At 71.3% G+C, this 54531-nt stretch carries 54 protein-coding genes and 4 pseudogenes (1 of these 58 only partly in view); 26 read left to right on the top strand and 32 right to left on the bottom strand.

Going from position 1 to position 54531, the window contains the following annotated elements; translation table 11 throughout:
- A protein-coding gene (locus ACFZDL_RS41175) for a hypothetical protein (RefSeq protein ID WP_353596263.1) crosses the window boundary here: on the top strand, positions 1-773 show its 3' portion. Its footprint begins 1750 nt before the window's first position; 773 of the gene's 2523 nt are visible here — the last part of the coding sequence; the start codon falls outside the window, past its left edge; the stop codon is at positions 771-773.
- A 37-nt stretch (positions 774-810) separates the two neighbouring features.
- Here the strand turns inward: ACFZDL_RS41175 and ACFZDL_RS41170 are convergent, their stop codons facing one another.
- Complete coding sequence (locus ACFZDL_RS41170) at positions 811-1320, bottom strand: cupin domain-containing protein (protein WP_353596264.1); 510 nt, start codon at positions 1318-1320, stop codon at positions 811-813.
- An 82-nt stretch (positions 1321-1402) separates the two neighbouring features.
- Between ACFZDL_RS41170 and ACFZDL_RS41165 the strand changes: the two genes are divergently transcribed.
- On the top strand, positions 1403-2305 hold the full coding sequence (locus ACFZDL_RS41165; RefSeq protein WP_353596265.1) for a LysR substrate-binding domain-containing protein: 903 nt from the start codon (positions 1403-1405) through the stop codon (positions 2303-2305).
- Between the two features lie 46 nt (positions 2306-2351).
- Here the strand turns inward: ACFZDL_RS41165 and ACFZDL_RS41160 are convergent, their stop codons facing one another.
- Positions 2352-3683, bottom strand: a complete 1332-nt coding sequence (locus ACFZDL_RS41160) for a phosphatase PAP2 family protein (RefSeq protein WP_353596266.1) — start codon at positions 3681-3683, stop codon at positions 2352-2354.
- Positions 3684-4062: 379 nt separating this feature from the next.
- The gene (locus tag ACFZDL_RS41155; RefSeq protein ID WP_391193915.1) at positions 4063-5364 is read right to left on the bottom strand and encodes a cytochrome P450; all 1302 of its coding nucleotides are present in this window, start codon (positions 5362-5364) and stop codon (positions 4063-4065) included.
- A 161-nt stretch (positions 5365-5525) separates the two neighbouring features.
- Between ACFZDL_RS41155 and ACFZDL_RS41150 the strand changes: the two genes are divergently transcribed.
- The gene (locus ACFZDL_RS41150) at positions 5526-5681 is read left to right on the top strand and encodes a hypothetical protein (RefSeq protein ID WP_353596268.1); all 156 of its coding nucleotides are present in this window, start codon (positions 5526-5528) and stop codon (positions 5679-5681) included.
- Positions 5682-5747: 66 nt separating this feature from the next.
- Here ACFZDL_RS41150 and ACFZDL_RS41145 read toward each other — a convergent pair whose 3' ends face one another.
- Entirely contained in the window at positions 5748-6230 is a 483-nt protein-coding gene (locus ACFZDL_RS41145; protein WP_353596269.1) for a carboxymuconolactone decarboxylase family protein, read from the bottom strand.
- 450 nt (positions 6231-6680) lie between these two features.
- On the opposite strand from ACFZDL_RS41145, the gene ACFZDL_RS41140 reads away from it, so the two are divergent.
- A complete protein-coding gene (locus ACFZDL_RS41140) occupies positions 6681-7211 on the top strand; it encodes a GNAT family protein (RefSeq protein ID WP_353596270.1) in 531 nt (176 codons plus the stop codon).
- A gap of 545 nt (positions 7212-7756) precedes the next feature.
- On the opposite strand, the gene ACFZDL_RS41135 is transcribed toward ACFZDL_RS41140, so the two are convergent.
- A complete protein-coding gene (locus tag ACFZDL_RS41135; RefSeq protein ID WP_353596271.1) occupies positions 7757-8092 on the bottom strand; it encodes a cupin domain-containing protein in 336 nt (111 codons plus the stop codon).
- 72 nt (positions 8093-8164) lie between these two features.
- On the opposite strand from ACFZDL_RS41135, the gene ACFZDL_RS41130 reads away from it, so the two are divergent.
- Complete coding sequence (locus tag ACFZDL_RS41130; RefSeq protein WP_353596272.1) at positions 8165-9100, top strand: helix-turn-helix domain-containing protein; 936 nt, start codon at positions 8165-8167, stop codon at positions 9098-9100.
- Positions 9101-9211: 111 nt separating this feature from the next.
- Here the strand turns inward: ACFZDL_RS41130 and ACFZDL_RS41125 are convergent, their stop codons facing one another.
- The gene (locus tag ACFZDL_RS41125; protein WP_353596273.1) at positions 9212-10225 is read right to left on the bottom strand and encodes an AraC family transcriptional regulator; all 1014 of its coding nucleotides are present in this window, start codon (positions 10223-10225) and stop codon (positions 9212-9214) included.
- A 96-nt stretch (positions 10226-10321) separates the two neighbouring features.
- Between ACFZDL_RS41125 and ACFZDL_RS41120 the strand changes: the two genes are divergently transcribed.
- Positions 10322-11170, top strand: a complete 849-nt coding sequence (locus ACFZDL_RS41120) for an NAD(P)H-binding protein (protein ID WP_353596274.1) — start codon at positions 10322-10324, stop codon at positions 11168-11170.
- A 215-nt stretch (positions 11171-11385) separates the two neighbouring features.
- Here the strand turns inward: ACFZDL_RS41120 and ACFZDL_RS41115 are convergent, their stop codons facing one another.
- A complete protein-coding gene (locus tag ACFZDL_RS41115; RefSeq protein ID WP_353596275.1) occupies positions 11386-12303 on the bottom strand; it encodes a DMT family transporter in 918 nt (305 codons plus the stop codon).
- 139 nt (positions 12304-12442) lie between these two features.
- Here ACFZDL_RS41115 and ACFZDL_RS41110 point away from each other — a divergent pair, with 139 nt between their 5' ends.
- Complete coding sequence (locus tag ACFZDL_RS41110) at positions 12443-13003, top strand: ABATE domain-containing protein (RefSeq protein ID WP_353596276.1); 561 nt, start codon at positions 12443-12445, stop codon at positions 13001-13003.
- A 70-nt stretch (positions 13004-13073) separates the two neighbouring features.
- Here ACFZDL_RS41110 and ACFZDL_RS41105 read toward each other — a convergent pair whose 3' ends face one another.
- The 9 genes from ACFZDL_RS41105 to ACFZDL_RS41065 all read right to left on the bottom strand — a co-directional run bounded on the left by ACFZDL_RS41105 (position 13074) and on the right by ACFZDL_RS41065 (position 22866).
- Complete coding sequence (locus ACFZDL_RS41105) at positions 13074-13598, bottom strand: flavin reductase family protein (protein ID WP_353596277.1); 525 nt, start codon at positions 13596-13598, stop codon at positions 13074-13076.
- Entirely contained in the window at positions 13595-15118 is a 1524-nt protein-coding gene (locus ACFZDL_RS41100; RefSeq protein WP_353596278.1) for an AMP-binding protein, read from the bottom strand. Before ACFZDL_RS41100 ends, ACFZDL_RS41105 begins: the two co-directional genes overlap by 4 nt.
- 82 nt (positions 15119-15200) lie before the next feature.
- On the bottom strand, positions 15201-16394 hold the full coding sequence (locus ACFZDL_RS41095; protein ID WP_353596279.1) for an acyl-CoA dehydrogenase: 1194 nt from the start codon (positions 16392-16394) through the stop codon (positions 15201-15203).
- Positions 16387-17592 (bottom strand): acyl-CoA dehydrogenase family protein, encoded by a 1206-nt coding sequence (locus tag ACFZDL_RS41090; RefSeq protein ID WP_353596280.1) that lies wholly within the window; start codon positions 17590-17592, stop codon positions 16387-16389. Before ACFZDL_RS41090 ends, ACFZDL_RS41095 begins: the two co-directional genes overlap by 8 nt.
- A complete protein-coding gene (locus ACFZDL_RS41085; protein ID WP_353596281.1) occupies positions 17589-17861 on the bottom strand; it encodes a phosphopantetheine-binding protein in 273 nt (90 codons plus the stop codon). Before ACFZDL_RS41085 ends, ACFZDL_RS41090 begins: the two co-directional genes overlap by 4 nt.
- Positions 17862-17983: 122 nt before the next feature.
- The gene (locus ACFZDL_RS41080; RefSeq protein ID WP_353596282.1) at positions 17984-19264 is read right to left on the bottom strand and encodes a type III PLP-dependent enzyme; all 1281 of its coding nucleotides are present in this window, start codon (positions 19262-19264) and stop codon (positions 17984-17986) included.
- Positions 19248-20786, bottom strand: coding sequence for a class I adenylate-forming enzyme family protein (locus ACFZDL_RS41075; RefSeq protein WP_353596283.1), 1539 nt, complete (start codon positions 20784-20786; stop codon positions 19248-19250). The genes ACFZDL_RS41080 and ACFZDL_RS41075 overlap by 17 nt, the downstream gene beginning before the upstream one ends.
- Complete coding sequence (locus ACFZDL_RS41070) at positions 20783-21988, bottom strand: acyl carrier protein (RefSeq protein ID WP_353596284.1); 1206 nt, start codon at positions 21986-21988, stop codon at positions 20783-20785. The genes ACFZDL_RS41075 and ACFZDL_RS41070 overlap by 4 nt, the downstream gene beginning before the upstream one ends.
- 53 nt (positions 21989-22041) lie before the next feature.
- Entirely contained in the window at positions 22042-22866 is an 825-nt protein-coding gene (locus ACFZDL_RS41065; protein ID WP_353596285.1) for an alpha/beta fold hydrolase, read from the bottom strand.
- Positions 22867-23574: 708 nt separating this feature from the next.
- On the opposite strand from ACFZDL_RS41065, the gene ACFZDL_RS41060 reads away from it, so the two are divergent.
- Entirely contained in the window at positions 23575-24072 is a 498-nt protein-coding gene (locus ACFZDL_RS41060) for a carboxymuconolactone decarboxylase family protein (RefSeq protein WP_391193914.1), read from the top strand.
- A 34-nt stretch (positions 24073-24106) separates the two neighbouring features.
- On the opposite strand, the pseudogene ACFZDL_RS41055 reads toward ACFZDL_RS41060, so the two are convergent.
- The 3 genes and pseudogenes from ACFZDL_RS41055 to ACFZDL_RS41045 all read right to left on the bottom strand — a co-directional run.
- Positions 24107-24331: pseudogene (locus ACFZDL_RS41055) on the bottom strand (DUF6882 domain-containing protein); the annotation flags it as partial.
- A 214-nt stretch (positions 24332-24545) separates the two neighbouring features.
- The gene (locus ACFZDL_RS41050) at positions 24546-24974 is read right to left on the bottom strand and encodes an HIT domain-containing protein (protein ID WP_391193912.1); all 429 of its coding nucleotides are present in this window, start codon (positions 24972-24974) and stop codon (positions 24546-24548) included.
- A 287-nt stretch (positions 24975-25261) separates the two neighbouring features.
- A complete protein-coding gene (locus tag ACFZDL_RS41045) occupies positions 25262-26347 on the bottom strand; it encodes a DUF5937 family protein (RefSeq protein WP_353596288.1) in 1086 nt (361 codons plus the stop codon).
- Between the two features lie 99 nt (positions 26348-26446).
- Between ACFZDL_RS41045 and ACFZDL_RS41040 the strand changes: the two genes are divergently transcribed.
- Together ACFZDL_RS41040 and ACFZDL_RS41035 are read left to right on the top strand one after the other, a co-directional pair.
- Positions 26447-27688 carry an MFS transporter gene (locus ACFZDL_RS41040; protein WP_353596289.1) on the top strand — a complete coding sequence of 414 codons (1242 nt, stop codon included), beginning with the start codon at positions 26447-26449 and terminating at the stop codon, positions 27686-27688.
- 250 nt (positions 27689-27938) lie between these two features.
- The gene (locus tag ACFZDL_RS41035; RefSeq protein ID WP_353596290.1) at positions 27939-29051 is read left to right on the top strand and encodes an ABC transporter substrate-binding protein; all 1113 of its coding nucleotides are present in this window, start codon (positions 27939-27941) and stop codon (positions 29049-29051) included.
- A gap of 244 nt (positions 29052-29295) precedes the next feature.
- Here ACFZDL_RS41035 and ACFZDL_RS41030 read toward each other — a convergent pair whose 3' ends face one another.
- Entirely contained in the window at positions 29296-30780 is a 1485-nt protein-coding gene (locus ACFZDL_RS41030; RefSeq protein WP_353596291.1) for an FAD-dependent monooxygenase, read from the bottom strand.
- A gap of 57 nt (positions 30781-30837) precedes the next feature.
- Between ACFZDL_RS41030 and ACFZDL_RS41025 the strand changes: the two genes are divergently transcribed.
- Entirely contained in the window at positions 30838-31449 is a 612-nt protein-coding gene (locus tag ACFZDL_RS41025; RefSeq protein WP_353596292.1) for a TetR/AcrR family transcriptional regulator C-terminal domain-containing protein, read from the top strand.
- Between the two features lie 486 nt (positions 31450-31935).
- Here ACFZDL_RS41025 and ACFZDL_RS41020 read toward each other — a convergent pair whose 3' ends face one another.
- Positions 31936-32460, bottom strand: a complete 525-nt coding sequence (locus ACFZDL_RS41020) for a hypothetical protein (protein ID WP_353596293.1) — start codon at positions 32458-32460, stop codon at positions 31936-31938.
- Between the two features lie 249 nt (positions 32461-32709).
- Here ACFZDL_RS41020 and ACFZDL_RS41015 point away from each other — a divergent pair.
- Positions 32710-33003 (top strand): annotated as a pseudogene (locus tag ACFZDL_RS41015) (IS5/IS1182 family transposase); the annotation flags it as partial.
- A gap of 101 nt (positions 33004-33104) precedes the next feature.
- On the opposite strand, the pseudogene ACFZDL_RS41010 reads toward ACFZDL_RS41015, so the two are convergent.
- Positions 33105-33254 (bottom strand): annotated as a pseudogene (locus ACFZDL_RS41010) (MerR family transcriptional regulator); the annotation flags it as partial.
- 173 nt (positions 33255-33427) lie between these two features.
- Here ACFZDL_RS41010 and ACFZDL_RS41005 point away from each other — a divergent pair.
- Both ACFZDL_RS41005 and ACFZDL_RS41000 read left to right on the top strand, forming a co-directional pair.
- Complete coding sequence (locus ACFZDL_RS41005; protein ID WP_353596294.1) at positions 33428-34264, top strand: patatin-like phospholipase family protein; 837 nt, start codon at positions 33428-33430, stop codon at positions 34262-34264.
- A gap of 54 nt (positions 34265-34318) precedes the next feature.
- Positions 34319-34918, top strand: a pseudogene (locus ACFZDL_RS41000) (transposase); the annotation flags it as partial.
- A gap of 7 nt (positions 34919-34925) precedes the next feature.
- On the opposite strand, the gene ACFZDL_RS40995 reads toward ACFZDL_RS41000, so the two are convergent.
- Positions 34926-35273: a hypothetical protein gene (locus ACFZDL_RS40995; protein WP_353596295.1), complete on the bottom strand. Its 348-nt coding sequence runs from the start codon at positions 35271-35273 to the stop codon at positions 34926-34928.
- A 58-nt stretch (positions 35274-35331) separates the two neighbouring features.
- Entirely contained in the window at positions 35332-35559 is a 228-nt protein-coding gene (locus tag ACFZDL_RS40990; RefSeq protein WP_353596296.1) for a hypothetical protein, read from the bottom strand.
- Positions 35560-35666: 107 nt separating this feature from the next.
- Here ACFZDL_RS40990 and ACFZDL_RS40985 point away from each other — a divergent pair, with 107 nt between their 5' ends.
- On the top strand, positions 35667-36011 hold the full coding sequence (locus ACFZDL_RS40985; protein ID WP_353596297.1) for a hypothetical protein: 345 nt from the start codon (positions 35667-35669) through the stop codon (positions 36009-36011).
- A 217-nt stretch (positions 36012-36228) separates the two neighbouring features.
- On the opposite strand, the gene ACFZDL_RS40980 is transcribed toward ACFZDL_RS40985, so the two are convergent.
- Complete coding sequence (locus ACFZDL_RS40980; RefSeq protein ID WP_353596298.1) at positions 36229-36891, bottom strand: TetR/AcrR family transcriptional regulator; 663 nt, start codon at positions 36889-36891, stop codon at positions 36229-36231.
- Between the two features lie 92 nt (positions 36892-36983).
- Here ACFZDL_RS40980 and ACFZDL_RS40975 point away from each other — a divergent pair, with 92 nt between their 5' ends.
- Complete coding sequence (locus tag ACFZDL_RS40975) at positions 36984-37397, top strand: DUF4345 domain-containing protein (RefSeq protein ID WP_353596299.1); 414 nt, start codon at positions 36984-36986, stop codon at positions 37395-37397.
- Between the two features lie 755 nt (positions 37398-38152).
- On the opposite strand, the gene ACFZDL_RS40970 is transcribed toward ACFZDL_RS40975, so the two are convergent.
- Positions 38153-39016: a LysR family transcriptional regulator gene (locus ACFZDL_RS40970; RefSeq protein ID WP_353596300.1), complete on the bottom strand. Its 864-nt coding sequence runs from the start codon at positions 39014-39016 to the stop codon at positions 38153-38155.
- Positions 39017-39164: 148 nt separating this feature from the next.
- On the opposite strand from ACFZDL_RS40970, the gene ACFZDL_RS40965 reads away from it, so the two are divergent.
- Positions 39165-40013 carry an alpha/beta hydrolase gene (locus tag ACFZDL_RS40965; RefSeq protein ID WP_353596301.1) on the top strand — a complete coding sequence of 283 codons (849 nt, stop codon included), beginning with the start codon at positions 39165-39167 and terminating at the stop codon, positions 40011-40013.
- Positions 40014-40134: 121 nt separating this feature from the next.
- Here the strand turns inward: ACFZDL_RS40965 and ACFZDL_RS40960 are convergent, their stop codons facing one another.
- Positions 40135-40776, bottom strand: a complete 642-nt coding sequence (locus tag ACFZDL_RS40960; protein WP_353596302.1) for a TetR/AcrR family transcriptional regulator — start codon at positions 40774-40776, stop codon at positions 40135-40137.
- 73 nt (positions 40777-40849) lie between these two features.
- Here ACFZDL_RS40960 and ACFZDL_RS40955 point away from each other — a divergent pair, with 73 nt between their 5' ends.
- Together ACFZDL_RS40955 and ACFZDL_RS40950 are read left to right on the top strand one after the other, a co-directional pair.
- Positions 40850-42136 carry an FAD-dependent monooxygenase gene (locus tag ACFZDL_RS40955; protein WP_353596303.1) on the top strand — a complete coding sequence of 429 codons (1287 nt, stop codon included), beginning with the start codon at positions 40850-40852 and terminating at the stop codon, positions 42134-42136.
- A gap of 182 nt (positions 42137-42318) precedes the next feature.
- Positions 42319-42723, top strand: a complete 405-nt coding sequence (locus ACFZDL_RS40950) for a cation:dicarboxylate symporter family transporter (RefSeq protein ID WP_391193909.1) — start codon at positions 42319-42321, stop codon at positions 42721-42723.
- Positions 42724-42886: 163 nt separating this feature from the next.
- Here ACFZDL_RS40950 and ACFZDL_RS40945 read toward each other — a convergent pair whose 3' ends face one another.
- On the bottom strand, positions 42887-43471 hold the full coding sequence (locus tag ACFZDL_RS40945; protein ID WP_353596304.1) for a TetR/AcrR family transcriptional regulator: 585 nt from the start codon (positions 43469-43471) through the stop codon (positions 42887-42889).
- A 139-nt stretch (positions 43472-43610) separates the two neighbouring features.
- On the opposite strand from ACFZDL_RS40945, the gene ACFZDL_RS40940 reads away from it, so the two are divergent.
- From ACFZDL_RS40940 to ACFZDL_RS40930, 3 genes are all read left to right on the top strand, one after another.
- Positions 43611-44480 carry a class I SAM-dependent methyltransferase gene (locus ACFZDL_RS40940; RefSeq protein WP_353596305.1) on the top strand — a complete coding sequence of 290 codons (870 nt, stop codon included), beginning with the start codon at positions 43611-43613 and terminating at the stop codon, positions 44478-44480.
- A 140-nt stretch (positions 44481-44620) separates the two neighbouring features.
- A complete protein-coding gene (locus ACFZDL_RS40935) occupies positions 44621-45160 on the top strand; it encodes a GNAT family N-acetyltransferase (protein ID WP_353596306.1) in 540 nt (179 codons plus the stop codon).
- Positions 45161-45473: 313 nt separating this feature from the next.
- A complete protein-coding gene (locus tag ACFZDL_RS40930; protein WP_353596307.1) occupies positions 45474-46736 on the top strand; it encodes an MFS transporter in 1263 nt (420 codons plus the stop codon).
- 61 nt (positions 46737-46797) lie between these two features.
- On the opposite strand, the gene ACFZDL_RS40925 is transcribed toward ACFZDL_RS40930, so the two are convergent.
- Positions 46798-47490 (bottom strand): TetR/AcrR family transcriptional regulator C-terminal domain-containing protein, encoded by a 693-nt coding sequence (locus ACFZDL_RS40925; protein ID WP_353596308.1) that lies wholly within the window; start codon positions 47488-47490, stop codon positions 46798-46800.
- Positions 47491-47543: 53 nt separating this feature from the next.
- Here ACFZDL_RS40925 and ACFZDL_RS40920 point away from each other — a divergent pair, with 53 nt between their 5' ends.
- Positions 47544-48662, top strand: coding sequence for an NAD(P)/FAD-dependent oxidoreductase (locus ACFZDL_RS40920; protein WP_353596309.1), 1119 nt, complete (start codon positions 47544-47546; stop codon positions 48660-48662).
- A 91-nt stretch (positions 48663-48753) separates the two neighbouring features.
- On the opposite strand, the gene ACFZDL_RS40915 is transcribed toward ACFZDL_RS40920, so the two are convergent.
- Both ACFZDL_RS40915 and ACFZDL_RS40910 read right to left on the bottom strand, forming a co-directional pair.
- Entirely contained in the window at positions 48754-49626 is an 873-nt protein-coding gene (locus tag ACFZDL_RS40915; protein WP_353596310.1) for a class I SAM-dependent methyltransferase, read from the bottom strand.
- A gap of 115 nt (positions 49627-49741) precedes the next feature.
- Entirely contained in the window at positions 49742-50335 is a 594-nt protein-coding gene (locus ACFZDL_RS40910) for an XRE family transcriptional regulator (RefSeq protein WP_353596311.1), read from the bottom strand.
- A gap of 102 nt (positions 50336-50437) precedes the next feature.
- Between ACFZDL_RS40910 and ACFZDL_RS40905 the strand changes: the two genes are divergently transcribed.
- Genes ACFZDL_RS40905 through ACFZDL_RS40895 form a run of 3 tightly spaced genes read left to right on the top strand, consistent with a single transcriptional unit; the run spans position 50438 to position 52650 of the window.
- Positions 50438-50716: a hypothetical protein gene (locus tag ACFZDL_RS40905; protein ID WP_391193868.1), complete on the top strand. Its 279-nt coding sequence runs from the start codon at positions 50438-50440 to the stop codon at positions 50714-50716.
- A gap of 59 nt (positions 50717-50775) precedes the next feature.
- On the top strand, positions 50776-51030 hold the full coding sequence (locus ACFZDL_RS40900; protein WP_353596312.1) for a hypothetical protein: 255 nt from the start codon (positions 50776-50778) through the stop codon (positions 51028-51030).
- A gap of 27 nt (positions 51031-51057) precedes the next feature.
- On the top strand, positions 51058-52650 hold the full coding sequence (locus tag ACFZDL_RS40895; RefSeq protein WP_353596313.1) for an MFS transporter: 1593 nt from the start codon (positions 51058-51060) through the stop codon (positions 52648-52650).
- 254 nt (positions 52651-52904) lie between these two features.
- On the opposite strand, the gene ACFZDL_RS40890 is transcribed toward ACFZDL_RS40895, so the two are convergent.
- Positions 52905-54002, bottom strand: coding sequence for a hypothetical protein (locus ACFZDL_RS40890; protein ID WP_353596314.1), 1098 nt, complete (start codon positions 54000-54002; stop codon positions 52905-52907).
- Positions 54003-54531 lie beyond the last annotated feature (529 nt).

Raw genomic sequence — 54531 nt, 5'->3', positions numbered from 1 at the left:
CGGGGCTGGCCATCTGCCGGCGCGGTGGCGATCCGGCCGCGGTCGCCGCCGTCCTCGACACCCTGGGCAACCTCCACCAGCGCACGGGTGCACACCATCGGGCGGCCCGCTGCCACGCCGAAGCCCTGACGCTCCACGAGCAGACGCACGACCTCGGCGGTGCCGCCCAGTCGCTGGCGAACCTCGCCGACGCGCGGCGCGCCGGCGGCGACGTACAGTACGCCGCGGCCGGTTACGAGCGGGCCGCCGGGCTGTTCCGCGACCTGGGGGACAGCCGCGGGGAGGCCCGGGCGCGGGAGAACCTCGGCCTGGCGCACCTGCAGGAGCGCCGCATACGGCTCGCGCGGCAGGCGTTCGAACAGGCTGCTGAGGCCTTCGACCGCGGAGGCCTGGCGCAGGACGCCGAGCGGGTACGCGGCCGCCTGCAGCAGCTCCGCGGGTGGGGCTCTCGCCGCCGCGCCATCGGCGCGGCCCGGTCGCGGACCGCCCCTGTGCCCGGCAGCGAGGGGGAGGGGCACGAGAGTGGTGAGGGCCGCCACGAGGGGGCCACGGGGCCGGGCGGCCTGCGCCCGGGCCGCGCCGGCGAGCCCGATGAGCCCGACGTGCGTGACGTGCCCGACGTGCGTGACGTGCCCGATACGGACGGTGTCCTCGACTTCCACGGGCTGTGGACCGTGGCGGACTTCGGGCTGGACTACGGCGACGACACATTCGACGACGGGTTCGGCGAGGACTCCGACGGCTCCGACGACTTCGGCTTCGACGACGACTAGACCGTTCCCCGGATCAGCCCTGCGGGCCGGCGAGGAGTCATCCTTCCGGCTTCCGGGCGAAGTCGGTGGCGGGCTCGGTGGCGTAACGGCTCATCGTTCGGACGGTCGCCTGTGGGGTCAGTGCCTGGCCACCTCCCATCATGTCCCGCAGGTCTCGGAAGTACTGCACGTACAGGTCCGGTGTGAAAGTGCTGAGCATGACGGCGGGTTGGTCGGTCATGTTGGCGAACGTGTGAGGGGCGCCGGGCGGGACCATCACGAGCGTGCCCGGTGTCGCGTCGTAGTCGTTCTCCCCGACGGTGAACCGCACCGTGCCGGAGATGACGTAGAAACCCTCATCGTGCTGGGAGTGGCGGTGCTGCGGCGGTCCGGGCGTGCGCGGCGCGAGGACGGACTCGGCGACCCCGAGGCGGTGCCCGGTGTTGCTGCCGTCTTCGAGGACGCGCATGCGCGTGGTGCCCAGAAGGATGGTTTCACCGTCGTCCGGACCGACCACCGATACGGCGGGGTCTGCCATCAGCTCACTGGTCTTCGGTTTGTCAGCCATGCCTCGATTCCACTGCCGGGGCACGGCGACTGTCCAAGACCCTTTCTGCCAACCGGATACCGTACGGGTATCGTGGCAGACCATGGAGCTACGCACGCTGCGCTATTTCGTGGCGGTCGCCGAGGAACTCCATTTCGGGCGGGCCGCCGCCCGGCTGCACATGAGTCAGCCACCGCTGAGCCGGGCGATCAAGCGGCTGGAGACCGAGGTGGGGGCCATGCTGTTCGACCGGTCCTCCGCCGGTGTCACGCTCACCGCGGTGGGGGCGGTACTGCTCGATGAGGCGCGCGCCCTGCTCGACCAGGCCGACCGCGTACGCGTACGTGTGGCCGCGGCGGCCGGCGCCGCGACCATCACCGTCGGCGTCCTGGGGGACAGCACCGACCCGGGCGCAGCCCGGCTGGCCGGTGCGTACCACCGGCGGCACCCGCGCGTCGAGGTCCGCGTCCGCGAGACCGATCTGACCGATCCCACCTGCGGGCTGCACGCGGGACTGGTCGACGTCGCCCTGACCCGAGGGCCGTTCGACGAGACCGGCCTGACCGTGCGCGAGCTGCGCGCCGACCCGGTGGGAGCGCTGCTGCGCGCCGACGATCCGCTGGCCCGCCGCGACAGCCTGGAACTGGCCGACCTGGCCGACCGCCGCTGGTTCCTGTTCCCTGAGGGCACCGACCCCCTCTGGCAGTCGTACTGGAACGGCGGGGAGCCCCGCGAGGGTCCGGTGGTGCGCGCCGTCGTGGAATGCCGGCAAGCCGTTCTCTGGAACGGCACGGTCGGCATGACTCTCCTGGACCACGAGCCACCGGAAGGGCTCACCGTGGTGCCGCTGATCGACATGCCGCCGAGCCGTGTGGTGGCGGCATGGAACGAGGGCGACACGAACCCACTGATCCGCTCGTTCGTCCGGATCGCGACCGCCGCCTACGGCCACGGCGGGTCATCGGCGCGCACCTTTGGCGGCTCCTCGCCCGGGCGGGCGAGGTAGCGGGAGGCCCTGCCCGTCGTCCTCCCCGCCGCTCCGCTGCCTTTCCTCACACCAGCTCGGGTTGCGGCTCCGGCTGCAGTACTGGTGTGGTCTTTGGCTCCCACTGTTTCGTGGTCCTTATGTAGCCGTAGATCACCGAGGCCATCGCCAGAATGAGAAGGGGGCCGAACACCCACGGATATCTGGCCATCTCCATCGGCAGATAGCGATATGAGGCCAAGAGCGCGGCGAAGACCGCTGTGCCGTAGACGACCAGCTGGATTGCCGACTGGTCCCAGCCGCGCTCATGCGCGCGCAGTGCTGCCTCGATCGTGAGCGTGAACACCACGCCGGCGATGAGATCCACGCCGTAGTGGTAGCCGAAGCCCAGCGTCGCGCCGAGCGTGGCGATCAGCCAAAAGGTACCTGCGAATCGCAGAATTCGTGGGCCCTTGCGGGAATGAATGAAGATCGCGGTAGCCCACGCCGTGTGCAGGCTGGGCATGCAGTTCCGGGGGGTGATGTCGTCGTACGGGATCGGGTGCGGGGCGGCGATCGGCGGCGGTGTGTGCGGCCACAGGTCGGCCACCGCCCAGTGCAGGCCACCGGTGCCGTAGGCGCCCGGGCCATAGGCGAAGATCGGTCCGACCACCGGGAAGATCATGTAGATGGCCGGCCCGACGAGGCCGATCACCAGAAAGGTGCGCACCAGATAATGGCCCGGGAAGCGGCGCTCGACCGCCACGTTGCGCAGCTGGTACAGCGAGACGACGACCGCGGCCACCGCGAGCTGGATGTAGACCCAGTCGAGAACATGGGTGCCGATCGGGCCGGTGGCCCTGACAAGCCGTCCTACCAGCCACGACGGGTTGCCCAGCGCGTGATCGGCGGTTGCCACATACTGGTCGAGGACGGTCGGGCGGGTCTTCGAGGTGATGAGCAGCCAGGTATCGCCGGTCTTGCGGCCGGCCACCAGCAGCAGGCCGAGACCGACGCCCTTCAGCAGCAGGACACGTTCCCGGCCGCTGCGGCGGGTGACGGCGATGACCCCATAGCCCAACATCACCCACAACGCGCCGTTACCGAAGGGATGGCCTTCGGTGATCTTGGCGTCGACCGCCCACCGCACCACCACGAAGACGATGTCGATGCCGATCGCGACACCGGCCGCGATGAACCGTTGCCGCCAGGTGAGCACCACCATCATCAACGCCATGCTGGCGTACAGCAACGGCCCTGATTTGGGGGCGAGAATTACCTCTTTCGCCTGGTTTGTCATCGGCCCCGGAAGGCCGTAGTGACGCGCGACGATCTCCAGCGCGATGAAAAACCCGAGGGTCACCACACCCGCCGCAGCCCACAGTATCGTCCGTGGTCGGCGCCACGCGGCGAACGTCATTCTGTTGTTTATTCGCGAAAACACCCGCGATGCCATGGATATCAATTGTTTGGCCGATTTGTTAGTTTTGGTCGAGTAGGTTGCTCATCGTGCTGGATAGCGTGGTTTTCCGGTGCAGGACGGGCGATGACGGAGATCATCGTGAGTTCGAACATGCTACCGGAGCGGTGCGGGTGGGTTTTGCTGGTCACGAGTAGTGCGGGGGCGGCGCCGATCCATGCCCAATTGACGGCGGCACGGGCAAGCCATTCACGCCGGGCGTCTGCTGCCGGGTCGGTGGGATTACCCGCTTCTACGGCGCGAGCTCGGCCTCCCGGCAGACCGGGTGGGGGTTCGGGCTCGTCCAAGCGAGTCGATCGGCCGCAGGTGACCGGGCGCTCTATGAGCCGTCCGGAGCGGGGGTGATCGTGGCGGGCGTCGGACCGTCGGGGCGGACGGTGAGCCCGAAGACGGCCGAGGTCGGGGCGGCACGGAAGGAGGGGGTGAAGGCGGGCAGCAGGTGCTCCAGGAGCACGGTCATCTCGCGCATGGCGAACTGCGCGCCCAGGCAGGCTCGTGCGCCGATACCGAACGGGTAGTACGCGCCGTGCTGCGAGGAGGGGCGGCCCTCGTCCGCGGTGGCGAACCGCTCGGGCGCGAACCGCTCGGGCTCGGGCCACAGCTCCGGGTCGCGGTGGGTGAGGTACGGGCACACGAAGATGTCCGTGCCGGCCGCGATGTGGTAGCCGACGAGGGTGTCGTCCTCGGCGGCATGACGGGGGATCAGCCATGCGGCCGGATAGAGGCGCAGGGTCTCCGAGGCGAGAGCCCGGACGGCCCTTTCGCGCTCGGGTGAGCCCGCGGGCCCCGAGTCCAGGGCCCAGCGGCGGGCTTCGGGGTGGCGGTCGAGCAGCAGATACAGCCAGGACAGCGTCGTGGCGGTGGTCTCGTGACCGGCGGCAAGCAGGGTGACCAGCTCGTCGCGGATCAGTTGGTCGGTGTATTCGGGGTGGGTCTGGCCGGCGTCCACCAGGACGCGCAGCACGCCGGGGCCTTCCGGCCCCGCCTCTCCTCGGCGGGCGGCCGCGATCGCGTGCTCGGCGACGGCGTCGATCCTCGCGAGGTCCGCGGCCACGGCGGCACGCAGCTCGGCGGCGTCGGCCGGCGCGGAGGGGGTGGTCGGTAGCGTGGCGCCGACCACCTCGACCGCGGCGAGTTCGCGGCTCGTGGTCTCGTCGAGGGGGTGGCCGGTGAGCGAGCGCCAGATGGTGTCCAGAGCGAAGAAGCGCATGTCCTCGCCGACATCGGTCGGCGCGCCGGTACGGGCGCACTCCGCCCAGCGGCCGGCGGCGCGGCGCGCCGCGCCGACGATCCGCTGCTCGTAGCGGCGGATGCCCGCTCCGGTGAACTGGGCCTGGAGAAGGCGGCGCTGTCGCTTCCAGGGTTCCCCGACCGCCGAGAGCACCCCGTCTCCAACGAGCACGCGGGCCCGGTGGGAGCGCTTGACGTAGCGGCCGGGGTGAAGGGCGAGGACATGCTGTACCGCCCTCGGATCGGTGACCAGCACGGTGGGGCGCGGGCCGAGGCGCACCGCGCTGATCCCGCCGAGCTCACGCGCCTCGGCCAGCAAGTCGACCACCTTCCCCGAGGAGGAGCGCCACCGCTCGACGGCCGCCGGGGTGAGCTCCGGAGGCAGGGGCATGGCACCGGGCTCGGGCGACGGAAGGGAAACGCCTTGCGGGGGTGTGGTGGCCAATGTGCTCTCCTGCTCGATGACGGCGGCTGCGGACATGGGGGACAACGAGGGGCGGCCCCGGTCGATGACTTCCCACCGGGCTTCCCGGCACGCTACCGGCCCGTCGCGTGCTGCCGCCCCTGATCGAGCCGCCGGGCCGTCAGGCGGCGGAGGCGATGCGCTGCCGCATCGCCCTCGCGTACGCCCTGGTCATGGAGCGGGACGAGCCACGCTTCCGCCACAGCGTCCTGGCCGACTCCCGTGAGCGCTTTCCCTCAGGGTGATCCGCCGATCACCCGTTCGATCTCCCGCTGGCCCGCCTCAATGACCCGGGGTCAATGACCCGGGGCTTATCCGAGTCGGCCGGGCTGGTAGTCGCCGCCGCGCTGCCGGACCATGACGCCCATGCGGTTGGTGGCGTTGATGAGGGCGATGAGCATCACCAGGTCGGAGAGCTGATCCTCGTCGTAGTGCTTGGCGGCGTCCGACCAGGCTTCGTCGCTGACCCCGCCGGCCGCGTCGGCGATGCGGGTGCCCTGCTCGGCCAACTCCAGGGCGGCGCGTTCGGCGTCGGTGAACACCGTGGACTCCCGCCAGGTGGCGACCAGGTTGACGCGGGTGGGGCTCTCCCCGGCGTGCGCGGCGGTCTTGCTCCACACATCGGTCGCATAACCGCAGCCGTTGATCTGGCTCGCGCGCAGCAGCACCAGCTTCTGGGTCGCGGCCGGCAGCGTCGACTCCTGAAGGATCGTCTTGCTCGCCAAGCCGAAGTGCCCCGCGGCCTTGGCCGCGGTGGCGGTGGGGTTGCCGAAGAGGTTCAAACGGGCAGCCATTGTGCACTCCTTGGTGTTGTAAGCGGTCACACAAGAGACACCGGCGACCCGATCGCCATGACACCCTGCCAGGTGACATGCGCCACACACGCGACCCACCGGCCAGACCTCCGACCGCTCGCCGCTGTGACCGGCGACCACGATGACAGGACGCCGGACAGGCCCGGAACTACCCCGGGCAGCCGCCACACCATGCCCCCGGCCAGCCACGGAGCCTTCCGGGAACAGCGGCTCCCGGTGACCGCGCAATGGGTCCCGTGGCCTACGCTCCGATCGCTCGTCATCTGCTCCGCGCCAGGGATCCCGCGGACCTCCCCGCCACTGCGGGGAGTGCCGACGCCGACGCCTAACTGATCGTTTCAGAATGAGGCGCTCGGCCGGACGTGTCGGCTCTCGCGGCTCGCATAGGCTGGCCGGTCCCATCCGACGCACCGCGACGAGGGTCAGCCCATGCACAACAACAGCACCAGGATCCGTCTGATAGAGCCCGCCGACGCTGCCCCGATCGCCGCGCACAGGGCGCGGGACTTCGAGGCTTTCCGGCCCTGGGAACCGGCCCAGCCGGCCGACTTCTACACCCCGGAGGGCCAGGCGGAGCGGATCGACGGCTTGCTGGCCGGATACCGGGCCGGTGCGGTCTGGCCGGGCGTGGTACTCGCCGACGACCGGGTGATCGGACAGGTCACCATCGGAGGCATCCTGCCGCAGCCGCACCTTCGCCGCGGCTCCGTCGGTTACTGGATCGCCGGCGTCGCCCAAAACCAAGGACACGCCGGGCGCGCCGTCGGGCTTGTACTCCAGTTGATGACGGACGAACTCGGGTTGCACCGCGCTGAGGCGTCCACCAATCTGGAGAATCTGCCGTCGCAACGGGTGCTGCGCCGCAACGGGTTCAGCCCGTACGGCGTCGCGCACTCCTCGATCTTTCTCGACGGGAGCTGGCGGGACGGGCTGCTGTGGGAGCGGATCCTGGGCGACTGACTGACCGTTTCACAGCGAGGTCCGCAGGCCCAGCCCTTTACGTTCGGGTGGCGATGGGCAGCAGCATCCGCAGGCCCTCGCCGGGGCCACCACGGCCCGCCACGGCCGCGGTGCTTGCTGTTCCATCGGTCGCGTGATCAGATGATGGCAGCATCGCGTGCCGGTGACGGACTGCGTCAGGCATGGAGGTGTGGAACCGAAGGGACTGCCATCCGTGGCTTCCCACCACGGCGACCGCGTCGTCGCCTTGAGCCGACAGCTCGCGCAAGCGCACCAAGAACTACGTCGCCAGATCAGCGAGATCAGGACAGGTCTCGGACACCGCCGGTTGAGCGACGACGTACTTCTCACCCATTGTCTGGCCTTCCGCGCTGCGTTGACAGCGCACGAATTGGCGTGGAGCCCGGCTGACAAGTGGCGCAAGCGGGAGCCAGGGGACGCGCGTTCGACGATGTCGCGGCGCCGGTAGCCGGCCGGCCTTGGCGAAGCCGCATCGGCGTGCGTCCCGCCGTGCCCGGCCGGCGAGTTGGCTCGGAAAGCACTGCCTAGCCCTCCGGGTAGAAGAGGAACAGCGTGCAGCCGGTGGTGGTCGAGGGCACGTGCCACGATCCGGCCGGGGCGTGCAGGAACGTGCCGGCCGGGTAGTCACGTGCTCCGTCGTTGAACGTGCCGGCAACCACGTAGACCTCCTCCGGACCGGGCTCGTGGACGTCGCGGCGTGGCCAGGAGGTGCCGGCCTCCATCTCCAGGACGTTGGCGTGCGCGCCGGCCGGTCCCCGCCACAGGGGACGCAGCCGGATCCCGGGGAACAGCTCACGGACCGGGGATTCGTCGACAGAGGCGGAGGTGTAGCCCTCCTGCGCGAGGATCTCGGGGTGCATGCCTGCCACAGTGCCGTGTGTGGGCCGCGACGGGAGAGAGTCTGCGATGACATCATGGGGTACTTTCCTGCCATGCATCGCGTGGTAGTCCTGGTACGGCCGGTGCAGTCGACGTTCGAGCTCGGCTGCGCCGTCGAGGTGTTCGGCACGACGCGGCCAGGGGTGCCGCAGCACTACGCATTTGAGACGTGCACGGAGATCCCCGGGCCAGTGCCGACCACGGGCGGGTACACGATGTCCGTGTCGCAGGACCTGTCGGCGCTCGAGGCCGCAGACACCGTGATCATCCCGGGCTGGCTGCCGGTGGAGGAGCCGCTCTCCGATCGCGTGCGCCGGGCGCTGCTGCGGGCGCACGCGCGTGGGGCGCGGCTGGTCACGATCTGCTCCGGGGTGTTCGCGCTGGCCCGCACCGGGCTGTTGGACGGGCGCTCGGCCACCACGCACTGGGCGCGCGCCGAGCAGTTGCGGCGTGAGTTCCCCCGGGTGCGCGTGGAGCCGGACAGGCTCTACGTGGATCACGGTGACGTCGCCACCAGCGCCGGCGCGGGCGCGGGGTTCGATCTGTGCCTGCATCTGGTCCAGCACGACCACGGGGCCGCGTACGCCGCCCTGCTCGCGCGGCACATGGTGCTGCCGCCGCATCGCGAGGACGGCCAGACGCGGTACGCGCCGCCTCAACCGCCCGGGGATGCGCTGGGTGGCCTGCTCAAGTGGGCCGACGAACGCCTCGGGACCCCGCTGTCGGTGGACGACCTGGCCGCGCACGTCGGCGTCTCGCCCCGCACCCTGGCCCGGCGCTTCGCCGATCAGCTCGGCACGAGTCCGGGTGCATGGTTGCTCTCCCGGCGGGTGGCCGCGGCACGCACCCTGCTGGAGGAAACGGACGTGCCGGTCGAGGCGATCGCGGCCCGCGTCGGCCTCACCTCCGCGGTCAACCTGCGCCGCCGCTTCCGCGCCCAGATGGGCACGACCCCGGGCGCCTACCGACGAGCGTTCCGGGTTCCGTGATCCGCGACCAGGCCCTGGCCCGGTGGCGGGGCCCTGATCGGATCCCTGCCGGGACCACCCCCGCGATATCGCCGTCGGGAGCCGGGCCGGCGAACGATGTCCCCACCGTGATCACTCGCCCGGGGAGTCCGGGTGTGTGAAGACGGCCTTCGTCTGATCCCGCGCTCCGGCCGAAGAGGCACCTGACCGGACCTGGTGGCGCCAGAGCGAGGGGCTGAGGCCTCGGGCGCGCTTGAACGCCACGCTGAAGGCGAACGCGTCCTCGTACCCGACCTCGTGGGCCACGGCGGAGACGGTCGCCTCGGTGTCACGGAGCAAGTCCGCTCCCAAGGTCATCCGCCAGCCGGTGAGGTAGGCGAGCGGGGGTTCGCCGACCAGCGCCCTGAAGCGGGCGGCGAAAGCGGCGCGGGACATCCCGACCTTCGCGGCCAATGCGGCGACCGTCCACCGATGGGCGGGATCCTCATGCAGCAGCCGCAGCGCGTCGCCGATCGCGGGATCGGCCAGCGCCTGGTACCAGGCGGGCGCCGCCTCTGAGCCGGCGCACCATGCCCGCAACGCCAGCACGACCACGAGATCCAGGAGCCGGTCGAGGACGGCGTCCTGACCGGGTTCGTCGTGGGCGACCTCGGCGGCCAGTAGGTCAAGCGCTGCGCGGGTCCGGGGCCCGGAGGGGACGACTGCCACAGGTGGGAGCATGTCCAGCAGGCGGTCGCCCACGTCGCCGCGGAGTTCGTAGGCGCCCCGGAGCATGACCGTGGCCCCGGGCAGGCCGTCGCCGTACGTGCGGGGGGCCAGGCTCCAGTGAGTGGCCGGCGCTTCTTCGCCTCCGTCGATGAGGTGTTTCTTTCCCCCCTGGATCACGACTTGAGGTGCGGTGGTGGGGGCGTCGGCGATCGTGTACCGGCCGGGTCCGGTGATGAGGGCGATGTCCCCCGCGGCCAGGCGTACCGGTGCGGTGCCCGCGTCATCGAGCCGGACCGAGGCGTGGCCGACAAGCGTGGTCACAACCGTGAGCGGTGGGGCGTCGGCGAAGGCCAGCGACCACGGAGGACGCTGGATCAGTTTCCTGACCAACGCGTTTCTGGCACGGGCCCGGTGCAGCAGATCGCTGAGGACGTCCACAACTCGAGGTTAGACGATCACAGTTAGACGATTACAAAGGTAGTGACGACGTTCTCCCATGGAGCGTCTACGACTTCATGGAGTTCTCTGGACGACATGACCAACATCCTTGTCCTCGGCGGCACCGGCAAGACCGGCAGCCGCATCGCCCGGCGCCTGAAGGCCGCCGGCCGGCCGGTCCGCACGGCGTCCCGCACCAGCGGCGACATCCCCTTCGACCTGGACAACCCGACGAGCTGGGCAGCCGCGCTCGACGGCGTCGCCGCCGCCTATCTCGTGGAGCCCGACTTGCGGATGGGCACGGACCGCCAGGCGCGCATCCCCCGGTTCGTGAGTGAGGCGGTCGCCGCGGGCGTGCGGCGGTTGGTGCTGCTGTCCGCCCCGCGGGCCGGTGAGGACGATCATCCCCTGCACGCCGCCGAGCAGGCCGTGCGCGGTTCCGGTGTCGACTGGACCATCCTGCGCCCGAACTGGTTCTCGCAGAACTTCAGCGAGGGCCCCTGGCTGGCCGGGATCCTCAACGGGACCCTGGCCCTGCCCACCGGTGACGGGCGCACGCCGTTCATCGACGCCGAGGACATCGCCGAGGTCGCCACAGCGGCGCTGACCGAAGACCGCCACAGCACCCGGACCTACGAGCTGACCGGCCCACGGGCGATCAGCTTCGGTGAAGCCGCCGATCTCATCGCCAAAGCCACCGGGCGTACGATCCGACACGTCGACATCGCCCCAGAGGCCTTCGTCGAGCGCCAGGTCACCGCGGGCGTCTCACCCGACGTCGCGCGACTGCTCACCGAACTCCTGGTGGCGATCGGCAACGGCTCGGGCGCCGCGCTTACGGACGGCGTGGAACGAGCCCTCAGCCGGCCGCCCAGGACTTTCGAGAGCTTCGTCACCGAGACCGCCGCCGCGGGCCACTGGGACGGGAGCTCCCCGAAACACTGAGCAGGTCAACGCTGAGCGTCACAGACGGACCCGCGCCGGAAACCGATGTGATCACGCTCGTCAACGGCCCGTTCGGCTCACAGCCAGCATGACCCCGAACCCCGTCGTGGGTTCGGGGTCGTTCCGATGTCAGGCGACATCACACAGGCAGGGGCGGCAGGATTTCGGCAGGGGCGAGGCTGCGTTCAAGGGTCGGTGGAGCGGCACGGCCGGTGTCATGGCCGGGTGGCCAGGACGGTACTCAGCGCCACCGGCACCACCGCAAGGATCTCCAGAAGCGTCACCGGCTCCCCGAGGATGATCGCGCCCAGGGCGATGCTGAACAGGGGCGGCATGAACTGCGCCACGCTCGCCCGGCCGGGCCCCACCCGCCGGATCAGCATCAGCCACAGCGTCATGCCCAGCACCGAGGCGCCCAGCGCGAGAAAGAGAATCTGCCCCGCCAGCGCCCCGAGCGCCTCGTCCGGAACGAGCGAACCCGTCGCGGCCGACAGTACGAGCAGCGGGACCGCACCCGTCAGGGCCTGCCAGCCGGTGGCCAGGAGCGGGTCGATGCCGGGCCGGACCAGCCGCGGGGTGAGCAGCGTCCCGGTGGCCAGTGACACCACCGCGCAGACACCGAGCAGTACACCGCCCACGGTGACGGCCCCGACGTCCAGCCGGTCGACCGCGGACAGCACGATGCCCGCGATGCCGAGCAGCAGACCCGCGACATGGACGCGGCGCAGCCGTCCGCTTCCGCTCAACGCGCCGACGCTCAGGACCAGCAGAGGGGTGCCGGAGGAGAGGACCGCCGCCATCCCGGCCGACAAGTGCGGCAGCGCGAAGCCGATGATGCCGAGGTAGCCGGTGTTGTTCAGCAGCCCCACCACCGTCAGGCGTCCCAGGTCCGAGCGTGGCGTCGCGCGCAGTTGGCGCCAGCGCAGCGCCACGACGACCAGCCCGGCCAGCGCGCAGCGCGCCCCGACGACCAGGGCGGGGTACGCGTGGTGGAGCGCGAGCTTGGTGGTGATGAAGGCCATGGCCCACAGCAGCGCCCACAGCACCGCCAGGGCGGCAGTCGTGGCCACGGCACCGGCGAGAACCCGCTGCGTCGTGCCCTCGGCTCGACTCACGGCCACTGTCTCGCGCATGGATCCAACCTCCTGTCAGAGACCCTCGCCTGGCAGAGACCGTCGCGCCGACACCCGGTCATCGGGTCAGGGCGTCATCGGTTAAGGGTATGATTTCACGATCTTGCTGGGGTGCGCCAGACGGCGTCACACTGGAGCCGTGCACTTCGACTTCGTCAGCGATCACCTCGCCCTGGACTTCGCCGCCACGCTGACCTGGCGTACCACCGCGCGCATCGAACTGCTGACCCATCCGGAGGACCTGGCCGACTGGATCCGGCAGTCGGGACTGCTGGCGCGGGCGGACGCCCCGGGCCCCAAGACCCTGGACGCCGCCCGCGAGCTGCGCGAGGCGATCTACCGCACCGGGGCCGCGGTGCTGCGCGCCACCCCCGCCGACCCCGCCGATCTGCGCGCCATCGGCCGGGTGGCGGCGCGCCCCCGGGTGGTGCCGCTGCTGCGGGACGTGGGCGTGCTCGAACATCGCGGCGGTATCGACGAGGCCCTGGCCGACATCGCGGTGTCCGCGAGCGAGCTGTTCGGCGGACCCGAGCGCCGGATGATCCGCGGCTGCGCGAGGGAGGACTGCACCCGGCTGTTCCTGGACCGCTCGCGGGCCGGCAGCCGCCGCTGGTGCGACAAGCTGCGCTGCGGCAGCCAGGCCAACTCGGCCGCCTACCGGCGCCGTAAGCACGGCGCGGCGGCGCCCGGACCGCTCTGAGCCTCACCCGTGCGCCGGCGTGGCGGCGGCCCCGGAGCGCGCGGATCGGCGCCTACGCGCGCGCGGCCGGTCACCGCTCGTCCTCCAGCGCATGCTGCCGATGGCGGTACAGGACGGTCGCGCCGGTGGCACCCGTACGGATCCAGGTGACCGTGCCGACGACCAGGGTGTGGTCCAGGAGCCCGACCGTCTGCTGGATCCGGCATACGGCGCCGACCGCCGAGCGGTCGAGTACGGGCACGCCGTGCACCGGGCGCCACGGCACACCGCGGAAGCGGGTGTCGCTGGATCCGGTCGCGAACTGTCCCGCCAGCGCGCGGTCGGGCCAGGTGAGGACGTTGACCGCGAAGGCCCCCGCCTCCAGCACGGCCGCCAGCGTACGGCTGCCGGTGGCGAGCGAGACCAGCAGGCTCGGCGGGTGCAGGGACAGCGACAACACGGCGTTCGCGGTGCATCCGGCCGGGCCGTCCGGCCCGGGCGCCGTGATCACCGTGATGCCCGTGGGCAGCCGCGAGATGGCGCCGCGGTAGTCCTCCGAGGAGACGGGCGCGTGGTCCACCGGCCATCGGGTGCTCTGTGCTGCGTCCGCGGTCATGAGCGCCTGCCGTTCATCATGGCGGTGACGGCCCTACGGTCGAGCTTTCCGTTGCCGTTGAGGGGCAGCTCACCGAGCACGGTGACACCGCGCGGCACCATGTAGCCGGGCAGCCCCCGGCGCAGGGCCGCCATGAGTTCATCGGTGGTGGCCACGCCCGAGCACGCGGCCTCCAGAACGACCTCGCCGCCCGGCTCGGTCAGGGCCACCACCACCGCGTCGGTGACACCGGGATGGTGGCGCAGGCAGGCCTCCACCTCGCCCAGCTCCACCCGGTAGCCGCGCACCTTGACCTGATGGTCCAGCCGTCCCAGGTGCACCAGCGGTCCGTCGCCGCGGGTCACCCGGTCGCCCGTGCGGTACCAGTCGTGCTCGGTGAGCGGCCGGTCCCCGGAGTACGGCATCGCCCGCTCGCCGTCGAAGGTGACGAACCGGCCGATGTCGTCGTGTGCGTCCAGATAGCCGCCGAAGCGCTGGACGCCGCGCACGACGAGTTCACCGGTGTCGGCCGGACGTCCGGTGTCGTCGAGGACGAGGTGGTCGAGGCCGGGGTGCGGCGATCCGATGGGTACGGTGCCGTTGGCCGGGCTCAGCCACTGTGACGGATCGCGGGGCAGGACGTACTCGGCACAGCTGATGGTCAGTTCGGTCGGGCCGTAGAGGTTGGCCACCGTGCTGTTCGGCGCGGCCGTGGCCCACCACCGCGCCTGCTGGAGCGTCAGCGGCTCGCCGCAGAACAGGCTCCAGCGCAGTGCGGGCAGCCGCCCGGGCGGCAGGCCGCGCATCCGGTGCGCGAAGGAGACCATCGACGGCACCGAGAACCAGTGGGTGAGCTCCTTGTCCGCCGCCCATCGCACCGGGGCCAGCAGCTCCTGGCGGGTGGGGACGACGAGGGTGGCGCCACTGCCCCACGCGGCGAACATGTCGAAGACCGACAGGTCGAAGGTGAGGTCGAAGGTGTGGGAGAGCCGACTGCCCGGCCCCGGCCCGTACCGCTCGATGACGTGGGCGATATAGGGGGAGAGGTTGTCGTGGCTGATGGGGACGCCCTTGGGCGCCCCGGTCGAGCCCGAGGTGAACAGGATGTAGGCGGTGCCGGCGGTGTCATCGGCAGAGGCGGGCGCCGGAGCAGGCCCGGGCGCGTCGGCGCGCGGATCCGGGGTGAACACCGGCAGGCCCAGAACGGCGGTCGACCGGTCCTCGCCGATCAGCACGTCCAGCCCGGCGGACGCGGCGATCCGCTCGGTCCGCGCGGCCGGGGACGAGGGCGCGAGCGGGACCACCGTGCCGCCGAGGCGCTGGACGGCGAGGTAGGCGGCGTACGTCGCGGGGGTGCGCTCGGCGATCAGCCCGGCGCGGCGGGGCGGCCCGCCGCAGGCCCGTACCAGAGCCGCCGCGATCCGTTCCGACGCGTCGTACAGCTCCCGGTAGGTCATCCGCTCCTCGCCGGCCTCCAGGGCGGCGAGGTCGGCGAAGCGGGCCGCGCTCGAGGCGAACCAGGCGTACAGGGTCTGTTTCACGAGTCATCCTTTTCTGGCGCCGGCGGGCCGGACAACCGGTCCGTGGCCGGGTCGTGAACGGGCCGGCGACGAGCGGCGCGGTTCACCGGCATGGCGTCAGCTCCTCCAGGACGGTGTCCGCTCGGTCCGCCACTTGCGCGAGCATGAGTTCGGTGGCGCCGCCGCCGAGGCCGAACACCGCCGCCTCGGCGCGGATGTGGGCCGCGCCGCGCCGGGCCAGGCCGTCGGCTCCCTGGAGCTGCGCACAGCGGCTGAGCACCGCGTCGACACTCTGGCCGACGGCCGCCTTGAGCAGCCCGGCTGCCGCCAGGTCACGGTCCCGGGTGATCTGTGGTGTCGTCGTCGCGAGCAGGGCCCGCAGCTGCGCCACCTGGACCAGGCAGGACGCGAAGTCCTGCCGGACGGCCGGGTGGTCCCACAGTGGCTGCCCGTCGACGCTCCGGTCGGCCAACCGCCGCCGCGTTTCGGCCAGGACGCGGCGGGTGAGCGCCACGGCCCACTGGGCGCCCGCGAGCCGCTCGGTCGCCATGTGGCGGGCGAAGGAGGCCATGGCCCGGCCCGGCCCGCCGATCAGGTGGTCCGTCGGCAGCCGGACATCGTCCAGGTCGACATGGCCGGTGCCGGAGGCGGTGAGCAGGTGGCTGTCGGCGCGCCGTACCGTCACCCCGGGGGCGTCGGCGGGCACCAGGACCCAGGTGAAGTTGGTGAAGTGGCGGCCGGGCCGGTGCCGCGCCAGAACCAGCAGGTGATCCGCAGTGCAGGCGCTGGTGACCCAGCGCTTGCCGCCCCGCAGGGTCAACTCCTCTCCACCCACGGTGAGTTCGGTGCCGAGCGCGGTCAGGTCCGAGCCCGCGGCGGCGGCGTCGGTGGCGGCCAGCGCCACCGACGCGGCGCCCGCCAGCGCCTGCCGGTAGGCGGCCAGGGCCGGGGCGAGGGTGCCGGAGCCGAGCAGCGGCAGGGCGCTTGCCGTCTGGACGAGCACGCTCAACGTCACACCGTTGTCCCCGCGGGCGTCGACCGCGGTCAGCAGCGCGGCGAGCCGGTCGGCGTCGGGCACCGGCCCGGTGGGCGCGTCGGTGCGGTACAGCTCCTGCTGGATGCCGTGGGCCCCGAGGGCCCGCCACACCTCCGCGGCGGTGGCCTCTTCCGCCAGGGGCTCCAGGGCGTGTTCCACCCGCTGGGCGAAGCCGGCCGCGGAGGGGGCCGTGACGGGCGCCCGGCCGAGGGAGGTCGCGCCGGAGGTCTCGAGGGGTGTCTCAAGGGGTGTCTCAAGCAAAGCGCACCTCCGGGTCGAGCAGCGCGAGTTTGCCGTCGACCAGGTGCAGCCGGTCGTTGCTGTAGTTGAGCGCGGCCGAGCGCAGATCGCGCAGCGCGTGTTCCAGACGGGTCGGCGAGCCCCTGAGATAGCCGTGGCGCATGCCCACCGCGTCCACGAGGTCGTCGACGGCGCGGTGGCACTCCTCCGCCGCCGTGATCTTGAGGGAGTTGAGCTGGAGTTGTACGGAGGGCCGGCTCAGGTCCGGGGTGCCGACGACGGTCTGCCGGGCGCGCTCCAGCAGGGCGTGCACCGTCTCCAGCCGCTGGCGGGCCCGGGAGAGCCGGGTCAGCAGCAGCTCGGAGTCGAGGTCGGCGCGGCCACGGCCGGCGGGCGAGCGCAGCAGGCGCAGCACGCGTGACAGGGCGCCGGCCGCCGTCCCGAGCCACGCCGCCGACCAGCCCAGGTGCGCCAACGGCGCGAAGGTGGCGGTGGCGATGGCGCGGAAGCCACCGTCCTCACCGATGACCTGGTCGGCCGGGACCCGTCCGGTCAGGCGCAGCGGGGTGCTGTGGCTGGCCCGCATGCCCAGGGGGTCCCAGCCGCCGGCGGGCTCGACGGTGAGCTGGTCGCGGTCGGCGTAGACCAAGCTCACTTCGGTGGGTGAGGCAGCGCCGGGGGCCAGCATGGTGACCAGGAATCCGTCGGCGTACTGGCCTCCGGTGACGATGGGGGCGAAGCGGTCCACGAGCAGTTCGCCGTCCGCCGCCCGCAGCTTTGCCTCGGAGCTGAGCAGATGACCGCCCTTGGCCGATTCCGTGGTCACCGAGGCGAGGTAGCGGCGGCCCTCGGCGATGAGGGGGAGCAGCCGCTCGCGCAGCGCGGGGCGGCCGTGCCGCACCACGGCGGCCACCTGCTGGCAGTGCATGGCGAAGATCATCGCCAGGGACATATCGGTGCGGCCGAGTGCGACGCTCACCCGGATCATGTCGCCGGCGTCGCCGTCGAGACCGCCGTACTCGGCCGGGACGAGCAGCCCGAGCAGCCGGGTGCGGCGCATCTCCTCCAGCGCCTCGACGGGGAAGGCGGCGTCCTCGTCCGTGCGGGCGACATGCTCCCCGGCGACGGCGAGCACCTGCCGGGTCAGCTCCTCGAGCGGCACCGCGCCGGGCGGCCGTGGGGTGTGTGCACGGCTGTCGCTGAGGGTCGGGGCGCTCATACGGCACCCACGGAGGTGTCGCCGGGGCCCTGCCGGGCGGAGAGGACGGCGTCGATTTCGTTCCACAGGCTGCCCGCCGTGGCGAAGGTGGCGTCGTTCATGGCCTCGTCGGGCAGGGAGATGCCGTAGGTGTCCTCGATGGCGAAGAGCAGCTCGATGGCCTGCATCGAGTCAAGGCCGAGGGCGCGCAGATCCGAATCGGGGCCGATCGGCCGGTCGCCGCGGAACTTCAGATACGGGGTGAGTACGTCCGTGAATCGCGGGTCCATGAGGGGCTACTCCTTCGGAGAGGTGCAACGAGATTCGGTGAGAGTCAGCGGGTTCCGTGGGGTGCGGCGGGTTCAGCGGGGATCAGCGAGGTTCAGCGAGGTTCAGCGAGGTTCAGCGAGATTCAGAAGGGGGCCGGGTCGGCCGAGCGCGTGAGGACGAGCCTGGAGACCTCCGGCGCACGGCCGGGGCGGTCCCCGTCGACGACGACTTCGGCGGGCAGCGGATGGCCGAGGAAGGCGACGAGGCTGGCGTACAGGCCGTACGCGCCCACGTTCGGCACGGCGACCACATCGCCGGGGCGGACCGGGGGCAGGGGCGCGCTGCGGGCCCAGGTGTCCAGCGGTGTGCACAGCGGCCCGGCGACGAGGGCGTCAAGCGGCGCGCCCTGGCGAGTGTCCTCGGCGTTCAGCAGATGCGGGGACAACGGTGGCAGCCGGCGCAGCCCGGACATGCCGCCGAGGTGGTTGATCCCCGACTGCAGGACGACCACGTCCCGGCCGTGGGACTTCTTGACGTCGAGCACCTCGGTGACCAGTGCCCCCGCGGTGCCCACCAGATAACGGCCGGACTCGAACACCACGGAGGGACGGCCCTGGCGCCAGCCGGGCGCCTCCCGGTCGAGCAGGCCCTCCAAGGGCTCCCGCAGCCCGGTCAGATCCGCGGCGCCACCGGCCTTCGCGAAGGGCGCGGCGAAGCCACCGCCGAGGTCCCAGGTGTCCAGCCGGGCGCCGTGCGCGGACAGCGCGTCCGCCAGCCGGCGGGCGGTCCCCAGCGAGCGGGCGAACTGGCCCAGCAACTCGGCGACACCGGCCAGGTTGGTCCCCATGTACAGATGCAGCCCGGTGACGGCGGCGTTCGGCCGGCCTGCGAAGCCGCGGGGCTCGGCCAGCACCCACCCGGTGTCGGCCCCGAACTGGGAGGCCACGCCGGTCATCGCCAGGCCCTGGCCCGGCACGGGCTGGTCGTCGTTGACGCGTAACAGGCACCGGGCGGTGACACCGCGGCCGGCCGCGAGCCGGTCCACCTGGTCCAGCGCGTGCGGCGAGTCCACGGAGAACATCCGGACGCCGTGGCCCAGCGCGTATCCGACCTCGGCGTCGGACTTGCCCGGCCCGGTGTACAGCAGTTCCTCCGCGGGCCAGCCCGCCCCCAGGGCCGCGTCGAGCTCCCCGGTCGAGCACACCTCGGCCCGGGCGCCGCGGGCGCGCAACTCGGTCAGCAGCGCGGGGTGCGGATTGGCCTTCAGGGAGTAGAACAGGCCGGTCCCGGTGGGCAGGGCGGCCACCAGCGCGGCGTGGTTGCGCCGCACCTGCGCCAGGTCGTAGACGTAGGCGGGCAACGGCAGGCCCGCGAGTTCGGGCAGGGGGAAGACCAGCGGTGAGGGATCACTGAGGACGGGCATCGTGGGCCTCCAGGGCCAGCGCGGCCAGAGCCTTGCGGTCGACCTTGCCGTTGCCGGTCAGCGGCAGGGCGTCGAGCACCGTGCAGTGGGGCGGGATCTTGAACTCCTCGATCTGCTCCCGCATGGCGTGCAGCACTTGGGCGGGGGTCACCTCCCCGGTCACGAAGAGCAGCGCCGGCCGCGGCCCGTCGGGGGGCAGCAGCGCGGCGGTGCGCACCCCGGCCACCCGGCGGGCCGCCGCCTCGACCTCGGCGGCGCCGACCCGGAACCCGCTGGCCTTGTAGAGGTCGTCCCGGCGGCCGGTGACGTACAGGTACCCCTCGTCGTCGAGCCAGCCGTAGTCGCCGGTGCGCAGCTCGGGGAACAGGCCCTCCACGCGGTGGAAACGCTGCGCGGTGAGCTCGGGACGCCGCCAGTAGCCGCTCATCACATGCGGCCCTCGGACGGCGATCTCGCCCGTCGTGCCCGGCGGTTGCCGGTTGCCTTCGTCATCGATGACGAACACTTCGGTGCCCGGGAGCGCGCGGCCGCTGGAGCCTGGGCGCGCCAGGTCGCCGTCCACCGGCATGATGGTGGCGCGTTTGCACTCGGTCAGGCCGAACATCAGCTGAACGCGCAGATTCGGGCAGGCGGACCGCAGTTCTTCCAGGGTCTGCTGGGGCATGGCGGCCCCGGTGTTGGTGAGCAGCCGCAGATCGAGGTTGCGCTGTCCGGACCGGTGCAGCAGCCGCGCCAGCGCGTCGGCGACGGCGGGAACGGCGGGCAGTACGGTCGCCCGGGAGCGCGTCAGATGGGTGAGGAGCGGAGGGCCGATCTCGGTCGGCCGGCCCAGCCACACATGGGCTCCGCTGAGGGCGCCCAGGTACAGCTGGTACAGGCCGTAGTCGAAGGAGAGCGGCAGCGGACTGTAGACGGTGTCGTCCGGGCGGTAGCACAGGACCCGCTGGATCGCGGTGGCGGCGAAGAGGACCTGCTGGTGCGTGCTGACCACGGCTTTGGGGAGTGCGGTGGTGCCGGAGGTGTAGATCATGGAGACCGGGTCGACCGTCAGCCGGTTGACCGCGGGCGGCTCCCCGCTGTCCGCGTCAGCGGCGCGGTGGTCGCCGGCGAAGGCGTCCCGGACGAGGTCCCGGGCGTCGGCCGTGGGTATGCCCTTGTCCGCGGCGGACGCGAGGTTCGCCTCCTGGTCGCTGATCAGCAGCGCCGGTTCGCTGTCGTCGAGGATGTGGGCGAGCTGTGGCCCGCGTACCTGCTCGTGCAGGAGGGAGAGCACCGCGCCGGCGCGGGAGGCCGCGTGGACCACGACGGGCACGAGAGGCGAGTTGGCCGCGCCGACCAGGACCCGCTGTCCGGGGAGCACGCCCGCTGCGCTGAGCCGGGCGGCCACCCGTCGGCTGACGGAGGCCAGTTCGGCGTGGGTCAGTGTTACATCGCCGCAGGTCACGGCGGGGCGATGGGGCCACTGCCGAGCGGCTTGGTCGAGGATCTCATGAACCAGGGAGGGTGCCGGACCGCTGTTCAACGTGTCTCCTCACGAGGTAACGGCTCCGCCGCCGAGGTGGCGAGCCGGGCCGACCGCCGGACGATCCGGCAGATCGCGTCGATGTGGTGAAGGTTCTCGGGTACGAGGTCGTCGGCCGGGAACTCGATGGCCAGCTCGCTCTCCAGGCGCTCGATGATCTCCACGACGCGGAAGGAGCTGAAGCCCGGGACATCGGTCAGCGAGGCGCCCTGGAGCAGCGGCTGCGGATCCGTTCCCAGGACCCGCGCGGCCACCTCCGCGACCGTCCGGCGCTCCCGCTCCCGCTCCCGCTCTGAGAAGACGCCGGCGCCGGTGTCCGGCTCCGGTGCGGGAGCCGGGGGCGGGGCGGCGAACGCGGCCCGGTCGGCATGGAGCAGTTCGGCGAGCCGGTCCGTGAGCCCGGCGGGTTCGGCCCGGCCGCGGTCGACTCGTCGAGAGGCCAGGTACACCTGCTCGGTGAAGGCCTCCCAGGCGGCCGACTGCTCCTGATGGGCGGTCGGGAGAGCGCCCTGCTGTGCCTGTCCTTGCTGTGCCTGCCCGCCGAGGAACGCGGCATGCAGCTTCCGGGAGCGGGCCAGCAGCCACGTCTCCAGGGTGAGTCTGCGCAGGGCGACGGCCCGCTGCGGATGGCGTGCGTAGGCGTCGGCGTAGCGGTCCACCGAGTCCGGGGGCGCCAGTTCCCGGCGCGCCGTGACGTCGGCGGGCGGGGTCGGCACCGCCACGAGCTCGGCGGCCACCGCGCACCCGGGCAGGTCGGCGAGGTCGCCGCTCGGCACGTGCCAGGTGCCCGGACGGGCACTGCCCCACGGCGTCTCGTTGAAGTAGTTGTCCTCCACGGTGACGGTGTCCCGGTCGCGTGCGAGCAGCAGGAAGCTGTGCTCGATGTGCTGCTTGCGGTAGTAGGGCACCCAGGGCAGATAGTAGGCGTCCGCGACGAGGAAACAGGCGGGGCCCGGGTCGATCAGGTCGAGCGGGCGGTCGTGGGAGATCGTGCGCGCGGAGAGACCCAACTGTCCCTGCGCGTCGGCCAGGTGCTGCCTCACGGTGCGCTCGACCGTGGGCAGCCCGTCCGGTCCGGGGGAGGGCTGGAATCTGAGGACGGCGCCGAGGCGCAGCCCCGCGCCCTCGCCGTACCGGCGCTCCGCCAGCGCGGCCAGATTGACCTGGATGCAATCGAATAGATGGGCTGATACCGGGCTCATTGGGCGGCTCCTGTTGGGAGAACCAGCGCGTTTGTGATCCCTGAGCGGTGTGTTCAACTCCGCGGTGCGGGCTCTGCGGGCTCTGCGGGCACGGCGTGGCCGCGAGTGGCGTCCGGGGGAGCGGCGTCCGGGGGAGCGCCGAGGAAGGCGTCGAGGAACGCGTCGAGGTGGTGCAGCACCCGGGGAAAGTGGGCCGGCTGGAACACCTCGAAGTGGCCGCAGTCGAGGTCATGGACCGTGAGCCGGGGCGCTCTACGCCTCCAGCAGGCGATCTGGTGCGAGCGCTCCTCGCCCTGACAGGCCAGCAGCAGTGTGCTGCCCGGGTATCCCGGGGTGGCATGGTGCACGGCGGACGCCGTCAGATGGGCCGCCGCGGTCCTGGCCGCGCGCTCCCCGGCCTCGGGGTCCCCGGCATCCTCGGGCGCCGGGGAGCGGTGCAGGATACGCGCCAGCAGTTCATCCCGCGCCGTATGACAGGCCGACCAGGGTTCGGCGAAGCTGTCCACCATGACGACCGACGGCTCCCGCCCCTCCCGGGCCAGCCGACAGGCGAGTTCCCAGGCGAGGACGCCGCCGAGCGACCAGCCGATCAGCAGGTCCGGTGGGGCGGAAAGGCTCCGGAGGAGGCGCAGATAGCGGTCGGCCATCGCATCGACGGAGTCGTCCGGCAGCTCGCCGGCGTCCAGGCCGGCCGCGCGCACACCGTGCACCGTGCCCCGGTGGCGGGTCAGATGCGCCACAAGCCCGAGGTACTGCCCGAGCGAGCCGCCGGAGGGGTGGAGAAGCACGGTGGTGAGGGGCTGTGGCGTCGGTCCCCGGCGGTACGAGGTGAGAAGAGGCCGCCGGGTTTCGTGTAATCGGCCGTCGGCTGCCGCCATGGGGTGACTCCTTTCACAAGGGATTCGGCACGCAGAGGTGTCCGTCGCTTAATGCGGCGGTCATGGAGGTATAGGCGTCATCGGACCCGCGTCATGGGCAGCGACGCACCACGGCAGCATCCATAACCCAGCGAGAATGAAATCCACTGAGTAGCTTGCCGCATTCAAGCGCGCCCCGATGAACTCCCGGGGAAAAGCAAGCGAAAGTCACACGGCGCGGCAGCGCCGCCCATGTCTGTGACTGGCCGCGAAAAAGGGGCTGTGAACTGCGGGAACCGGAGCAATCAACACAGGGGGCCCAGCAGCTTTCGCGCTCGGAACTCCAGGCGTCCACACATGCGCACGTCGAGCGTGCGTATGCCTGCGACCTGTACGCGCACGATGTCTCCCCAGGTTTTGACTTCACTGTGGCGGGTCTTACACGTTGCACGGTGAAGCAGTTCCGGTTCGAACGGCCACATCCAAGGTCACATCCGTCGGATCTTTCTGTCAACCGGTCATGGATGAACGCATGATTTCCCTAGACTGCGCTTCGAGCGCATTTCCGCATTGACTGGCCGGATCCGCACGGGGTGGTCGTCGGCGACGTCGAAGGAGTACACCGTCACGAGGGCACCGCCCTGGCGGCCGACCAGGCCGGGCTACCCGTTGACAGGGCACTCAAGGAGCGACCCCGCCATCCCGGTTCCACAGACCACCATCACCCTGATGCTGCTCCGCGCCTCGCAGATCGTCGGCAGCACCTACCACTGCGTCCGGATAACCGACGGCCTGCGCAAGGCCGGGGAGGAGGAGAGGCGCATCACCGCCGTGGCGACGTGGCAGGACGCCCCCTACTTCACCGACGCCGAACGCGTCGTGCTGGAACTCGCGGAGGCCGTCCTCACCCCGAACCCCTTCGCGGAGCGCGTCTCCGACGAGCTGTTCGCCAGGGTGTCCCGCCACTACGACGACGAGGCGATCTGGCACCTCACCATGGCGCTGGGCCACCTCAGCCTGTTCATCCCGGTCGCGCTCATCGGCAAGCCGGTCCCCGGCAGACCCCCGGGAAAGAACTACACCCATCACTGTCGTTCGGCAGCGAGCACCAGGTCGTGGACCATGAAGTGGAGTTGCACGTCGTCCATCGACTCCGTCCACAGCCCCTCGGCGTCGAGCACGGAGGCCGCGACCATCCGTGCCTCGGCGACGAGTTCGGGATGGTAGGTAAAGCCCGGCCAGGGAAGGACGGGTAGCCGTTCTCCTCGCCGAACCGCCGAACCCGCTCGATGCCGCCCAGGACGGCGTGCGGGAGCGACTCGTTCGCCCAGGACCACAGCCAGGTCTGTTGGGCAAGGCTGACGCTGCCGATCACCGTGAGTCGGCCGATGAGGAATACCTCTCCGTCGCGCGACCATGTGATCTGCGCGTCGTCCATCGACCAGTCGTACTGCACGTCCCCCGACAGCCCGAAGCGCTCGACCATGAGGGCCTGCCGCGAGCGGGCACGCTCGCGAGCTGTGGCCACGACCGCTTCCCAGTCGGAGTGGTCATGCTTCGAGCGGTCGTCCACCTTGCCTCCTCGTACAAAAACTGTCAGCAGGATCCTCCCATCCCGGCTTCTGGCCAGGACTTCCGGGCTCGGACAGAAGATCCGCATGTCGCTCATCCCTCGTGCGGTCATCTCCGCTGAACTCCGGTCAAGTTCGAGTCGCGTTCGACGCCCGGATCTTGAATGACAAGCTCAGACGCTCAACGAGTTCGCCGACGGCTTCCTCACCGCCCCGGGGGGCCTCTGGCCACTCGTCAACACTTGTCCACCAATATTGCCGAGGAGTGCCTGGGTAGCGTGGCAGGAGGTGAACATGCAGGTGAGGCACCTGATCCCCGACCACAGCTGCATAGACGTGTTCAGCACCTGCAACGTCCCGAAGGGCTCGGGCGGCCGCGGAGTTCCAGCGCCCCATGTGCCCGGCTTCCTCATCAGTAAGATCGGCAAGCCCCGCCGCGTGCCGACGCGGTTCCACCAGTAGGTGTCCCAGGTAGACCTCCTCCGACTGCCCAGGAGCCCGCGGAGACAGGTGCGAGACCACCACAAGGTCGTCCTCGTGGACCGGCCCTCCAGGCATCAGTGTGGAATCCCTGTGTTTCCGGCAGACGAAGCAGTCCCCCGCCCGTTGAACCTCACGTGTCATGGACTCAATAGTGACCGATCCGCCGCTTCCGGCCTACGCAAACGCCGGTGCAGCTGACGGTACGTAGCCGCCAGGGTGCCGAGGGGCCGCCGCGGCGGCGCGCAGGTACTCGCGTCGGGTGGTGACCGTACGTCATCGTCGCCGATGTCGTCCGACGAGCGGTGGCGGGCGTGGCGGGTCGGGGGCGCGACCGACGACGTTCTGGGGCGGGGCGAAGCTGCTCAGCGCAGTACGGCCGCCAGCAGGTCGGTGCCCAGCGCCGTCAGATCGGGCAGGTTGAGGGTGTAGCGGACGTATCGGCCGTGCCGCCGGGCCGTGAGCAGGCCCGCGCGGCGCAGGACGGCGAGGTGGCGGGAAACCTCCGGGGCCGAAAGTTCCCAGACATGGGCCAGTTCACCGGTGGTGTGGGGGCCGCGGGCCAGGGTGCGCAGCAGCCGTAGCCGTATCGGGTGTGCGAGTGCCTCCAGCCGTAGTGTGACCGTCTCCAGCGATACCGGCTCCGATGGACTCGGCTCGGCCACGGGGTACTGCACCACCGGCTGCCACCCGGGCGCGTGGACCACCACCAGGTGCGGGCTGCCGAAGACGCTGGGGATGAAGGTGACCCCGGCGCCGTGGGCGGCGGTCGCCTTGTCCTGCAGCTTGTCCACGATGATGCAGTCGCCGTCCGGTGCCAGGGTGACGGCGCCGGAGACCGATGCGAGTGCGGCCCCGGTGCCCTGGCGCTTCAGCAGGTCGTTCTTCAGACGCAGGTCGGTGGCGAGCCGCACGGCGACGCCCGTCCAGGTGGCGTCGAAGAAGGCCTCGGCACACTGCTCGAGGGTATGGCGCACCCGCGCCCGCACCGCGGCCGGGTCCGCGAGCAGCCGTTCCGCGAAGGCCTCTTGCCGTGCGCCGCGGGCCTGGGCCAGGTCCAGGGCCCGCTCGCGCGCGGTGGCGTCGGTGAGCGGGGACCGGGCGGCGAAGTGGATCCGGTTGCCGCCGCACGTGGTGACGAGCGCGGCGGTCACATACGTTTCGTCGTCGATCCGGTCCACGTCGTCCAGCTCCTCGGCGAGGGTCGGCCGGGGGCGGGCGGGGAACAGGAAGTCGGCTTGTGAGGAACGCCAGAGGAACTCCGCCTCCCGCAACCGCTCGGCCAGCTCCGGCCGCAGCCCGGCCCACACGTCCGCGGCCCAGCCGGCGTGCTGCGGATGGTGCCCGGGTTCGGCCAGCACGTGCAGCATCGCGGTCAGCTCGGCCAGCGGGGAGGCGGCGAACCGCAGTCGCTCGGTGGGCAGGCCGCTGATGTCGATCCTCAACGTCACCCCTCATCATCACTGATCGGACGGACGGCGACGGCGTCGGTTGACGGTATCCGTCAACCGACGTGCCCGGCCCGGTCGCCGAACGCACCGTTTGACGCCATGGCGACCACCACCAAGATCCAGCCCCGCGCCCTCGTCCGCGCCTCCGGAGGCCCCCGCTATGCCCTCGCCCTGGCCGTGGACGCGCTCGGCACCGGCCTGCTGCGGCCCTTTCTGCTGCTCTACGGGGTGACCGTACTGAGGCTGTCCGCGCCGGTCACCGGCACCGCCATGACGGTCGGCGTCGTCGCGGGTCTGGTGTGCATGCCCGCGGTGGGCCGATGGCTGGACCGGGGCGCACGCAGCACGGTCGTGGCAGCGTCGATGCTGGTGCGGGTGGCGGGCGTGGCGCTGCTGCTGGTCACCCCGGCGGGGCACGTGTGGCCTTTCGCGATGGCGGCGCTCTTCCTCGGCATCGGCAACCAGGCTTGGCCGGCCGCCCACGCCGCTCTCGTGGCGACGGTCGCCCACGGCCGGGAACGCGACGCCGCCCTCGCCGGAGGCCGCGCCCTGCGCAACGCCGGCCTGGGCGTGGGCGCGCTCCTCGCCACCGCATGCCTGGCGGGCGGCACCACCGCGTTGCAGGCGCTGGCAGCCGTCACCGGCCTCGCCTATCTCGCCGCGGCGGCCCTGGTGTGGTCGGTCCATCTGTACGCGCCTCCGGCCGCTACCCCGGCCAAGGACAGAGACGACGAGCCCGCACCCCGGATGGGCGCACTGCTGGCCGCCAACGTGATCTACGTCTTCTGCCTCAACGTCCCCGAAATCGCGCTCCCTCTGGTCCTGGTGACACAGCTGCACGCATCCCCGGTGTGGTCGGCGGCCATCTTCGTGGCCAACACGGTGCTGGTGGTCACCCTGCAGGTTCCGGTCACCGTCCTGATGTCCCGCTTCTCCCGGCGAACCGTGCTGGCTCTCGCCGGTGTGGTACTCACCGCGTCCTACCTCGGCTTCCTCGCGGCCACCTCACTGGGACACGGCTGGGGCGCCCCGGCCGTCGCCATGGTGGCCGTGGTCTGCACCATCGGCGAGATCATCTACGCCGGCAGCGCCACCGCGCTCGTCACCGCCCTCGCCCCGCCCCATGCCATGGGACGCACCCTCGCCCGCTTCGAGCTCTCCACGGGCTTCGGCCTCGCCGTCTCCCCGGCGGCCATCACCACTCTCGCCCCGCACGGCCCGGCCGCCCTCTGGGGCAGCCTCGCCGCCGCGACGCTCGTGTCCGCCTCCGCCATTGCCACCGAGAAGGAGCGAGGAACGCGGCTCAGCGGTTGCTACCGCCGGGCGCGAGCAGGCTCATGAGCTCGGCAACCGTTCTCAGGGCGGGAGTCCCCGAGTCCTTCGAACTGGTTCACCGCGACGAAACGGCACCGCACAAAGCCCTCGCCGTCCCGTTTCCGACGCCTTGATCGGCGGCGCGAAGGACGGCTGACGGCCACGGACGGGGCGCCGAAGCCGGCCATTGTCGGCTCGGCTACTCTCGGCGCCACTGACGTTCACTCTGCGATCCGGGCACACTACAACCGGATCGTCACCCGGGAGACGCCACCGCATGAATACGCCACCATCGCCGCCCGGAGCGGAGCGGACTCACGGATCAGCCGTCCAGATCGGCGCTCTCGTTCCGCTGACCCGGCCTGGCTGGGCCGAGGCAGGCCGACACTTGCTCGCTGGACTCGAACTGGCCGTTCGCGACGTGAATGGCGCCGGCGGGATCGTCGGAAGGCCACTCGAGTTGGTGGTCCGGGACACCGCGGCTGATCCACAGAGGGCCGCGGCGGCCGTAGACGAATTGGCTCACCTGGGCGTGGCTGCCCTGGTGGGGGAGTATCACAGCGTCGTCGCTCGCGCCGCTGCTGCCCGGGCCGACGCCCTGGGCCTGCCGTTCCTCTGCTCGTCAGCGGTTCTGGACGCGCTCACCGAACAGCCAACGGAATGGGTCGCGCGCCTCGCCCCGGCGCAGTCGCACGGCTGGCAGATCTACGCGGACTTCCTCCTCAGCGCGGGCCACAGCCGCATCGCCGTAGCGGCCGAGCCGAGTGTCTACTGGGCATCTGGAGCCGGCATTCTGCGGGACTACCTCACTCCACGCGGCGGCACCGTCATCGAACTCGACATGCGCGCGCTCGCCCCCGCGGCGGTGTGCGACGAACTCGTCGACCATCGCGCGACAGCCCTCCTTCTTCTGGTCGGCCACCCGGAGCCGGCCGTGTCGATCGTCAAGTCTGTCCGCCGCGACCGGCGCCTCGCCGAGACCATGATCGGTGCTCCGGCCGGGCAACCGGAGTTCGCCGAATGGGCGACGTCGCTGGGCGACGACAGCGCCGCGATCCCGTTCTTGCGCTACCTGCCCGAGCGCCTGACCCCCCTCGGCGCACGAGTCGGGACGGCCCTGCGCGAGCGGCTGGCCGAAGCGCCCTCCTTCGTCGCCTTCGAGGGCTACGATGCGGTCGCCGTCCTCGCCGATGTGCTGCGCTCTCACGGTGCGGACCGGGCGCACACTGCCGAATCCTGGCCGCGCGTCGCAGTCGAAGGCACCCGCGGGCAGATCCAGTTCTCCCGCACGCCAGGCATCAGCGTTTGGCAATGGGCGTGGGCGCCGGTCCAAGTCGTTGATCGAGATCCGGCAAAACCCGATCGCTTCCGGATCCTCCACGCCAGCTGAGAGAACACGCAGCGCTCCACGGGCCGGGCCTTCCTGTGGCCGCGGACCATGTCGGCTGCGCTCGGGTTCCAGTTCAGGGCCGGAGCTGTCCGTAAACCATGATCTGGAACGAGACGCAAGCGAGGACCCTGTGCGGCTGCGGCCTGTGGCCGACGTTCATGCCGGGACGCCGTGGATGCCGTGGACCGAATACCGGTGCCGGCCCTGTCGGTTTCGGCGGCAGCGGCTCGGCCCCGCCCTCCCCTCATCGCTCGCCGGCCACGACGGTGGCGATGATCTTCCCCACGGCTGCGGACAGCATGGCGTCGTCCCGCTCCTCGCCGGCCCAGGCCACGTGCCCGTCGGGGCGGATCAGCGCGGCACGCGGTTTGCTCCAGGCGGCCGGGGGCCGGTCGAGCGTTCCCGCATGGACGGCGAGCCCCGGCAGCGCGCGGTGGCCGAGTGAGCCGTCGGCCGTGAGGTCGAGCAGAAGGTACGCGTCCGGGTGCAGCAGGGCGAACAGGCCGTTGTCGGTGCCGGTGAAGGCCAGGTCGGGGGCGCGGGTGCCGGTGAGCGGGTGGGCTGTCGGGTCCGCTGTGGGATAGCTGACGGCGAGCGCGGTGAGCCGTTCGGACAGCGCGCGGCTGAAAGCGGGTTGGGTGGCGACCATCCCGCTGAGCAGTGAGCGCAGGTCGAGGCCCTCGGGCGTGAACGTGGTCATCAGAGCGGTCTGGGCGCGGCTGTGTTCCGCCAATTGGGCGCCGACCGGGTGCCGTTCGGCGTGGTACGTGTCCAGCAGGCCGTCCGGGGCCCAGCCGTTCAGTGTCGCGGCCAGCTTCCAGCCGAGGTTGTGTGCGTCCTGGATACCGACGTTCATACCGACTCCTCCGGCGGGGAAGTGCTGGTGGGCGGCGTCGCCTGCCAGCAGAACACGACCGCGCCGGTACTCGGCGGCCAACCGGGTGGCGTTGCCGAAGCGGGAGAGCCACGACGCATCGCGCATGCCGAAGTCGTCGCCGGCGATGGCGATGGTCTTCTGTCGCAGCTCCTCCATCATGAGATCGCCGGGCCACTCGCTGGTGAGGCTGTCGGGGCTGACACCGACGATGCGGAACCGCCCGCCGGGCAGCGGCGCGACCATCACCCCGCCCCGGAGGGTGAAGGCGCTGAAGCCGGGCCGCGGTGGGTTGTCGAGGGTGACGTCGCCGAGCCAGCCGAGGACGGTGGAGGGCGTGCCGGGGAAGTCGATGCCGCCGGTGGTGCGTACGGTGCTGCGGGTGCCGTCGCAGCCGACGATGTACGCGGCCTTGATCTCGTACGTCCCTTCCGGCCCCTGCACCCGTACGGTCACCGACTCCCTCGTCTCGGCGAACCCGGTGACGCGATGCCCGCGCACGATCGTGACCCCCAGCCCGAGCGCGTGCGCTTGGAGCAATTCCTCGGTGCGGGCCTGCGGCAGGGCGAGGGTGTACGGGAACGGGGTGTCCAGGTCGTGGAAGTCGAGCCGGTCGTCGAGCATGGCGAAGTGGCCGCCCGGAATCGGCAACCCCTCGGCGAGGAACGGCTTGTGCGCCCCGCGTGAGGCCAGGACCTCGATGGTGCGCGGGTGGATGGTGAGCGCTTTGGAGCGCTGGTCGATCTCCGTGCGCTCCTCGACGACGGTGACCCCGATTCCCCCCAGCCGCAGTTCGGCGGCGAGCCAGAGCCCGACAGGGCCGCCCCCGGCGATGACGACGTGCTGCGCTTCCATGTGCCCGAATCCTTCTTGGTCGGTGACCAACAATTCTGTCCGCAGTAAACTAGGTCAATGACCAAGAGGCAAATGGGTGACCGCCTTGAGCCCGGCACGGTGATCCGTACCGCGCTGGAGCTGCTCGACGAGAAGGGCCTGGACGCCCTGTCCACGAGGGCGGTCGCCGACCGGCTCGGCGTACGGATGAACACCGTGCTGTGGCATGTAAAAACCAAGGCCCGGATGCTGGAGCTCATGGCGGACGCGATCGTCGGCGAGATCCCGTTCGACGACCTGCCGGCCTCGCCGGACCTGCGCGCCGGGGAACTGGCCCGGCGTTACCGCCGCGCCCTGCTCGCCCACCGCGACGGCGCCGCACTCGTGGTCGGCACCTACGCCGCCGAACCCCACACCCTGCGCCTCGCTGAAACCCTCGTCGCGGCACTCCTGGAGGGCGGTCTGAACGAGCGCGAGGCCGCTTGGACCACATGGATGATCAGCTACTTCACCCTCGGCCTCACCCAGGAGCAACAGGCGGCCGAGCGCCGGCCCCTGGACGGCCGTCTGGCGAACGTGGTCTCCGGCACGGCCCACCCCGCCCTCCACCGCGTCCTCGACCATCTCTCCCCGGGCTCCTTCGACGAGCGCTTCGAGTTCGGCCTGGCCGCGATCCTCGCCCGGCGGTGAGCGGAGCCGAGGTGGCGTGGTCGGCCGCAGGCGCGGGGCGGCGGCGCCTGCGGCGTGGCGCCCGCCGGGTCCTGCGCATGTGCAGGCAGTCGAGGACACGGTCCGGGGACACGAGCAGCCCGGGTGCGTAAAGGTCAAGGCGCGCGGGTGAGCGCGCCGATGGGCGACCCGACAGTGGAAGCCCCAGGCCGAGACGGTGCGCCGCCGCCTCGGTCGGGCGGCCAACTCTGCGAGTGATCGAAGACCGGCGTCTGGACCGAGCGGGCCCAGACGCTTCTTTCAGGGCGGTCTGGCCCCCGGCACGTGTGTGGTCAACGGAGTCGACGTCGGGCACCGCGCGGTGGTCCGGCCCGGCCCGGCCTGGACGAGGGAGTGCTGAAGGCGGAGAGCGTACCGCTGGGCAAGCCGATGACCAGTTACAAACCCGTGCCTCATCGGGGCGTCTTCCGCCCACCGACCCGCGCGGCACGCCGCCCGGCGGTACGGTCAGGCGGCGTAGCCGAGCAGCGCGGGGTCGGCCGGGGCCGAGGCGCGGGCCACGGTCGCGTGCATGGGGCGGGCGGTGCGTACGGTGGCTGCGACCTGCGAGCGGTTCCGTGCGAAGACGACAAGGCGCAGCACCGCGAACCGCGCGGCGCCGGCGAGTGCGGAAGCGGACAGGTAGACGACCTGCTCGAGCACCGCGCCAGGCGCCGCGACCAGCTGTTGCAGGGCAAGCATCGCCACGCAGGTCACCACGTACGCGGCCGCCGCGGACCCGGCCGACTGCGCGTGCTGGCGCAAGGTCGCGCGCCCGCCCCCGCCGAAGGTGAAGCGGGCGTGCAGCTCGGTGGCGAGGAGCGTGGAGACCGCGGTGATGAGGGCGTTGGCCAGGACCCAGGGAATCCAGGAGGCGAGGGCCGTCACGGCGAAGCTGGACGCGATTCCCACCCCGCCGCCGCAGAGCACGAAGCGGGCGAAGGCGGTGAAGGCGCCCGGTATCGCCTGCTCCTGGCTCTGTGCTGTCTCCATAATCCGACCCCTTTGACGGCTCACTCCGCGAAACGCGCACCCCTCGGCCTGCGAGGCGGAGAGGTGCGCTACCCGTGGTGCCATGATGGCACATGAGTGGCGCCATCGCGAGTCCATTCATGGCGCCACCTTGTCGCATGTGGCGCCACGACGTGGGTGAGTCGTGAACGTGCAGGTCAACGACGCAGCGCAGCTTCGATACGCCTGTGTGTCCTCGACCTGGGGTGCAGGCTTGGACGGTCGGCAGGCCGGAGTCCGGCCCGGCGTCGCCCGGACGTATTGCTCGGCGGCCGCGGCTAGGACCACGACAAATGCCGCCGCCTAGTACGGGAGCTCGGCGTGAAGCCATTGATCGCCCGGCGGGGCACCGCGCACGGCTCCGGGCTCGGCAGGCAACGCCGGGTCGTCGAGCGCGCGTTCGCCCACCTGCACTGGTTCCGACGCCTGCGGATCCGCTGGGAGATCCGCGATGACATCAACGAAGCCTTCCTCACCCTGGGATGCGCGCTGATCTGCTGGCGACGCCTGAACTCAGTCCGATAGGGGTTTTAAGGCTGCTGGGGAGCGGCGGCAAGGATTGCGGCCAGCATGGAGCGGGAGGTGCGAAGGGCCTTGATCTCTTCGGTCATCCGCTCGTGTTCTCAGCGGATGCGTCGCACGGTCTCCACGTCTACTTCGGTGAACACCCGATAACCGCTGGGCAGCCGTTTCGGGGCGAGAAGACCTTGCCGCTCGTAGTAGCGCAGCAGCCGTTCGTGCACGCCGGCGCGCTGGACCATGTCCTTCATCCACATATGCAGGACTGCTTCCTGGCGCCTTGACTCTGACACCGGTGTCAGAGTCTATCGTCCGGGTGCGAGATTCGAACAGGCACTTCATCAGGGCGATTTCCATGTCATCTCAAGAGCAGACTGAACACCAGGTCGGACACAGGCGACCCAACGGACCGACACGCAGGGGAACGCTGTTGTCTCACGAATCGACGGCCGTGGTGCTCGGCGGTGGCGGACTCGCCGGGATCGGCTGGACCATCGGGGTGCTCGCCGCGCTTGAGGAGTACGGCGTGCTCCGGTTGGACTCCGTCGACCACGTGATCGGGACATCGGCCGGCGCCGCCGTGGCGGCCGCCGCGCTCCAGACTGGATCGGCGGGCGTCGAGTACGACAAGGCGGTGCGCAAGACTCGTCGCAACGACGAGCTTGCCCCAGCGGTAGCCCTGGCCGACGTGATCCCGGACGTCATGGCCATCCACGGCAGTGAGGACTCCGCGGCGGTGAAGACCGAGCGTCTCATGCGGCTGTCCCGGGAGCGCTCCGGAGTCGATCCGTCCCGGCGCCGTGCCGCGATCGCCCGACGGGTCGAGAAGGACTGCTGGCCGGGAGGCCGGCTCGACATCACCGCTGTGCGCGCTGACGGCGGCAGAACCGTCTTCACCAGCGAATCGGGGGTCGGTCTGGTGGACGCCCTCACTGCCAGCTGCGCCGTCCCCGGGTTGTGGCCGGTGGCCCACATCGATGGCGAGGACTACATCGACGGTGGAACGTTCTCGCTCACCAATGCCGAACTCGCCCGCGACGCCGACCACGTGATCGTGCTCCAGCCGATGGCGGAGTTGCCGGCATACGCGACCGCGGAGCGTCAGCAGGTCCTGAACCGTGCCGTGGTGATCCACCCGTCCGAGCGGGCTCGCGCCGGATTCGGCTCCGACCCGTTCGACCCCGATGTGCGGGGCGTGGCCGCCGTACTCGGCTACGAGGACGGCCTTGCGGCCGCGCTGGCCGTGACCTCGCTGATCGGGAAGTGAGCTCCGCGGACAACGCATCGATGGAGGTGCGGGTGGACTCCACACGACGAGCGGCTGGTGCCGGATGAACTGTGGGAGTTGTCCGGGCGGGTGGTACCGCCGGCGCCGACGAGACCGCAGGGTGGACGAGACCGCACGGTGGTGGGCGGCGCCGGTACGGGGACCGGGAGGTGCTGGCCGCGATCGTGTTCGTGGCCACGTCAGGGTGCACGTGGAAGCAGTTGCCTGCGTCGTTCGGGCCGTCGGGGCCGACCGTGCACCGGAGGTTCACGGAGTGGAGCCGGGCCCGGGTCTGGGCCAAGCTCCACCGCCTGGTCCTGGACGAACTCGGCGCGCGCGGCGAGCTGGACTGGAGCAGGTGTGCGATCGACTCGGTGAACATGCGGGCGCTGAAAGGGGGAGCTGGCAGGTCCGAATCCTGCTGGACCGGGGACCGCCGACCGCTCGCGCCGGGGACCGCGCCGACGCCGGCCTGCCGAGCTGCACGCCGACAAGGGCTACGACTACGACCACCTGCGCAGATGGCTCCGCAAGCGCGGCATCACCCACCGCATAGCACGCAAAGGCATTGAATCCTCCACCCGGCTCGGCCGACACCGCTGGACGATCGAACGCACCATGTCCTGGCTCGCCGGCTGCCGCAGACAGATGAGGCCAACTCTTAACTCTCTCGGCCGTCCTCGACCACCTCCACCCGCGGTGTTCGCAGGCTTCTCGGATCGACGCGCAGCGCGCGCCGGTCTGTGCTCCGTATCGCGATGAGGTCCTCGTCCCACCGTGCTTCGCGCAGCTCGGTGTCGGTGAGCAGCAGGTCCGCATCGTCTCGCCCGGTGGCGGCCAGGTGGCCGACGAAGCCGAACGGCAGCCGCTCAACGCGCCGTCCCGGCCAGGCGGCGGCCGTGCGTGCTGTGAGTCGGGGAGGTACGGGCTTCGTGGTCCAGTAGTCGGCGAAGGAGTCGCGTCCGCCCCAGGCGTACTCCACGTCCCAACCGTCCCAGTCCGATGCCATCGCCCGTCGCCGCGCGTGGCAGTCGAGGTAGTGGACGTCCGGCGGGTCACAGCTGTAGTTAGCGGCATCGGCGGGCGACCAGATCGAGGCCGACACCGCAACAGAAGCCACCGTCCAGAAGACCGCGGGCACGGCCGTCGCCCACGCGGGTGCCGCCGCGAAGCACCGCCTTGCCGAGGCGCACACGGTCGGTCGCGTCGGCGAGATTCCACATGCCCCACTTCTCCCCCATGACCCAGCGCGTGCCGTCCTCAGCCCGCAGGGCATACACCGTCCAGCACCCCATGCCCGCACGATAGAGGAATGGGCAGGCCGTGCCTCCATCAGGCGAGCACCACATGGGATGACCTCTAAGTGCGGTCCGGCAGACCATCGCGGCGTAGGCTCCCGTGCATGCACAGCACCCTGACGGAGCACGCCCGGTGCCTTTACGGGGATGAGTATCGATCCACGCCGGAGTGCGAGCTCGAACACCGTGAGCACTACTTCGTCGAGGAGTTGACGTTCGCTGACGCGGATTCGATCCTCGCCATGCTTCGTGAGCTCTGCCCCCATGTGGTCGATGGCTACCTGCCGGTCTGGATTCGGAATCTGGCCTATCGGCTGGTGCTTTTGCAGCGGCCGGAGGAGCCGGCGCTGCTGCGGGAGGCGGCCGAGAATCTGTGGATGCACGGCCCGGACTGGGACGACATCGCAACTGTTCTGGCAAAGCGAGCCGACGCTCTGGACGCGGGCTGATCACGGCCTCCTGGACGAGACAGAGGCGTATCGATGCGACGGTGACGGTGCCAGGGGAGACGTAAGCCCCTTTGCCTGTCGTACCTTTCAGGCCCGGGATCACCTGACGGCCTGTCGCCCCCTGGCCAGAGGTAATCAGCAGGGCCAGCGGGCTCCCGTGGATCACCGTCCGCTGATGGGCCCAACGCCCGCCCCGGCCCGGCTCGCTGGCAGCCCATCAGGCTCCCTCCGTGTTGTGGTCCGGCAGGCCCTGGGTAACCGCGTCGGCGCCTCGTGACGGCCAGTCGGGGGCGGGGTCTTCGGCGAGCAGCGGCCGGAGGGCGCCGAGAACCGCGCCGATGCAGACGTCGCGCAGTTGGGTGCGGGTGCAGGTCTCGTGGGTCAGCCAGTCGACGCAGAGGACCTGGACGAAGACCAGCCAGCTCTTCAGGACGCCGGACACGGCCTCTCGGGCGCTCTCCTCCGCGAGCGGGAGTACGGCCAGCAGCCGCGCACGGAGCGTGTCCAGCTCGTTCGTCATGATCGTCTGGATCACGGGGTCGCCCGCGAGGACCCGGTTCGCGGTGAGGACCGCGTTGCGGTTGGCCACGAAGTAGTCGAGGTGGACGTCCATGCCCTGGATGAGCTGTTCCACCAGGGAGTCAGCGGGGTCGAGCCGCGTCTCGGCGAGCAGCCGGTCCGCCGCCTGCTGGTAGACGGCTGCGAAAAGAGCGTGCTTGCTGGGGAAGTGACGGTAGAGCAGGGCTCGGGAGACACCGGCCTGTTCGGCGACATCCTCCATCAGCACATCGGCGTAGGGGTGTGCGGCGAAGAGCCGTGCGCCGACGGCGAGGAGCTGGGCGCGGCGCTCGGCGGGGGTGAGTCGCTGGCGAGGAGGCACGAACGAAGCTTAGTTGACATGAGTCAACTAGACGCCCAATGTAGTAGTAGACGTGTGTCAACTAAGCTCGGGCAAGACGGCTTGGAGGGGTTATGGCCATGGCTCTGCGCACACTCACGCAGCTGATGGGCTGGGCGTGCGTGATGATCGGCCTGTTCCATGTGGCACTCGGCAACGCGGCGATCCCCGGGGCCGGTTCCGCCGGTGCGACGGTCGACAGCTGGGGCCGGTTCATGGGAGCCAGTTTCGTCGGCTACGGGCTGGCCTGGCTCTGGACCGCTCGGCAGCGTCCGATCCCGGCTCGGGCGGTGCGGTGGCTGGCCGGCGTATTCCTGCTGGGCGGCGTGGGCCGGCTGCTCTCGCTCGCCGCGCACGGCTGGCCGCAGTGGTTCCAGATCGCACTGGCAGTGATCGAGCTCGGCCTGCCCCCGGTCTTCTTCTGGCTGGCCGACGCAGGGGAGCGGACCCTGCGCGGCGACGGGGAGGCCGTGCCCGCCGGGCGTTGAAAGCACCCGAGCTCGACCGGATCGAACGTTTGGGCGGGGAAGCTGACGCTGCCGGTGGGGGATTGCGTGGTCGTCGACACCTGGAGCGCGGGTACGTCACTGCCACCCATAACGACCGTGGCCGCTGCGGTTCATCACGAACACCGCGACGGTGACGGCGACGGCGACGGCCGCCAGGTCGACGTCGACCATGGCGGGCAACCCGGACCGCGGCAACCACGGCGCGGGCGCGCTCGAGGAAAGAGCCGATGAGGTCGGGGCCGGCAGCGTGGAACGCCCGTGCAATGGCCTTCCACTCCTCGCGCAGCTGCGGGAGCGGTCGGGCCGCCGGCTTGGTGGGGCGGGTCGTTGGCCGGGCAGCGGCCATGTGAGGAGCGCGCCCTCTGCGGCTGCCGGGAGGCGCGGCCGCGCCGCTGCGGTGACGACGCCGCGCTGTGGCGGAATCCGGCCCAGCATTGCCAGGGCTTCGTCGTCGTCCATTCGCGGCACCGTCAGTTGGCAAGCGTTGTCGAGGGCGAGCCGTTGGCGACTGGTGCGGCCGACAACAGCAACGCGTCCGTCGCCGGCGTCACGGGCGGTCAACAGGCCTGGTAACACGGCCTCTCCCTCGGCGACATCGACTACCTCAGATGGAAGGGCCTGTGCGGTCATCCGGCGGCGCCGCGCCCGCTCGTCTGGAGTGCGTCGGCGGTCTGTGTCCGGGGGAAGGCCGGCTGGAAGGCCGGCCCCTTTGGTGACACCCGCTCGGAGAGGGGTCATTCGACCGTGGGTACGGCATGGTCCAGGAAGGCACGGGCGGCCGGGGCGCAGTCGTCGACAGAGGCCACGGCAAGGGCGAGGGTCCGCGGGGTCGGCGGGTCCAGGGGACGGGTGACCGTGCCGCCGAGGTCGGTGGGCAGGCCCAGGGTCGGCACGATGCTCACCCCCAGGCCCGCGTCCACCATGGCGATGACGGCCGACAGCTCGCCGGCCTCGAAGGCGACGTCGAGTACGGCCCCGGCACGGCGCACGGCGTCCAGAACCACTGGTCGGCAGCCGCCCGTCGACAGGATGAACGGCTCGCGCGCCAGCGCCGCCACCGCGACGGTGCCCGCGTCGACGAGCGCATGGCCGCGCGGCAGCAGCGCGGTCATCGCGTCGGTGGCCAGCGGGACGGTGTGCAGGCCGGGTGCCGGGAGGGTGACCACGCCGACCTCCGCGGCGCCGCGCCGCAGCCACTCCCGTACCTCCCGGTCGTACCCCTCCATGAGGCTCACCCGCACCTGCGGATAGCGGTCGGTGAACGTGCGCAGGCGGGAGGCGATCAGCGTCCCCGTGGCGCTGGGCAGACTCGCCAGCCGCAGGGGTCCCGTCACCTGTCCGACGGTCTGCGCCACATCCGCGCGCACCAGGTCGAAGTTGCGTACGGCCTCCCGGCCGCGCGCGACGGCGCGCCGCCCGGCCTCGGTGAGGACGACACCGTCCCGGCGCCGCACCAGCAGCTCCGCTCCCAGGTCCTCCTCCAGCGCGGCGACCGCTCGGCTGACGGCGGGCTGTGACATGCCGATCCGCTCCGCCGCGGCGGTGAAGCCGCCGTGCTCGGCGACGGCCAGCAGCACCCGCAACTGCGACAGCCTCAATTCTCCCGCCTCCCGCGTCCAGACCGGGCGGCCGACCAGCGCCTATGCCGACCGGCTCATCTCACCATCCCCGAAAGGATATTTGACGGGACCTCCACCAGAACAGGAAGGTCATGGTCATCGATGAGAACACGATCCCGGAGGCGTCATGCCAGCGATCCCCGTCACCCGCAACGCCGTCGATGTCGACGGCCTTCCCGCGAGCTTCCTCACCGCGCGGAGCGCGCCAGGTGCGGACGGCCCGCTTGTCCTGCTGCTGCACGGCACCTACTGGAGCCGGGTGTGGCTGCCGGTGCTGGCAGACCTCGCGGCGGCCGGGTTGCGGCCCGTCGCCGTCGACCTGCCCGGCCTCGGCCGCTCGGCCGGCGAGCTGGACGCCGACTCCGCCACCGTGCCGTCACTCGCCGCCTGGACAGAGCGGTTCGCCGCCGCCCTCGGCGCGAAGGAGCCACTGCGGATAGCGGGCCACGACATCGGGGGTGCCGTCGCGCAACACCTGGCGGTCGGTGGGAACACCGAGGTGGCCCGGCTGGCCCTGGTCAACTCGGTGACCTACGACTCGTGGCCGGTGCCCGGCGTCGCGCGCTACCGAAACCCCGACGTGGTGGCGGCCACGACCGTCGAGGAACTGCTCGGCTCCCGGCGCACGGCGCTCACCACCGCCCTGGGGCGCCCGGCGAGTGAGGAGGAGATCGCCGAGTACCTCGATCCGTGGCACAGCCCCCGCGTCGGGCGGTCCTGGATGGCGCTGGCGGGCGCTGCGGACAGCCGCTACACCCTCGACCTGGTACCGGCCCTGCGCCGCTCCGAACTGCCCAAGCTGCTGGTGTGGGGAGAAGACGACGGCTTCCAGGACGTCGCGTACGCGGAACGTTTCGCCGCCGAGATGCCGCATACCCAACTCGTGCGCATTCCCGGCGCCGGGCACGTCCCGATGGAGAACGACGCCGTGGCGGTCGCCCGCGCCCTGGCCGGATTCTTCGCCCCGGGCGCGTAGCGTCCCGGGGGTTCGACTGAGCTTTCCGGCCCCTCCGTTCCGGGACTACCCATGCTCAGGCCACGCCCCCCGGCGGCCCCGCGCCGTCCGGGGCGGACTGCGGGGCCGTGTCCACCACGGGTCATCGGCCCAGCATGCCGCGCAGCAGCTCCACGAACCCCTTGCGCAGCGCCGCGCGGTCGGGCACGGCGGCATGGTCTGCTCCGGCGGCGCAGAGGAACATCAGCCCCTCGCACCAGGCGGCGAGCGACTGGGCATGGCGTCGCGGTTCGGCGGATCCCAGGTCCGTCAGCATCGTCTCCAGCGGCTCCCGGAAGCCGCGCCCGGCCGTGTCGTAGAACTCCCGCAGCTCGGGTCGGCGGGTCGCTTCCAGGGCCAGTTCGTAACGGGCGATCAGCAGTTCGGGCTGACCGGTCAGCGTGCGGTGCAGGGCGAGGGCGAGGGCGCCGGCCACCGCGTCGAGCGCGTCGCCGTCCTGGCCGCCGGCGGTGCTGAGGGGGCTGCCGCCCGGGTGCGGCATCTCGTCCGGTGCGAGTACCCGCGCCTCCCGCTCGGCCAGCCGTCGGACGGCCGCCGTGAGCAGGGCGGCGCGGGTGCGGGCATGGTTGGAGGTCGAGCCCTGGGGCAGCCCGGCCGCCTCGTCCACCGCGCGATGCGTCAGGCCCCGCATGCCGCGCTCGGCCAGCAGCGCGAGGGCGGTGTCGGCGATGAGCTCGGCGCGGGATCCACCGGCCGCGGCGGCGGGGGTCTGATCAGCGGTCATGGTGCCCAACCTATCCTCCCAACTACAGGTGTAGTAGCTTGGCGGTTACTACACCTGTAGTTGGGGAGGAATCATGAAGCAGCCCCGTGCCGTCGTCATCGGCGCCGGAGTCGGCGGACTCACCGCCGCCGCGGCCCTGCACCGCAGCGGCTGGGCCGTCACCGTCCTGGAGCGCGCTGCCACCCTGGAACCCGTCGGCGCCGCGATCTCGCTCACCCCCAACGCCCAACGCGCCCTCGATGTGATCGAACTCGGCGACGAAATACGCGCCTTGGCCGCCTGGCGGAGCGACGGCGAGCTGCGCGCCCCCGGCGGCCGCCGGCTCGCCCGGATGGACGGCGCGGCGGCAACCGCGCGGTACGGCGGCCCAACCGTCCTCCTCCACCGCGCGACCCTCACGAGCCTGCTCGCCTCCCGGCTGCCCGGGGACCGCGTACGCGCCGGGGCCGCCGCCGAACTGGCCGACCCCGGTGCCGTCGGCCGCCCCGCGCGCGTGACCGTGGCGGACGAGGAGTTCGAGGCCGAACTCGTGGTCGCCGCCGACGGCATCCACTCGGCGGCCCGCCGCGCCCTCTTCCCCGGCCGGCCCGGGCCCCGCTACGCCGGATTCACCACCTGGCGCATCCTCGCCCCCGCCCCCGAGCAGCCCTTCACGCCCCATGAGACCTGGGGGCGGGGGCGGTTCTGGGGCACGCAGCCGCTCCTGGACGGCCGCATCTACGCCTACGCGGCGGCCTTCACCCCCGAGGACGGGCGCGCGCCCGACGACGAGAAGGCCGAACTGCTCCGGCTCTTCGGCGACTGGCACCGGCCGATCCCCGATGTCCTCGCGGCCGTCGAACCGGGCGATGTCCTGCGCCATGACATCCACCACCAGACCGAACCGCTGCCCGCCTACCACCGAGGCCGCACCGCCCTGATCGGCGACGCGGCCCATGCGATGGCCCCCACCTTGGGGCAGGGCGGCAACCAGGCCATCGAGGACGCCGTCGTCCTCGCCCACCACCTGGCCGCCGCCAACCACGCCGACCCCGCCGACCCCGCCAACCCCGCCGACCTGCCGGGCGCACTGGCCGCGTACACCCGCGACCGACTGCCCCGCACGATGGACATCGTGCGCCGCTCGGCACGCACCAGCCGCATGTCGGCCCTGTCCAGCGCCCCCGCGGTCGCCCTGCGCGACGCCGCGCTGACCGCAGTCAGCCGGCTGGTTCCTGGCCTGCTGCTACGGGGCTTCGACGGCATAGCCGACTGGCACCCGCCAAACCCGCGGCAGGGGCAGGCCGCGCACGGACGAGGTGCGGCGACTGGCGACCGTGGGCAGCGCGGGGCCCGGCGTCGTGGAAGAGTGAGGAGGTGATGAAGAGCAGGCCCTCCCGCTGGCCACCCGGCAGGTCCGGCAACTGATCAGCCCGCCGCTCCGGGACGCTCTGTGCGGGTCCGGCGCGAACGCCCGGAGCTACGACCCCCGGGTGCCGCGCCTGTACCGGCGGTGCACAGCACGCAGTTGAGCCAGCTCTTCCTCGAAGGCGCTACACCGGCCTGAACCTGTTCAAGCTCTGCCGTTACCTCAAGGAAGAGCTCCTGATCATCCTCGCCACCTGCTCCAGCGAGGCCGTGCTGCCCCGCATGGTCGGCAAGATGGAACACCTCGGCGCCTCCCGCCCGGTCGTGGGCCTCACCCTCCCGACCGGCTACTCGTTCAACCTCGACGGCACCGCCATCTACCTGACCATGAGTTCGCTCTTCCTGGCCCAGGCCCTCGACATCCACATGTCGCTGGGCGAGCAGTTGGTGATGCTGGGCATCATGATGCTCACGAGCAAGGGCGCGGCCGGCGTCCCCGTCCTCGACGGCAAGGACGTCTCGCCCCTCACCGCCACCGGCGAGCAGCAGCGGGCCGACGCCCTGTCCGCCGGCGTCGTAGCACCGGCAGCAGCGGGCTGACCCCCGCGCGAGTCGCGCCCCGGCTTCCCGGGATCACGTCAAGCCGGCGACCTTTCCCAGCTGCTCGTCGACGCGTCCTCGCGCGACCAGCACCGACGGGGTGCGGGTCGGCCGCAGCCGCCTGTCTCTCATGGGCCCTCGGCCTCCGGGCCGACCCTCCTGACTAACCGTCCACCAACGCCGCCACCAGGCGCGTCATAGGGGGCCGTGGGTCAGGTGTGCCTGGCCAGCTGGTCATCAGGAGGTGGTGCGCGGTGCCGACGATGGCGAGGGCCACTGTGCACGGATCGACGGTCTCCGCCACCCGGCCGAGCCGTTGCTCGGCCTTCAGATAGGCGGTGATGGCCTCCTGGATCGTCGTGAAGCCGGGCGCCCCGCCTTCCAGGGCCTCGCGGATGCGAAGCGCGGCGGCGGGGCGAGTCATGGCCAGGCCCGAGATGGCGGGACCGCCGGAGTCGAACAGCGCGAGAGCGACAGCCTCAAGGTTCCGGGCCACCGTGCCCTGTCCGGCGAGCCCCGACAGTTCCTGCGCCTTTGCCGCCGTTCGCGCGAACCGGTCGAGGCAGAGCTCGGCCACGAACTCGTCGAGCCCCGCGAAGTGCGCATGCAACAGTCCCTTGGCGCAGCCCGCCTCGGTGGTTACGGACCGGCTGGTGAGCGCGCCGGGCCCGTCCCTTTCCACGACGCGCTCGGCGGCCGCGAACAGCCGCTCGCGTACGTCCGGCGTCGCCACTCCGCGCGGTGACATGACCCTCTCTTCCGTTCCGCCTTCGCCGCCTTCAAGGGGGCGCGATCCCTTGATGGTAGCGGGGATTGCCAGTTTGGGCACCTGCCCATACTGTTTGGGCGCACGCCCATTCTCTGATCCGCTACAGGAGGCACCCGTCGTGCCGGACATCGTCAACACCGAGCAGTCACAGGCGTGGAACGGCTCCGAAGGGGCCCACTGGGCCCACAACCAGGACCGCTGGAACGCCGTGAACGAGGGCTTTGACGAGCCGCTTCTCGATGCCGCCGGAATCACCGGGGATCACCGGACCCTCGACCTCGGTTGCGGCTCCGGGCAGACGACGCGCCTCGCCGCGCTCCGGGCACCCCAAGGGCGCGCACTGGGCCTCGACCTCTCCGGCCCGATGCTGGCCGAGGCACGGGCCCGCGCTGAGCGAGAGGGAATCACCAACGCCTCCTTCATACAAGGCGACGCGCAGACACACCCCTTTGAGGCGGGCGCGTTCGACGCGGCGATCAGCCGCTACGGGGTGATGTTCTTCGCCGACCCCCTGGCGGCCTTCAGCAACGTCGCCCGGACGCTGCGGCCCGGCGGGCGCTTGGCGTTCGTCTGCCCGGCTGATGCCACGCTCAACGAGTGGGTGGCGGCGGTGGCATCACTGAGCGACTTCGTGACGCTCGGCGACTTCGGGCAGCCGGGGCTGCCCGGCATGTTCTCGCTGGCCGCCCCGGACCGCATCCGCGACATCCTCACAGCAACCGGATTCACCGGCATCACCATCACCCAGGCACAGGCGTACGGGGCATGGGGACACGGAGCCGAGGACGCGGCGGAGTTCTTGCTGGGGACGGGACCCGGTCGCCACCTGATGGAGCAGATCGACGCCACTGCACGGGCCGCCGCGCGCCGCACCCTGACGGACCATCTGCACGGCCATGAGGCGGCGGACGGCACGGTCCGGCTGCTCAGCACGTCGTGGCTGGTCAGGGCGGACCGCCCGGCCGATGACCGGTCGGACAGGCCCTAGTTGTGCGGTGACCGCACAGGTTCGCCGGGTCGGTGGTCTCTTCGTTCATCCTGGGAGCGGGTCCTGTGCCTCTGGACGGCGGTATCGCCCAGAAGGAAAAGGCCTTGCCTCGGGGCCGCCACTCACGTTGGCTGGGCAGCATGGCTGAATTGCGTACCGATCGCCTCGTCCTCCGTCGATGGCGTGACTCCGACCTTGAACCGTGGGCGGCGATGAATGCCGATCCCGAGGTGCGGGAGCACTTGGGCGACCTGCTCACCCGCGAACAGAGCGATGCCCGCGTGGCGCAGTTCCAGGCCGAGTTCGACCAGCGAGGCTACGGGTGGTGGGCGGTTGAGGTGCAGGCCACGGGCGAGTTCATCGGCTTCGCAGGCTTGGACCAGGTGGACGACGGCATGCCGTTCACCGGAGTGGAGATCGGCTGGCGGCTTGCCCGCTCGGCCTGGGGCCACGGTTACGCCACCGAGGCGGCGCTGACCGTCCTGGCCTACGGCTTCGACACTCTGCAGCTTCCCGAAATCCTCGCTGTGACAACGACGACCAACCTCCGCTCACAGGCGGTAATGCGCCGCATCGGCATGACCCGGGACCCGGCCGACGACTTCGACGACCCCACCGCGCCCGAGGGGCCCCTGCGTCCGAACGTGCTGTACCGCATCGCCCGTCGTACGACGATCTGATGTTCTCCGCCGGGGCGCTGACCAGGCTGCGGGCTGCAGCCTCTGACCTTCCTGATCACTGCGGCAAGCTCAGCCGCGGCAGCGCGGCCGGTCGGGAAGGGGCCGAGCTCATCCCGGTCGCTGACGGTCCGGGGGCCGCGCACACGGGAGGCGGGGCTTACCTCCGGGCGTGCCGCGCGCACACGAGAGTGGCTGACGCCTCGGCGCATGCGAAGTGGACCAGCTTTCGAGCCGGGAAATGGCCCTTTCTCCCCACTGACCACGGTGGTTGACTGCCGACGATCAGTTCTCGCCGCCGTCCCGAGGAGCGCCTGTGCCCAGGTTCCTGCCGCAGCCCGGCCCGCCGCGTGTCCTGGCACAGGCGCAGCTCGCCAACTCCATAGGCGACGGTGCCTTCTACGCCACGTCCGCCCTCTTCTTCACCCAGATCGTCGGCCTCTCGGCCGCCCGCGTCGGCCTCGCGCTCACCATCGGCTGGTGTACGGGCATGCTCGCCGGCGTACCGCTGGGATACCTCGCCGACCAGTGGGGACCGCGCCGCACCGCGCGGCTGCTGGCGGTCTGCACTGCCGCCGCGCTGCTGTCCTTCCTCGTGGTGCGCAGCTTCCTGCTGTTCGTCCTCGTCTTCTGCCTCTACGCCTGCTGCCAGGGAGGCCTGTCCTCCGCCCGCCAGGCGTTGCTCGCGGGTGTCGTCGATGCCGACGAACGCACCCGAGTCCGCGCCCAGTTGCAGTCCAGCCTCAACGGCGGGCTGGCGCTGGGCGCCGGTGCCGGCGGGATCGCGCTGGCCGTGGGGACCGAGCCCGGGTACCTCTGTGTCTTCGTCCTGGACGCGCTGGCGTTCCTCTGCGCCGTCCTCATCCTCGGCCGGCTCCCGGAAGTGCCGCCCGCCCCGTCCGAGGCCCGCGTCCAGGGCGAGCCGCGCCTCGCGGTGCTCCGTGACCGTCCGTACGCGCTGCTGACACTTCTCAACGCGGTCCTCTACCTGAACATGCCACTGCTCAGCCTCGGCCTGCCGCTGTGGATCGTGGAGCGCACCGACGCCCCCAAGTCGATGGCGGCCGTCGTGCTGGTGGCCAACATGCTCAGCGTCGTCGTCTTCCAGGTGCGCGTCGCCCACCAGGTGACGGACCTGGCGACCGCGGCCCGCGCCACCGCCCGGGCCGGTGTGCTGATGCTCGCGGCCTGCCTGGTGTACGCGGCCTCCGGCGCGTCGGCGGGCGCCCTCGTGGCCGTCGCCGTGCTGCTCGCCGCGGCCGTCGTGCAGGTCTTCGGCGAGATGACGCACGGCGCCGGCGCCTGGGAGATCGGCTTCGGCCTGGCCCCGGACGGCCGGCAGGGCCAGTACCAGGGCTTTTTCGGGATGGCCCCGCAGATCGCCCGGATGCTGGGCCCGGTCGTGATGACCACGCTGCTCATCGGCTGGGGCACCGGCGGCTGGCTGGTCCTGGGCGGGCTGTTCGCCGGCGCGGGCCTCGCCGTCGGCCCGGTCGCCCGTTACGCACAGCGGGGCCGTACGAAGACGTCGGCGCCTTCCTCACCGCACAGCCTGCCCGAGGCGCCTTCGCGTCCGTGAACCGACCCTGTTGATCCCCTCGTGCTCGGTGAACTCGCTGGCCGAAGCCGTCCGCGGCCAGTCACGCCGGCGGCGGGGTGAGTTTGGCGGCCACGGCGTCGAGGACCCAGTCCAGGCCGGTCGCGAAGGATGTCTCCGCGTCCACGTCCGTGCCGTCGTAGACGGCCTTGGACAGCGCCGGGAATCGGCCCGTGGCCAGTATTCTCGTCACATGCGGGCCGGAGGCGCGCTGCCACTCGTGCTTGGACAGGCCCGTGGCGCGCTCGGCCCGCAGATTCGCGATCTCGCGCCTGATCGCGCCGATGAAGTAGGCGCTGACAGTCTCCACGGCGCGCATGACGGTGTCGACATCGGCGAGGCCGTCGAGGGCGGAGAGCGTGGCCTCGGTCACGGCGAGGCCGTTCGGGCCCAGGCTCGGGCGGCCGCCGAGCAGGTCGGCCAGCCATTCGTGACGGAGGGCGGCCTGCCTGGTGCGGTGGGCGAGGACGCGCAGCGACTCCCGCCAGTCACCCGGCTGCTCCTCGGGGAGGATCTCGGCGTAGACCTCGTCCACCATGAGGTCGAGCAGCCCCTCCTTGGTGGAGATGTATCCGTACAGCCGCATCGGGCCGGCGTCCAGCCGGGCGGCGACCTTGCGCAACGACACCGCCTCCAGCCCGCCCTCGTCGGCCAGCGCGATGGCGGCGGCGACGATCCGCTCACGGTCGAGCGGCACGGGGCGAGTCGGCGGCTCCGGCCGGTCCCACACAGTCATGGTCACACCATACAGTTGCGATACGCCGCAATGAGGCAATACGGTGTATCGATATGAGACACCGCATCGCAGTGGTCGGGAGCGGCCCTGCCGGCCTTACCTTCGCCCGCGTCCTGCACCGCCATGACTACCCCGTCGCCGTCCTCGAACGCGATCCCGCCCCCGACGCCCGCCCCCCGGGCGGCACGCTGGACCTGCACGAAGGGCTGGGACAACTCGCGCTGGACAAGGCGGGGCTGCTGGCGGAGTTCCAGGCGCTGTCTCGTCCCGAGGGGCAGGCCATGCGCATCCTGGACACGGACGGGACCGTCCTGCGCGACTGGCGACCCCGTCCAGATGACCAGGCCAATCCGGAGATCGACCGCGGGCAACTCCGTGACCTGCTGCTCGGCCCTCTCGACGTCCAGTGGGGCCGGGGCGTGACGCAGGTGGTGCCCGGCGCCCGGGATGGCGTGCTGGTCCGTTTCGCGGACGGGCGACAGGAGACGTTCGACCTCGTGGTCGGCGCGGACGGCGCCTGGTCCCGGGTCCGCCCGGCAGTCTCGTCGGTGACGCCGCACTACACCGGCGTCACCTCGATCGAGACCTCCCTCGACGACGTCGACACCCGCCATCCTGACCTCGCCCGGTTGATCGGCGACGGTTCCATGGCTGTGTACGGCGTGAACCGAAGCCTCGTCGCCCAGCGCAACAGCGGCGGCCACGTGAAGGTGTACACCAAGTTCCGCGCGCCGCTGGACTGGGACGCGAACCTGGACCTGGCCGACGTCGAGGCCGTGCGATCGAGTCTGTCGGCGCTGTTCGACGGCTGGGCCGCTCCTGTCCTCGACCTCCTCCGCAACGGCACCGCTTTCGTCCACCGCCCCTTCTACGTCCTGCCCGTGTCCCACACCTGGACCCACGTCCCCGGGGTGACGCTACTGGGCGACGCCGCCCATCTGATGCCCCCACTGGGGGTGGGCGCGAACCTCGCGATGCTGGAAGGCGCCGAACTCGCCGAGTCCATCGCCACCGGCCCTGGAGAACTGGACGAGGCCGTCCGCGCCTTCGAGGAACAGATGTGGGAACGGGCCGGCAGGTGGGCGAAGATCACGACGGCCGGTCTGGAACGCCTTGTGAGCCCGGACCCCGCCGAAGCCCTCGCCCTCTTCGACCAAGTCCAGCCCTCCTGACTGCCAAGTGCGACCGCCACCTGCGACCGCCACCTGCGGGGCACTCGCTGGGCGCTGAGGCTGCCCGGCGGGCAACCCGGGGCGTCCGGGATCAGGCGCGGCGGGCGGCCCACACGGTGCGCTCGGTGCGCACCGCCAGGTCGTCGCGGCGCAGGATGCTGTGCGGGCTGCCGGTGTCGAGGAGCCGGTCGAGCGCGGTGAGGTCCTCGGGGGAGAGCTCGGTGGCGGCGGCGCTGCGGATGCGTTGCAGGCCGCTGAGGGCGTAGCGGCCGATCGCTTCGCTGCGGGCGCCCTCGATGTTCACGGCGATGGTGCGCTCGCCCTCGACCGTGAAGCCGGCGGCGGTCAGCAGCGGGCCCCAGTCGGCGCCGCGGTGGGGCATGCGCTCGGCCTGGAAGCGGTCGGTCACGGCATGGCAGCGCTCCTCCAGGCCAGGCCGGTCCTCGGGGGCGCTCTCGGGCAGGAAGCGGGGGAAGCCGGCCAGCTCTACGACGGCGAACAGGCCGCCGGGCGTGAGCGCGTCGTGGACGTTGCGCAGTGCGCGCTCGGGGTGGGCCATGTGATGCATCGAGGCCGACGCCCACACCAGGTCCGGTGAGCCGAGGTCGGGCCAGGCGGAGTCGTCGAGGTCGGCCTGCACGGTGCGCACCTGCTCCTCCAGGCCGCGGGCGCATGCCTTTGCGCGCAGGTGCTGGAGGTGTGCGGCGGAGGTGTCGACGGCGGTGACGTGCGCGTCGGGAAAGCGGTCGAGGAGGGCGAAGGTGCCAGTGCCCGTGCCACAGCCCAGATCCACGATCTGACGCGGGTCGGTCTTCAGCGGCAGCCATGCGGTGATGGAGGCTGTGTGCTCGGCGAGGACCTCGGCGTCCAGGTCGAGGATCTCCGCCAGGCCGTCGGCGTCGTGCTCCTGGTGGCGGCCGTGGTGGGCGCCGTGGTGGGGGCCGTGCGGGTGCGCTTGGTTCATGCGTCCACCGTAGGCCGGTCATGCGTTTGCGGCATGGCTGCTCCCGGTTTGCGCAAGGAGATGGCCGGATGCGCTGCCCGAGGCGCAAGATGCCGCCGTCGCGCCGCCCGCGCAGTCACTCACCGGCACCATGAGCGCCGCCGTCGCTGCCCTCGCGCTGGTGGCCGCGGCGCGCGTCGCGGTCGAAGATGCCCAGGATCTCGCACGGCCCGCCCTCGGCGCCGATCGCGTGCGGCATCATCGTCGGGAACTCGGCAGCCTGGTTGGTCTCGACGCGGAAGCGGCGGTGACCGAGCATGAGGATCGCGGTGCCGGACAGGACGACGAGCCATTCGCGCCCCGGGTGGGCACGCATGCGTGCCGGGTTCTCGGGCGGTGGTTCGGTCATGCGCTGGCGCACCACACTCATGCCGGGGTCACCCTTCACGAGCCAGCGCATCGAGCCGTGGGCGCCGTCGGTCATCGGGCTGCTGACCACGTCGTCAGCCGCGGTCTCCACGAGCTGATCCAGCGTGGTGTCCAGGGCGCGGGCGAGAGTGACCAGCTGATCCAGCGCGAGGCGGCGCTGGCCGTTCTCGATGCGGCTCAGCGAGGACTGGCTGAGGTGGGCACGGGTGGCCAGTTCCTCAAGAGACCAGCCCTGCGCCACCCGCAAAGCGCGGATCCGTTTGCGTACGAGGCTGTCCAGATCGCCATCTTCTTGCGTCATGAGCAACATCGTATGCCCAAGGTGCAAGCCAGGGTTAGCGTCGAGTGCAGACGGCCCGGAACCTTCGGGGCCACGCACAAGGAACGTGAGGAAGCCAAGGCTGTGACGACTCCATACCCGAGTGACGCACCGCCCAGCGGGACCGTCGACGCGGTGGTGATCGGCGGCCGTGCCGCGGGGCTGAACGGTGAGCTGATGCTCGCCCGCTCCCGCCGCCCGCTCGTCGTGATCGACAGCGGCACTCCGCGCAACGCGCCCGCCGAGGCCATGCACGGTTTCATCGGCCGCATCGTCGTCGGCGAGGCGGGCCTCGGCCGAGCCCGCCGCCCCGTCGGCCGAGGGGGATCTGCCTGGTTCACTTCACCCACGGCCCTTCCCTGAAGGAGGACGGCACCCTCGCGGAAGGGCACCTGACCACCACTGAGGTGCCGGGCGTGTGGATGGCCGCCAACGCCACCGGCCTCAGTGCCCAGGTCGGCGCCTCCGCCGCGGCCGGCGCCTTGGTCGGCTCGCACATCGATACCGCGCCGGCCACCGAAGACACCGATGCTGCCCTCGCCGCAGGCCAGGGCGAGGCACCCGCCCTCTGTCATCCCGCCGCGGCACCGGCCCATCGCTCGACCGCACTCGGCGATGCGCGCGGTGGCCGGGACTCTCCCCCCTTCACTCGGCGACCGGCCCTGCTCCGGCGCTGACTCAGCATGCCGTTCTGAGAGGAATTCATGAGTACGAACCAGCGCGTACAAGCCACTGAAGCCGACGGCGAGAGCGCACCCGATGCGCGGCAACTGCGCACCATCCTGACCGCCGTCTGCATCGCACTGATGGCCGTCATCGCCTCGGTATCCGGGCTGAACGTCGCGCAGACCCACATGGCCGTGGAATTCGGCGCATCGCAGAACACGGTCTTGTGGATCATCAACATCTACACTCTCGCCCTGGCCGCGCTGCTGCTGCCGCTCGGTGCCGTCGGCGACCGCCTGGGCCGCAAGCCCATGCTGATCGCCGGCCTGGGTGTCTTCGGCGTCGCGAACGTTGTCGCGGGTCTGGCCCCGTCGGCTGAGGTCATGCTCGCCGCGCGCGTGGCCGGCGGCATCGGCGCCGCGATGATCATGCCCATCACCCTCGCCGTCATCACCTCCACCTTCCCCGAGGAGCAGCGCGGGAAGGCGATCGGTGTGTGGACCGGCGTCGCCGGTGGCGGCGGCATCCTGGGCATGTTCCTCTCCGCGTTCCTCGTCGACGCCGCCGACTGGCGCTGGTTGTTCGTTCTGCCGGTGGTCCTGATCTTCGTGGCCCTGGCCATGACGCTGACGTCGGTTCCCAACTCCCGCGAGACCTCGGCCCATCGCTTCGACACCGTCGGCGCGCTGGTCTCCACCGTCGCCGTGGTCGGCCTCATCTTCGTCCTGCAGGAAGGCCCCGAACGCGGCTGGACCGCCCCCGCCACTCTGATCAGCCTCGCCGTCGGTCTCATCGCCGCCATCGGCTTCGTGGCCTGGGAGCTGCACCGCCGCGACGCCTCCCTGCTGGACGTGCGCCTGTTCCGGGAGCGCGGCCTGGCCAGCGGCTCGATCACGCTCCTGGTGGTCTTCGGTGTCCAGGCGGGCATCGCCGTGGTCCTCTTCCCGTTCTTCCAGGCCGTGCTCGGCTGGTCGGGCCTGCAGTCCACAGCGGCGCTGATGCCCATGGCCGTCATGATGATGACGACCTCCGGCCTGGCCCCCAAGCTCGCCGCACGTATCGGCCCCCGCCCGACGATGGCTGCGGGCATCGCGCTGGCCGGCGTCGGTCTGGCCCTCATGGCGCTGTTCGTCTCCGCCGACGGCGGATACCTGACGATCCTGCCCGGCATGCTCGCCATGGGCATCGGCATGGGCCTGTCGATGACCCCGTCCACCGAGGCCATCACCGGCTCCCTGCCCCGCGCGAAGCAGGGCGTCGCCTCCGCCCTCAACGACGTCACCCGCGAGTTCGGCACCGCACTCGGCGTCGCCCTGCTCGGAGCGCTGCTGGCCAACGGCTACCGCGGCGCCATCGACAGCCGACTGAACGGCATCCCCCAGGGGGCCGCGGACACCGCCCGCGAAGGCGTCGCCAACGCCGTCGAGGCGGCGGGCAGCGCCGGCCCACACGCGCGGGACCTGCTTCACGCCGCCCAACAGTCCTTCATCGACGGATGGCAGCAGGCCATGTGGGCAGGCGTCGCCGTCATGGGCGTCCTGTTCGTCTACATCGCCTTCCGCGGTCCCAAGAACACTGACCCCGCGGTCACGAACGAGACAGAAGCCACCGAGGCCGTAGCCGCCCAATGACCACATAGGAACTGGGCGCACCGCGGGAAATCCGCTCGTGCCACAGCAGTGCTAAGGGCCCCGAGGGCGCCGACCACGATCGCGAGCAGAGCGGCCGCGCCAACACTGTGCTCGGTGCTCTGGGTGATGTGGACTCCTCCGGGCCCGCGGCGCGTCGTCCGGGGGTTCTTCACTTCCAACGGGGGCTCGCCATTGGCGGCGCGGCCGGCGGGCGGGCCCAGTGTCGGGGGAGGGCTGCCACCGAGTGCCGCCCGCTAGGACCGCGTCGCCCTCGCGCACTCGTCCCCAGAGGACTCGGCCCGCCCGACCGGCACGCTGCGGTCGTACGGGTCGACCTCCGTGCCGGTCTCGTCCGCCTGGCGGTCCGTGCCGAAGGGCGGGGTGAAGTAGCCCGTGGGGGCGCCGCAGCCGCCGTTGGTCATGTCGTACTTGTACGAGACGATCGAGAACGTGCCCGGCTCGGTGATCACCTTGTCAGGGTCGTCCCAGCTCATGACCAGCTCGCGCCGGACGATCGTGCGCACGATCTCGTCGTCGCCGCCCGCGTCCGCGGGGGTGACCGGGTAGACGAAGGTGACATCGGCGGTCACCTGGAGCGCGCCGCGCTCGCCCTCCCGGTAGGTGAGCCGGCCCCGGGTCTTCACGACGTCGCCGACCAGGTGGGTGCGGGAGGGCTGGAAGCGGCTGAAGAGGAGGAGGGGGTCGTTCTTCTCGCTCGGGGTTCGGAAAGCGGTTCTCAGAAAGTCTTGGACGTCCTTCTGGTGCGGGTTGATCAGTGCAATCGCCTTCTCGGGGCGCTCGCCCCGCAGCACCCCGCGGTCCAGGCTGGACGCGACGAGGAAGTCTCGGCTGTGGGCGAGGGCCCGCTCGACCTCGGCCGCGCTCATCCAGCCGACCGCCGTGGCCTTCGGCACGGTGATCCCCGCTGCTCCGCTCGCCCACCTCGCCGCCGGCGAGCCGCGGAACGGCTCCTCCATGGTGGGGCGTTGGGCGCGCTCCGCCGGGGGTGCCTGGGTCGGACGGGCGGTCTCGGCCGCCTGCGGCGAGGAGTCAGTGGTGCCGGCGAACAGGTCCAATATCGGCCCCGGCGCGAGCGCCACCACCAGCAGCACCAGCGAGGCCAGCAGCCCGACCACGTACCAGCCGGTGCGCCGCTTGGGCCGCGCGGGCGTGTAGCTGCGCCAGCCCTCCGGGCCGCGGTCGGGCTCCGCGCGCAGCCGCCTTGCCACCTCACGGGCCCGCGCCGACGGCTCCTTGGGCGCGTCGACGGCACCCGCCACCGACTCGCGCAGAAACCGCTCCCACTCCTCGTCGGACCTCGACGAGCCGTCCGGCTCCGTACCCGCGCCCATCCTCAACCCCCTGGCAATCAGTAGACCGCGGCCCACTCCCCTGGGGCGCGTCCGCATAATGCCACAGAGCACTGACAGCGAGGCCGGCCGGGCGGACCCCCTGGCCGTCCACCACTCACCGCGCGGCACCAACATCACGATGCGAACCGGCTGGTCCAGCCACCCGTCGACGAAGAGACGGGCACGCCTAGCGCCGTACTCAACCACACGCCGTGCTCGTCTTCGCGAAGCCGGGTAGCAGTCCACTGCACGCTCACACTGCCGTCGTACTTCCGAAGGTCGACCGGCACGGAGGTGCTCTCTGTGGTCATGCCAAGACACCAACCAGGATCGCCGTGGCACTGCGCGACTCGTGTGTTTCTTCGGCTTTCGACCTCGAGCGTGTCTCGAACCGGGGTCGCCCACCGGGTCATTCCCCGGACTTACGGGCTGCCCCGCGATTGATCTTGGGGCGTGCTGGCCCGGTGATTCGACGGGCTGGTGGTTCAGCATTTCGCTGGTCGGCCCGTTACTCGTACCGGTACTTCAG

Source organism: Streptomyces sp. NPDC007917, from assembly GCF_042959105.1.
GTDB lineage: Bacteria > Actinomycetota > Actinomycetes > Streptomycetales > Streptomycetaceae > Streptomyces.
The sequence above is the reverse complement of the archived record's forward strand: the minus strand, read 5'-3'. Positions and strand labels throughout refer to the sequence as shown.

Excerpts from the sequence above, each read along its gene's own strand:
- ACFZDL_RS40945 (WP_353596304.1), bottom strand. The coding sequence starts at position 43,471 with ATGTCACCGCGCGGAGTGGCGACGCCGGACGTACGCGAGCGGCTGTTC.
- ACFZDL_RS41060 (WP_391193914.1), top strand. The coding sequence starts at position 23,575 with ATGCTGCTCCGCGCCTCGCAGATCGTCGGCAGCACCTACCACTGCGTC.
- ACFZDL_RS41140 (WP_353596270.1), top strand. The coding sequence starts at position 6,681 with ATGCACAACAACAGCACCAGGATCCGTCTGATAGAGCCCGCCGACGCT.
- ACFZDL_RS41040 (WP_353596289.1), top strand. The coding sequence starts at position 26,447 with ATGGCGACCACCACCAAGATCCAGCCCCGCGCCCTCGTCCGCGCCTCC.
- ACFZDL_RS41130 (WP_353596272.1), top strand. The coding sequence starts at position 8,165 with ATGCATCGCGTGGTAGTCCTGGTACGGCCGGTGCAGTCGACGTTCGAG.
- ACFZDL_RS40890 (WP_353596314.1), bottom strand. The coding sequence starts at position 54,002 with ATGGGCGCGGGTACGGAGCCGGACGGCTCGTCGAGGTCCGACGAGGAG.
- ACFZDL_RS41120 (WP_353596274.1), top strand. The coding sequence starts at position 10,322 with ATGACCAACATCCTTGTCCTCGGCGGCACCGGCAAGACCGGCAGCCGC.
- ACFZDL_RS41135 (WP_353596271.1), bottom strand. The coding sequence starts at position 8,092 with ATGCACCCCGAGATCCTCGCGCAGGAGGGCTACACCTCCGCCTCTGTC.
- ACFZDL_RS40975 (WP_353596299.1), top strand. The coding sequence starts at position 36,984 with ATGGCCATGGCTCTGCGCACACTCACGCAGCTGATGGGCTGGGCGTGC.
- ACFZDL_RS40985 (WP_353596297.1), top strand. The coding sequence starts at position 35,667 with ATGCACAGCACCCTGACGGAGCACGCCCGGTGCCTTTACGGGGATGAG.
- ACFZDL_RS40990 (WP_353596296.1), bottom strand. The coding sequence starts at position 35,559 with ATGGGGTGCTGGACGGTGTATGCCCTGCGGGCTGAGGACGGCACGCGC.
- ACFZDL_RS40915 (WP_353596310.1), bottom strand. The coding sequence starts at position 49,626 with ATGAACCAAGCGCACCCGCACGGCCCCCACCACGGCGCCCACCACGGC.
- ACFZDL_RS41070 (WP_353596284.1), bottom strand. The coding sequence starts at position 21,988 with ATGAGCCCGGTATCAGCCCATCTATTCGATTGCATCCAGGTCAATCTG.
- ACFZDL_RS40920 (WP_353596309.1), top strand. The coding sequence starts at position 47,544 with ATGAGACACCGCATCGCAGTGGTCGGGAGCGGCCCTGCCGGCCTTACC.
- ACFZDL_RS40900 (WP_353596312.1), top strand. The coding sequence starts at position 50,776 with ATGGCCGCCAACGCCACCGGCCTCAGTGCCCAGGTCGGCGCCTCCGCC.
- ACFZDL_RS41085 (WP_353596281.1), bottom strand. The coding sequence starts at position 17,861 with ATGGACCCGCGATTCACGGACGTACTCACCCCGTATCTGAAGTTCCGC.
- ACFZDL_RS41065 (WP_353596285.1), bottom strand. The coding sequence starts at position 22,866 with ATGGCGGCAGCCGACGGCCGATTACACGAAACCCGGCGGCCTCTTCTC.
- ACFZDL_RS41030 (WP_353596291.1), bottom strand. The coding sequence starts at position 30,780 with ATGGAAGCGCAGCACGTCGTCATCGCCGGGGGCGGCCCTGTCGGGCTC.
- ACFZDL_RS40965 (WP_353596301.1), top strand. The coding sequence starts at position 39,165 with ATGCCAGCGATCCCCGTCACCCGCAACGCCGTCGATGTCGACGGCCTT.
- ACFZDL_RS40925 (WP_353596308.1), bottom strand. The coding sequence starts at position 47,490 with ATGACTGTGTGGGACCGGCCGGAGCCGCCGACTCGCCCCGTGCCGCTC.
- ACFZDL_RS41105 (WP_353596277.1), bottom strand. The coding sequence starts at position 13,598 with ATGACCGCGGACGCAGCACAGAGCACCCGATGGCCGGTGGACCACGCG.
- ACFZDL_RS41050 (WP_391193912.1), bottom strand. The coding sequence starts at position 24,974 with ATGCCTGGAGGGCCGGTCCACGAGGACGACCTTGTGGTGGTCTCGCAC.
- ACFZDL_RS41115 (WP_353596275.1), bottom strand. The coding sequence starts at position 12,303 with ATGCGCGAGACAGTGGCCGTGAGTCGAGCCGAGGGCACGACGCAGCGG.
- ACFZDL_RS40895 (WP_353596313.1), top strand. The coding sequence starts at position 51,058 with ATGAGTACGAACCAGCGCGTACAAGCCACTGAAGCCGACGGCGAGAGC.
- ACFZDL_RS41170 (WP_353596264.1), bottom strand. The coding sequence starts at position 1,320 with ATGGCTGACAAACCGAAGACCAGTGAGCTGATGGCAGACCCCGCCGTA.
- ACFZDL_RS41155 (WP_391193915.1), bottom strand. The coding sequence starts at position 5,364 with ATGCCCCTGCCTCCGGAGCTCACCCCGGCGGCCGTCGAGCGGTGGCGC.
- ACFZDL_RS40960 (WP_353596302.1), bottom strand. The coding sequence starts at position 40,776 with ATGACCGCTGATCAGACCCCCGCCGCCGCGGCCGGTGGATCCCGCGCC.
- ACFZDL_RS41165 (WP_353596265.1), top strand. The coding sequence starts at position 1,403 with ATGGAGCTACGCACGCTGCGCTATTTCGTGGCGGTCGCCGAGGAACTC.
- ACFZDL_RS40995 (WP_353596295.1), bottom strand. The coding sequence starts at position 35,273 with ATGGCATCGGACTGGGACGGTTGGGACGTGGAGTACGCCTGGGGCGGA.
- ACFZDL_RS41035 (WP_353596290.1), top strand. The coding sequence starts at position 27,939 with ATGAATACGCCACCATCGCCGCCCGGAGCGGAGCGGACTCACGGATCA.
- ACFZDL_RS40910 (WP_353596311.1), bottom strand. The coding sequence starts at position 50,335 with ATGACGCAAGAAGATGGCGATCTGGACAGCCTCGTACGCAAACGGATC.
- ACFZDL_RS40955 (WP_353596303.1), top strand. The coding sequence starts at position 40,850 with ATGAAGCAGCCCCGTGCCGTCGTCATCGGCGCCGGAGTCGGCGGACTC.
- ACFZDL_RS41025 (WP_353596292.1), top strand. The coding sequence starts at position 30,838 with ATGACCAAGAGGCAAATGGGTGACCGCCTTGAGCCCGGCACGGTGATC.
- ACFZDL_RS41090 (WP_353596280.1), bottom strand. The coding sequence starts at position 17,592 with ATGAGCGCCCCGACCCTCAGCGACAGCCGTGCACACACCCCACGGCCG.
- ACFZDL_RS41080 (WP_353596282.1), bottom strand. The coding sequence starts at position 19,264 with ATGCCCGTCCTCAGTGATCCCTCACCGCTGGTCTTCCCCCTGCCCGAA.
- ACFZDL_RS41020 (WP_353596293.1), bottom strand. The coding sequence starts at position 32,460 with ATGGAGACAGCACAGAGCCAGGAGCAGGCGATACCGGGCGCCTTCACC.
- ACFZDL_RS40935 (WP_353596306.1), top strand. The coding sequence starts at position 44,621 with ATGGCTGAATTGCGTACCGATCGCCTCGTCCTCCGTCGATGGCGTGAC.
- ACFZDL_RS41160 (WP_353596266.1), bottom strand. The coding sequence starts at position 3,683 with ATGACGTTCGCCGCGTGGCGCCGACCACGGACGATACTGTGGGCTGCG.
- ACFZDL_RS41145 (WP_353596269.1), bottom strand. The coding sequence starts at position 6,230 with ATGGCTGCCCGTTTGAACCTCTTCGGCAACCCCACCGCCACCGCGGCC.